General features: G+C 63.5%; 51 protein-coding genes, 1 tRNA gene and 1 pseudogene (2 of these 53 only partly in view). 28 read left to right on the top strand and 25 right to left on the bottom strand.

Annotated elements, in window-relative coordinates; genetic code table 11:
* Both ACIGJE_RS25515 and ACIGJE_RS25510 read left to right on the top strand, forming a co-directional pair.
* Positions 1-192: the 3' portion of an RHS repeat-associated core domain-containing protein gene (locus ACIGJE_RS25515; protein WP_483678980.1), read on the top strand. The gene continues 4,425 nt to the left of window position 1, outside the view; only the last 192 of its 4,617 coding nucleotides appear in the window; its start codon lies off the left edge, out of view; it ends in the stop codon at positions 190-192.
* Positions 189-479 carry a hypothetical protein gene (locus ACIGJE_RS25510; protein WP_483678979.1) on the top strand — a complete coding sequence of 97 codons (291 nt, stop codon included), beginning with the start codon at positions 189-191 and terminating at the stop codon, positions 477-479. Before ACIGJE_RS25515 ends, ACIGJE_RS25510 begins: the two co-directional genes overlap by 4 nt.
* A gap of 233 nt (positions 480-712) precedes the next feature.
* Here the strand turns inward: ACIGJE_RS25510 and ACIGJE_RS25505 are convergent, their stop codons facing one another.
* The 3 genes from ACIGJE_RS25505 to ACIGJE_RS25495 all read right to left on the bottom strand — a co-directional run bounded on the left by ACIGJE_RS25505 (position 713) and on the right by ACIGJE_RS25495 (position 4,474).
* Positions 713-1,873: a YcaO-like family protein gene (locus ACIGJE_RS25505; protein WP_483678978.1), complete on the bottom strand. Its 1,161-nt coding sequence runs from the start codon at positions 1,871-1,873 to the stop codon at positions 713-715.
* A gap of 100 nt (positions 1,874-1,973) precedes the next feature.
* Complete coding sequence (locus ACIGJE_RS25500; protein ID WP_483678977.1) at positions 1,974-2,432, bottom strand: hypothetical protein; 459 nt, start codon at positions 2,430-2,432, stop codon at positions 1,974-1,976.
* Between the two features lie 65 nt (positions 2,433-2,497).
* Positions 2,498-4,474, bottom strand: a complete 1,977-nt coding sequence (locus tag ACIGJE_RS25495) for an AfsR/SARP family transcriptional regulator (RefSeq protein ID WP_483678976.1) — start codon at positions 4,472-4,474, stop codon at positions 2,498-2,500.
* A gap of 616 nt (positions 4,475-5,090) precedes the next feature.
* On the opposite strand from ACIGJE_RS25495, the gene ACIGJE_RS25490 reads away from it, so the two are divergent.
* The 4 genes from ACIGJE_RS25490 (at position 5,091) to ACIGJE_RS25475 (ending at position 8,846) form a co-directional block, all read left to right on the top strand.
* On the top strand, positions 5,091-5,891 hold the full coding sequence (locus ACIGJE_RS25490; protein ID WP_483678975.1) for a methyltransferase: 801 nt from the start codon (positions 5,091-5,093) through the stop codon (positions 5,889-5,891).
* A gap of 282 nt (positions 5,892-6,173) precedes the next feature.
* A complete protein-coding gene (locus ACIGJE_RS25485) occupies positions 6,174-6,641 on the top strand; it encodes a Ros/MucR family transcriptional regulator (RefSeq protein WP_483678974.1) in 468 nt (155 codons plus the stop codon).
* A gap of 210 nt (positions 6,642-6,851) precedes the next feature.
* On the top strand, positions 6,852-7,091 hold the full coding sequence (locus ACIGJE_RS25480) for a hypothetical protein (RefSeq protein ID WP_483678973.1): 240 nt from the start codon (positions 6,852-6,854) through the stop codon (positions 7,089-7,091).
* 33 nt (positions 7,092-7,124) lie between these two features.
* Positions 7,125-8,846, top strand: a complete 1,722-nt coding sequence (locus ACIGJE_RS25475) for a recombinase family protein (protein ID WP_483678972.1) — start codon at positions 7,125-7,127, stop codon at positions 8,844-8,846.
* 23 nt (positions 8,847-8,869) lie between these two features.
* Here the strand turns inward: ACIGJE_RS25475 and ACIGJE_RS25470 are convergent.
* Positions 8,870-9,460: pseudogene (locus ACIGJE_RS25470) on the bottom strand (DDE-type integrase/transposase/recombinase); the annotation flags it as partial.
* A gap of 422 nt (positions 9,461-9,882) precedes the next feature.
* Positions 9,883-9,972, bottom strand: a tRNA-Ser gene (locus ACIGJE_RS25465).
* A 256-nt stretch (positions 9,973-10,228) separates the two neighbouring features.
* Here ACIGJE_RS25465 and ACIGJE_RS25460 point away from each other — a divergent pair.
* The 3 genes from ACIGJE_RS25460 (at position 10,229) to ACIGJE_RS25450 (ending at position 15,384) form a co-directional block, all read left to right on the top strand.
* Positions 10,229-11,494: a sarcosine oxidase subunit beta family protein gene (locus ACIGJE_RS25460; protein ID WP_483678971.1), complete on the top strand. Its 1,266-nt coding sequence runs from the start codon at positions 10,229-10,231 to the stop codon at positions 11,492-11,494.
* A 159-nt stretch (positions 11,495-11,653) separates the two neighbouring features.
* Positions 11,654-11,935, top strand: coding sequence for a sarcosine oxidase subunit delta (locus ACIGJE_RS25455; protein ID WP_415086544.1), 282 nt, complete (start codon positions 11,654-11,656; stop codon positions 11,933-11,935).
* Positions 11,932-15,384 (top strand): 2Fe-2S iron-sulfur cluster-binding protein, encoded by a 3,453-nt coding sequence (locus tag ACIGJE_RS25450; RefSeq protein WP_483678970.1) that lies wholly within the window; start codon positions 11,932-11,934, stop codon positions 15,382-15,384. The genes ACIGJE_RS25455 and ACIGJE_RS25450 overlap by 4 nt, the downstream gene beginning before the upstream one ends.
* Positions 15,385-15,526: 142 nt before the next feature.
* Here ACIGJE_RS25450 and ACIGJE_RS25445 read toward each other — a convergent pair whose 3' ends face one another.
* Both ACIGJE_RS25445 and ACIGJE_RS25440 read right to left on the bottom strand, forming a co-directional pair.
* Entirely contained in the window at positions 15,527-17,203 is a 1,677-nt protein-coding gene (locus ACIGJE_RS25445) for a cation acetate symporter (RefSeq protein WP_394314752.1), read from the bottom strand.
* Positions 17,200-17,502 carry a DUF485 domain-containing protein gene (locus ACIGJE_RS25440; RefSeq protein WP_394314753.1) on the bottom strand — a complete coding sequence of 101 codons (303 nt, stop codon included), beginning with the start codon at positions 17,500-17,502 and terminating at the stop codon, positions 17,200-17,202. Before ACIGJE_RS25440 ends, ACIGJE_RS25445 begins: the two co-directional genes overlap by 4 nt.
* A 326-nt stretch (positions 17,503-17,828) precedes the next feature.
* Here ACIGJE_RS25440 and ACIGJE_RS25435 point away from each other — a divergent pair, with 326 nt between their 5' ends.
* The 3 genes from ACIGJE_RS25435 (at position 17,829) to ACIGJE_RS25425 (ending at position 23,664) form a co-directional block, all read left to right on the top strand.
* On the top strand, positions 17,829-19,451 hold the full coding sequence (locus ACIGJE_RS25435) for a Na+/H+ antiporter (protein ID WP_483678969.1): 1,623 nt from the start codon (positions 17,829-17,831) through the stop codon (positions 19,449-19,451).
* 263 nt (positions 19,452-19,714) lie between these two features.
* The gene (locus tag ACIGJE_RS25430; protein ID WP_483678968.1) at positions 19,715-22,126 is read left to right on the top strand and encodes a GcvT family protein; all 2,412 of its coding nucleotides are present in this window, start codon (positions 19,715-19,717) and stop codon (positions 22,124-22,126) included.
* Positions 22,123-23,664 carry a trimethylamine methyltransferase family protein gene (locus ACIGJE_RS25425; protein WP_483678967.1) on the top strand — a complete coding sequence of 514 codons (1,542 nt, stop codon included), beginning with the start codon at positions 22,123-22,125 and terminating at the stop codon, positions 23,662-23,664. The genes ACIGJE_RS25430 and ACIGJE_RS25425 overlap by 4 nt, the downstream gene beginning before the upstream one ends.
* A gap of 218 nt (positions 23,665-23,882) precedes the next feature.
* Here the strand turns inward: ACIGJE_RS25425 and ACIGJE_RS25420 are convergent, their stop codons facing one another.
* The 5 genes from ACIGJE_RS25420 to ACIGJE_RS25400 all read right to left on the bottom strand — a co-directional run bounded on the left by ACIGJE_RS25420 (position 23,883) and on the right by ACIGJE_RS25400 (position 28,319).
* The gene (locus ACIGJE_RS25420; protein WP_311943922.1) at positions 23,883-25,253 is read right to left on the bottom strand and encodes an IS1182 family transposase; all 1,371 of its coding nucleotides are present in this window, start codon (positions 25,251-25,253) and stop codon (positions 23,883-23,885) included.
* A gap of 91 nt (positions 25,254-25,344) precedes the next feature.
* On the bottom strand, positions 25,345-25,887 hold the full coding sequence (locus ACIGJE_RS25415; protein WP_483678966.1) for a P-loop NTPase family protein: 543 nt from the start codon (positions 25,885-25,887) through the stop codon (positions 25,345-25,347).
* 97 nt (positions 25,888-25,984) lie between these two features.
* Positions 25,985-26,716, bottom strand: coding sequence for an MBL fold metallo-hydrolase (locus ACIGJE_RS25410; RefSeq protein WP_483678965.1), 732 nt, complete (start codon positions 26,714-26,716; stop codon positions 25,985-25,987).
* Between the two features lie 76 nt (positions 26,717-26,792).
* Positions 26,793-27,470: an amino acid ABC transporter permease gene (locus ACIGJE_RS25405; protein WP_311932945.1), complete on the bottom strand. Its 678-nt coding sequence runs from the start codon at positions 27,468-27,470 to the stop codon at positions 26,793-26,795.
* Between the two features lie 9 nt (positions 27,471-27,479).
* Complete coding sequence (locus ACIGJE_RS25400; protein WP_311932946.1) at positions 27,480-28,319, bottom strand: ABC transporter substrate-binding protein; 840 nt, start codon at positions 28,317-28,319, stop codon at positions 27,480-27,482.
* A gap of 133 nt (positions 28,320-28,452) precedes the next feature.
* Here ACIGJE_RS25400 and ACIGJE_RS25395 point away from each other — a divergent pair, with 133 nt between their 5' ends.
* The 6 genes from ACIGJE_RS25395 (at position 28,453) to ACIGJE_RS25370 (ending at position 32,261) form a co-directional block, all read left to right on the top strand.
* Entirely contained in the window at positions 28,453-29,364 is a 912-nt protein-coding gene (locus ACIGJE_RS25395; protein ID WP_483678964.1) for a LysR substrate-binding domain-containing protein, read from the top strand.
* Positions 29,365-29,483: 119 nt separating this feature from the next.
* Positions 29,484-30,089: a YceI family protein gene (locus ACIGJE_RS25390; protein ID WP_311932948.1), complete on the top strand. Its 606-nt coding sequence runs from the start codon at positions 29,484-29,486 to the stop codon at positions 30,087-30,089.
* Between the two features lie 14 nt (positions 30,090-30,103).
* Positions 30,104-30,664, top strand: coding sequence for a cytochrome b (locus ACIGJE_RS25385; RefSeq protein WP_483678963.1), 561 nt, complete (start codon positions 30,104-30,106; stop codon positions 30,662-30,664).
* Between the two features lie 76 nt (positions 30,665-30,740).
* A complete protein-coding gene (gene nthB / locus ACIGJE_RS25380; protein WP_483678962.1) occupies positions 30,741-31,400 on the top strand; it encodes a nitrile hydratase subunit beta in 660 nt (219 codons plus the stop codon).
* Entirely contained in the window at positions 31,387-31,635 is a 249-nt protein-coding gene (locus ACIGJE_RS25375) for a nitrile hydratase accessory protein (RefSeq protein WP_376717605.1), read from the top strand. The genes nthB and ACIGJE_RS25375 overlap by 14 nt, the downstream gene beginning before the upstream one ends.
* A complete protein-coding gene (locus tag ACIGJE_RS25370) occupies positions 31,632-32,261 on the top strand; it encodes a DUF1287 domain-containing protein (protein WP_483678961.1) in 630 nt (209 codons plus the stop codon). The genes ACIGJE_RS25375 and ACIGJE_RS25370 overlap by 4 nt, the downstream gene beginning before the upstream one ends.
* A 66-nt stretch (positions 32,262-32,327) precedes the next feature.
* Here the strand turns inward: ACIGJE_RS25370 and ACIGJE_RS25365 are convergent, their stop codons facing one another.
* The 5 genes from ACIGJE_RS25365 to ACIGJE_RS25345 form a co-directional block, all read right to left on the bottom strand.
* Entirely contained in the window at positions 32,328-32,669 is a 342-nt protein-coding gene (locus tag ACIGJE_RS25365) for an endonuclease domain-containing protein (RefSeq protein WP_367625339.1), read from the bottom strand.
* Positions 32,670-32,775: 106 nt separating this feature from the next.
* Complete coding sequence (locus ACIGJE_RS25360) at positions 32,776-34,212, bottom strand: homospermidine synthase (RefSeq protein WP_367625340.1); 1,437 nt, start codon at positions 34,210-34,212, stop codon at positions 32,776-32,778.
* A gap of 134 nt (positions 34,213-34,346) precedes the next feature.
* Positions 34,347-34,913 carry a GNAT family N-acetyltransferase gene (locus tag ACIGJE_RS25355; protein WP_311932956.1) on the bottom strand — a complete coding sequence of 189 codons (567 nt, stop codon included), beginning with the start codon at positions 34,911-34,913 and terminating at the stop codon, positions 34,347-34,349.
* 168 nt (positions 34,914-35,081) lie between these two features.
* Positions 35,082-36,212: a type III PLP-dependent enzyme gene (locus tag ACIGJE_RS25350; protein ID WP_311932958.1), complete on the bottom strand. Its 1,131-nt coding sequence runs from the start codon at positions 36,210-36,212 to the stop codon at positions 35,082-35,084.
* A gap of 670 nt (positions 36,213-36,882) precedes the next feature.
* Positions 36,883-37,515, bottom strand: coding sequence for a DUF2239 family protein (locus tag ACIGJE_RS25345; RefSeq protein ID WP_367625341.1), 633 nt, complete (start codon positions 37,513-37,515; stop codon positions 36,883-36,885).
* A gap of 188 nt (positions 37,516-37,703) precedes the next feature.
* Here ACIGJE_RS25345 and ACIGJE_RS25340 point away from each other — a divergent pair, with 188 nt between their 5' ends.
* The 5 genes from ACIGJE_RS25340 (at position 37,704) to ACIGJE_RS25320 (ending at position 41,802) form a co-directional block, all read left to right on the top strand.
* Complete coding sequence (locus ACIGJE_RS25340; RefSeq protein ID WP_415086565.1) at positions 37,704-38,192, top strand: DUF305 domain-containing protein; 489 nt, start codon at positions 37,704-37,706, stop codon at positions 38,190-38,192.
* An 11-nt stretch (positions 38,193-38,203) separates the two neighbouring features.
* Positions 38,204-39,658, top strand: coding sequence for a YncE family protein (locus ACIGJE_RS25335; RefSeq protein WP_415086567.1), 1,455 nt, complete (start codon positions 38,204-38,206; stop codon positions 39,656-39,658).
* Between the two features lie 66 nt (positions 39,659-39,724).
* Positions 39,725-40,252 (top strand): RNA polymerase sigma factor, encoded by a 528-nt coding sequence (locus tag ACIGJE_RS25330; RefSeq protein WP_415086569.1) that lies wholly within the window; start codon positions 39,725-39,727, stop codon positions 40,250-40,252.
* Positions 40,249-41,025 carry an anti-sigma factor family protein gene (locus tag ACIGJE_RS25325; protein ID WP_415086571.1) on the top strand — a complete coding sequence of 259 codons (777 nt, stop codon included), beginning with the start codon at positions 40,249-40,251 and terminating at the stop codon, positions 41,023-41,025. The genes ACIGJE_RS25330 and ACIGJE_RS25325 overlap by 4 nt, the downstream gene beginning before the upstream one ends.
* Positions 41,026-41,214: 189 nt before the next feature.
* On the top strand, positions 41,215-41,802 hold the full coding sequence (locus tag ACIGJE_RS25320; protein ID WP_311932968.1) for a GNAT family N-acetyltransferase: 588 nt from the start codon (positions 41,215-41,217) through the stop codon (positions 41,800-41,802).
* Between the two features lie 41 nt (positions 41,803-41,843).
* Here ACIGJE_RS25320 and ACIGJE_RS25315 read toward each other — a convergent pair whose 3' ends face one another.
* The 5 genes from ACIGJE_RS25315 to ACIGJE_RS25295 all read right to left on the bottom strand — a co-directional run bounded on the left by ACIGJE_RS25315 (position 41,844) and on the right by ACIGJE_RS25295 (position 48,751).
* Positions 41,844-42,530, bottom strand: coding sequence for a DUF1523 family protein (locus ACIGJE_RS25315; RefSeq protein ID WP_311932969.1), 687 nt, complete (start codon positions 42,528-42,530; stop codon positions 41,844-41,846).
* A gap of 119 nt (positions 42,531-42,649) precedes the next feature.
* Entirely contained in the window at positions 42,650-43,984 is a 1,335-nt protein-coding gene (locus tag ACIGJE_RS25310) for a DUF6638 family protein (RefSeq protein ID WP_367625345.1), read from the bottom strand.
* A gap of 181 nt (positions 43,985-44,165) precedes the next feature.
* The gene (locus ACIGJE_RS25305; RefSeq protein WP_311932971.1) at positions 44,166-46,115 is read right to left on the bottom strand and encodes an AAA family ATPase; all 1,950 of its coding nucleotides are present in this window, start codon (positions 46,113-46,115) and stop codon (positions 44,166-44,168) included.
* Between the two features lie 216 nt (positions 46,116-46,331).
* On the bottom strand, positions 46,332-47,492 hold the full coding sequence (locus ACIGJE_RS25300; RefSeq protein ID WP_311932972.1) for a hypothetical protein: 1,161 nt from the start codon (positions 47,490-47,492) through the stop codon (positions 46,332-46,334).
* Between the two features lie 179 nt (positions 47,493-47,671).
* The gene (locus tag ACIGJE_RS25295) at positions 47,672-48,751 is read right to left on the bottom strand and encodes a coiled-coil domain-containing protein (RefSeq protein ID WP_367625347.1); all 1,080 of its coding nucleotides are present in this window, start codon (positions 48,749-48,751) and stop codon (positions 47,672-47,674) included.
* A 673-nt stretch (positions 48,752-49,424) separates the two neighbouring features.
* Between ACIGJE_RS25295 and ACIGJE_RS25290 the strand changes: the two genes are divergently transcribed.
* Positions 49,425-50,477 (top strand): catalase family peroxidase, encoded by a 1,053-nt coding sequence (locus ACIGJE_RS25290; RefSeq protein ID WP_483678960.1) that lies wholly within the window; start codon positions 49,425-49,427, stop codon positions 50,475-50,477.
* A complete protein-coding gene (locus ACIGJE_RS25285) occupies positions 50,474-51,013 on the top strand; it encodes a cytochrome b (RefSeq protein ID WP_367625349.1) in 540 nt (179 codons plus the stop codon). The genes ACIGJE_RS25290 and ACIGJE_RS25285 overlap by 4 nt, the downstream gene beginning before the upstream one ends.
* A gap of 51 nt (positions 51,014-51,064) precedes the next feature.
* Here the strand turns inward: ACIGJE_RS25285 and ACIGJE_RS25280 are convergent, their stop codons facing one another.
* From ACIGJE_RS25280 to ACIGJE_RS25270, 3 genes are all read right to left on the bottom strand, one after another.
* Complete coding sequence (locus ACIGJE_RS25280; protein ID WP_311932979.1) at positions 51,065-52,348, bottom strand: HlyC/CorC family transporter; 1,284 nt, start codon at positions 52,346-52,348, stop codon at positions 51,065-51,067.
* A 125-nt stretch (positions 52,349-52,473) separates the two neighbouring features.
* Positions 52,474-53,607: a 3-dehydroquinate synthase gene (aroB, locus tag ACIGJE_RS25275; RefSeq protein ID WP_415086579.1), complete on the bottom strand. Its 1,134-nt coding sequence runs from the start codon at positions 53,605-53,607 to the stop codon at positions 52,474-52,476.
* Entirely contained in the window at positions 53,604-54,221 is a 618-nt protein-coding gene (locus ACIGJE_RS25270) for a shikimate kinase (RefSeq protein ID WP_311932983.1), read from the bottom strand. The genes aroB and ACIGJE_RS25270 overlap by 4 nt, the downstream gene beginning before the upstream one ends.
* A 133-nt stretch (positions 54,222-54,354) precedes the next feature.
* On the opposite strand from ACIGJE_RS25270, the gene ACIGJE_RS25265 reads away from it, so the two are divergent.
* The 3 genes from ACIGJE_RS25265 to ACIGJE_RS25255 form a co-directional block, all read left to right on the top strand.
* Positions 54,355-54,519, top strand: coding sequence for a histidine kinase (locus ACIGJE_RS25265; protein WP_311932986.1), 165 nt, complete (start codon positions 54,355-54,357; stop codon positions 54,517-54,519).
* A 121-nt stretch (positions 54,520-54,640) separates the two neighbouring features.
* Positions 54,641-55,312 (top strand): methyltransferase family protein, encoded by a 672-nt coding sequence (locus ACIGJE_RS25260; RefSeq protein WP_415086581.1) that lies wholly within the window; start codon positions 54,641-54,643, stop codon positions 55,310-55,312.
* A gap of 136 nt (positions 55,313-55,448) precedes the next feature.
* Positions 55,449-56,095 carry the 5' end (the start) of an FUSC family protein gene (locus ACIGJE_RS25255; RefSeq protein WP_415086583.1) on the top strand. 1,411 nt of this gene lie beyond the right edge of the window, so 647 of the gene's 2,058 nt are visible here — the first part of the coding sequence; its start codon is at positions 55,449-55,451; the stop codon falls past the right edge of the window.

Genomic DNA, 56,095 nt, shown 5'->3' with positions numbered 1-56,095 from the left:
AAAATTTCTGCGGGGCAAGCTACATCGAAGCTGTTTATACCCCCCGATAAGTTGAAGGGGTTCGTTGAAATCGACGCCTCAAATCTGGGAGTTTATCAAGCTCTCACTCCATCTGGCGTACCTAGGTCAGGTATATTGGTAATACCAACCGAAACGCCATTGCGAATTGATATAACGAGATCTCATCCATGAAGTATAATCTGGTATACCACAAATGGTTTTATCATTCTGCCGAAGGAGAGGATGGTGAATTTTATGCAGAATCTATCGATTCTCCTGAAGTTGATGGAGATTTGATCCTACGACATGTCGTCCATATAGAAAATAATTTCTATTGGTCAACTAGAGATTCTTGGAAAGATGAAAGATTTATGTATATGGAGCATCCATTTTTAACATGCTGGAAAGGTTCGATAGATTTTCAGGAAATATCCAAGGAAGAATTCGATAGAGTGTGGAATGTCTCCATTAAAATATGAAACAATCCAGGCTGCCTGTCTGAATCCTAACTTAATAATATATCATTCGGAATTACAGTAGTGCGGAGGGGCGTGTCGTCCACGCCGCCAAGCCCACGGTTTTGAATTGCCAGGAGTCGTTTTCGATCTCGATGATCTCGCAATGGTGAGTAGGTTGTCGAGCAAGGTGGTGGTTATCTTGGCTCGTGGGCCTTGGCACGGGCGATATGGCGGCAACGACTCAGATGCAATCGTCAAGATATCGGCCCAATGATGTCTTCCAAGCTGAGGGGAGCCACGCCGCCTTCCACGAATGTCTTAAGTCCGGGTGCCAATGCGCGGACCACATGCACGCCTTCGATCGGACATGGCAGGTCGAAGAAAAAAACGTCACGATATCCGGCTTTTGCCAACTGACAGGCCAGGAAGTTAAGCGCTTCCGAAGGCGAGAGATTTGTAGGAAGCGTATTTCGGGCCGCCAATTGCCCTAGCGTTTCTCCGTGATCGGGCCTGGACGGCAAGGCCAGATCCAAATTCTCGTATTGCGAGATGTCCAGATCATCGCGAGAACCGGAAATGTTCGTCAGGCGCGATTGCACGGCCTCGAGGAGGGCTGCTAGCGTCGCTTCCGCAAAGTCGAGCCGACAGGCATCACCGCCTGAAAACCTAATACCAGCCCCATCCTTGTCCCACACCGGCCGTACGATCATCGCGCTGACGATGGGGACGCCGATTTTGCTGGTCTTGTTGAAAAAATGCGGCTCCAAACCTGCGTTGCGTACCTTTGTGACCGCTTCATCCAAACCCAGATGGACGCCAGGCTGCCATATCAACGGGCGAGAAAGCCCTTTTAAATGACCGAGCCCGTCAGAGAGTGTCGTACCGTCTCGTTCGATCAATTCGAGTAGCGCAGAGAGGGCGGCTGAGGCGTAATCGAACCCTGCGCCCAGACCGTCAGAGCTTACGTGGAAGGCAGCGTAATCCCACGGGAAGTCATCCCGCATATCCAACCCCACGAGTTCGTAAGGTGCGTAAACGGCCCTATTCGTTCCATGCCAAACCCCACGTACCCAGGCGCGGGGGCGACGCGGATCGAATTCAGAGAAATGACATCGCACCAAGGACCGCAGCGGCACGGCAAGAAGCTTCCGCTTCGCCAGTCCAGCCGGCGTTCCGAACTCTGCAATCAGGGGGCGGGTCTGCTCGGCAACCGCCCCTTCGATGGCCTCCATGATAGCCGTTAGCCGGGCCCTCTCGTGGTTGAGCCCTTTGCCCTGGCTGACTGCCAGGCAACGAGAATTCGGCCGCGCGGCGAACCAGACGGGAATGCCAATAATGTCGAGGTCAGTAAGATCCCCGACGCGCGAGATGCCAAAGGGGGCGAGTGGGGGAAAGTCCGGCGAAACAGAATTCATCGCAGTAAGATTGCTTGCAACGGCCGGACTCCCATCAGAACTTACCGGCGCCCCTTCAATAAGACACGATCGCTGTCAAAAGTGATAGCGATCATCGGGCTCAGCATTTGTTATCATCGCTGCCACCATCATTGAGGATGGCATCAAACAAAGTACTTTCCTCGCCTTTAGCGCCATTAATAAGGTGACACAGCGCCGATTTTATTTGCTGATTGTGTCCTTTGTTAGCTTGTAAAGAGTTTGTAGAAATATTCGCTTTGAACACAAATTCTACCTCGCTGATATCCGCACCCGTTTCAATAAGCGACTCGATACCAGCAATTTTATCCCTATCAAGCAGACGCCCTCGCCCTTCGGCGGCATTGTGATCAGCAATGAGGTGCCACAAAAGTGCACCCACTTTGGCGTATCCGTCGCCGCCAGTAGCCTTGCCGTATCTCTGTATCTCCTCATCCGAGATTTGGACCACCCGCAACGGCTTGATTTTTACAATGCAAATGCCGACCCCCCGATCGCCGATCACATATAGTCTTTCTTTGTTCCCAGTGCGCTTAGGCATTTTTGATCCTCAAGGTGACATTTTACTATATAAAAACTTTGGGTTTGCTTACGAGTGATCTCATTCTAATTCAGGCCCGCAATTCGAAGTCCTTCCGCCATTAAATTGCGATCTTCTGCTCTTCTATCCGGTGCAAGATTCACTATGTCCGAGATGGTTATTCCCGGATACATTTCTCGCAATCTCGCGCCATACTGGCGAGCGACGCTTTCATTTCCTAACAATCCATGTGATATCGCTAGTAGTCGCAGCACTGATTCATCAGAACTCATACGGTCACACAACTCTATGGCACCGCGATAATCATGCCGGCGTATCGCTATTGTAGCCCCGCTCCACCAATAATAGTCAGGTGGAAAAGGATTCAGATCCAGCGCCATTTGAAAACGCTTCCAACCCGCTTCGGCGTCGCCGAGGTGCGACAGGGCATCCGCATGCGATAGCAGTAAATCTGCTGAATGCGGATTTAGGACCTCCGCTTCCAAGAACTTGCTGCTGGCAGTGTCGAAATCGCGCTGATTCAATGAAACCACAGCCGCCATTCGATACCCTGCGCCGTCGCCAGGATCGATCGAGATCGCAGCGTCGGCCTCCAGACGCGCTTGATGGAGAAGGAAGGGGTCATTGGCTCCCAGCATTAGCCATTCCAGGTAGAGGGTCTGCGCATGTGCACTTCGCGCGGGTGCAAAATGCCGGTCGACATCCGCCGCCCTTCGAAACTCTCGGCGTGCACGCCGCAATTTCGATAGATCACAATCTTTGAGGAGCAGTTTGCCTTCGAGGTAGTGTCGATAGGCGTGCGGCTGAGGGTCCGCTCGCATACGCTTGAGTTGATCTTGCTCGATCTCGGTCGCCAGCGTCACCGCGATTTGCCGAGAGATCAGTTTGAAAGCTGTCGGCAGATCACTCCCGCCGATCCGAAATTCGGCAGCCCAGAGGATCTCGCGGCCGGGGTACAGTTCCAGGCGCAGAGCAAGGCTCGGGTCGCCGGGAACCATAAAGCTGCTTACCAAATATCTGTTGCGCAGCGCGTCGAGGCGTTCCGGCTCTCGCAGGTCCACGGCGCCAAAACTGCTATGAGGGGCGACCACCGCGAAAGTGCGATAACGCGACAAATCATTGGCGACCTCCTCGACCAGCACCCGAGCCAGCGGATCGCACTCCTCGCCCATTGTCGGATTGGGGGGCAACAGGGCCACGCGCGGCAGTTTCGCCAGACTGCGAACAATGACAGGTTCGCTCTCTTTGGCGGCGTTGAATTCTCCAACTGCATCTGCAGGGCAGTGATTGACCTCTGCGGAAGGCTTGGGATTGTTGGCCAAAATGCGACGCACCAAACCGATAATTTCGGCTTTCGGTTCGGCATTGAATTCGCGTTGCATCATGGCTTTGAGCAACTCGAATGTGCGGCTCACGGCTTCGAGGTTGTTATTGCGTCCGTAGGCCTCGATCAGAACCCGAAACGTCTCTTCGCGTTCGGGTTCCAGCATCAGCATATGTTCGCCGATTTCTTCGATGTCGTTCTTCTGCGCCCGGGCAAAGCGCGTCATTTCCATGAGCACATCGCCCGCCAGGGACAAAACTCGCTGGCGGAAACGCTCGCGCTCGCTACGGAACCATTGCGACAGTTCGTCCCCACCAGTATCGAGTGTGGCGAGAAGGTCTCCCTTTATCAGGCGAATTGCTGCCACACGCTCAGCCAGTACTTGGGACTTGCGCCACCTCATAATTTTGGCGAGGTCACTGCAAATCGCTGCCGGGCCAGCTACCAGGCTGGTGCCCTGCGCTTCGATCACAGCTTCGTCCAAGGGCCAGAAACGATTAATCCTCGCTAGCAACTGGCGGAGATTGGTGAAGGCCTTTTCTTCCGGCGCGTCCTCCCAAAGGAGGGTGGCAATGGCCTGCCGGTTCATTCGTTTTCCGCCGGCCAGTAAGAGCATCGTTAAGAGAATATATCCTTTGGCCGGAAATACGCCTTCCATTGGCTTGGCCATATGTGGCACGCCTGACAAATTCAGAACTATGTCGCTTTCGGCCTTCATCCGATCCTCCTTGCGCTAGGAGGCTGGACTCGCGTCCCATTGACGCCGTTGTTTCTCACCCAAAATGGAGTGCCACCCATAATAAAACTCGCGCGCGTGAATGAGGAGGCTCGCGCCAAATCCAGTATTTGACTTCCACCTCCCTAACTGTTCGCCACGCGCTGCGAAGTCAACAAGTCAAAGCCGATTTCAAAGCGGGTTTCACGCTCGTGTCACGGATGAGTAGTGTCGCCTAGGGTGAAGATTGAACTTCCATGACACAGGCAATCCTCACTAGCCGGTTTCACTGTAGCTCCTGTGGCGTTTGGTTGCTTCGTCCTTCGTGCAGGACAGTGGCAAGAGGGAGAACCGGGATGCGGTTGAGAACACTCTCTTGATCTTTCGGCAGTGCGCGGGGAGGGAGAACGCTGCTCTCCCTCCCCAGCAAGCATGAACTGGGGTCTCCCCGAAATTCTCTTCGCTGCGCTCAGACAATCTCGCCGCCGATAGGGGCGGCGCCCTGCAGGCGGGTGATACCCCTCCCCAGTTCAAGCTTGCCCCCCACCCACACGCTGTTCCGCACGAGCTCGGGAAGCAGGCGGGCACCTGCTTCGCCGATCCAGGGAAGGGCAGCAAGATGGGCAAGTTGAGCAAAGCGGAGATGAAGGTGCACGCGGAGGCGGAAGCCTTGCTGATGCAGGATGTGCTGAGCGAGGACGAGAAGGACTTCGTCCTGGAGAACTGGCATCCGGGTGCGGAGAACAATGTCGCGGCCGCTGGCGCGTTCTTCACGCCGATCGATCTGGCGGCCGATTTTGCCCTTGAGCTAGGGTGTGGCCGGGTCATCGACCTCTGTGCTGGGATCGGTGGTCTCGCCTACTGGGTTCACCAGCGTGCCAAATGGCGGGGCGAGGTGGAACTGACCTGCGTCGAGATCAATCAGCGCTTCGTCGAGATCGGCCGCAAACTATTGCCGGAAGCGCGCTGGATCTGCGCCGATGTGCTCGACTGGCGGCAGTGGTGGAAAGACGAGCTTGAGGGAGCCATGTTCGACTGGGCGATTGCCAATCCGCCCTTTGGCAGGGTCGCGACCTCAAGCGATCGTCCCGGCTCCAAATCCTTCGAGTTCGCGGTGATCGACATTGCCTCTGAGATCGCCGACAATGGCGTATTCATCCTGCCGCAAGGCTCGACGTCGTTTCGCTATTCCGGGCGCCCCTGCTTCGAACGGCTGGCCTCAGGGGCCGGCGTCAACTTCGAGCAGCGAACGGGCCTGTTCATGGACTGCGGCATCGGCATCGACACCAGCGTCTATCGCGATCAATGGCGAGGCGTCGCACCCTTATGCGAGATCGTCACCATGGAATTCGCCGAGTGGCGGGAACGTCGCCAGGCGCGAGTTCTGGCTGACAAGAGCGAGCAGCTCGTTCTGCTTTAGGCAGATGGTTCGATGTTCGGAGACAGGCGAATGTAATTCGAATGTTCCCCGGCTGTCGACAATTGTCCTGATTGAGACAGGACAAACCGATGGTTGAGGAATAATCCACAAATCATCGGAACAGTGCTGCTGAGATTGCGGTCTTTTTTGAAGATGATGTTTACAGGCACCGGAATTTGCCTGAGAATCCGAGTCAGCGTAGCGATCGGGTCCACAAAGCTGCGCATATAAAGAAAAATGTCACTCACTTCGACATCAACGCAAAAAAGAAAGTGACTGAACATGCTCGAAGAAGACACGAGTCTGGTCGACCTGACGGTCGACATCGTCTCGGCCTATGTCGCCAACAACCAGGTCGCCACCGCTTCCCTCGCGGATTTGATCCGTACAGTGCATGGAAGCTTGACCGGTCTGAATAATCCCAAGCCGGTCGAGGCGGATATTCCTCTCAAACCCGCCGTTCCGATCAAAAAATCGATCACGCCCGATTACATCATCTGCCTGGAAGACGGCCTCAAATTCAAATCGCTGACTCGGCATCTGCGAACCGCCTATGGTCTGACGCCGGCGCAGTATCGGGAAAAATGGGGCTTGCCCAGCGATTACCCCATGGTCGCGCCGAACTATTCAGCCACACGCTCACGTCTGGCCAAGGAATTGGGACTAGGTCAGATGAATCGGAAGGCCATCAGCGCTCCGCCACCACCCCCTCCCGCATCCAGCAAGGGCAGAAAGAAAAAGGCAGCGTAGCGGTTTGGGCGTCAGACATGTCTATTTGCGAAGGGCTGGATGATCGAGATCAAGGTTCTCCAGCCTCGTTTCCGGCAGGTCTGGCGTATGAGGCAAAACCGCCGTTTGCAAGTCATTGCACGCCATGGCCCTGCGCCATGAACTTCGTGCTTTCCTTCCTCCTTTGGAGGCATCTGATGGCAGGTCGATCCATCGTCAGGAGCGACCGCCATGGCAGAAGAAACCAAGACAGGGCCGACACCATCGGCCCCGTCCAACGACAACATCAAACGCGCTGGCTCGAGCTATGCCGGCGAGGACAGCGGTCCCGCCAAGCTGGATCGCATCGTGCTCGATATCGCGCGGGTGATCGGCCGGCAGCTGGCCCGGGAAGCGTTCGAGAAACACCGGGCCGCCAATGACAATCGGCAAGGCCGCCGAGAGAAAGAGGGCAGGGGGGAGGAAGGATGATCCCCCATTAGGAAAGAGAGAGGTTGATCCACCATGACCCGTGTCGCGCTCTATGCCCGCTATTCCTCAGACAGCCAGCGGGATGCCTCCATCGAGGATCAGTTCCGTCTATGCCGCGAGCTGGCGACGCGCGAGGGCTGGAACGTGACGGGGACCTATCAGGATGCGGCCATCTCCGGTGCCAGCACCATCTTGCGGCATGGCATCCAGCAATTGGTGCGCGATGCTCAGCGCGGCCAGTTCGAGATCGTGCTGGCCGAGGCGCTCGACCGCATCAGCCGTGACCAGGCCGATGTCGCCACCTTGTTCAAGCATCTCAAATTCGCGGGCGTCACCATCGTCACCCTGGCCGAGGGCGAGATCAGTGAGCTCCATGTCGGCCTCAAGGGCACCATGAATGCCCTGTTCCTGAAAGACCTGGCCCTTAAAACCCATCGTGGTCTGCGGGGCAGGGTGGAGAAGGGCAAGGCCGGGGGAGGGCTGTGCTACGGCTATCGGGTGGTGAAGAAGCTCGATGCCGAGGGTGAACCCATCCGGGGTGACCGCGAGATCGTGCCGGAAGAAGCAAAGATCATCCGCCGCATCTTCCGTGAGTTCGGGACGGGCAAGAGCCCGAAGGCCATTGCCGTCGATCTCAACAAGGACGGCATTCCCGGTCCGCTCGGCCGGCACTGGGGCGATACCAGTGTGCGAGGTCATGTGAGCCGAGGCACCGGCATCATCAACAATGAACTCTATACCGGCGTGCTGGTCTGGAACCGCCTGCGCTTCATCAAGGATCCGACCAGCGGCAAGCGCGTGTCGCGCATCAATCCGCCGGCCAAATGGATCCGCACCGAAGTGCCGCATCTGAGGATCGTCGAGGACAAGCTCTGGCAAGCCGTGAAGGACAGGCAGAAGGTCATCGCCAGCAAGTTCGAGGCGGTGACCATCGGCATCCGCGATGCCAGGGCGAAGAGGCTGCACACCATGAAGCGGCCGGCCTCCCTGCTTTCCGGCCTGCTGACCTGCGGCTGCTGCGGCGGACGCTACGGCCTGTTCACGAAAGAGCGTTTTGGCTGCCTCAACCACCAGCGCCGAGGCACATGCGACAATGGCCGCACAATCACCCGCGAGAAGATCGAGGACCGCGTTCTCTCAGGCTTGAAGGACAGGCTGGTCTCGGCTGATGCCGTGGCCGAAGCGGTCAAAGCCTTTGCCCAGGAGACCAACCGGCTCAACCAGGAGCGCCGTGCTCAGAGCGAACAGGATCGCAAAGCCCTCGACAAGGTCGAGAGGGCCATCGCCGGCATCATGGTGGCGATCGAGGAAGGGCTATACCGGCCGACCATGAAGGCGAGGATTGAAGATCTGGAACGCCAGAAGGCCGAGATTACCGAACGCCTGGCTCAGGCTCCTACCGATGTTCCGGACCTGCATCCCAACATCGCCAATCTCTATCGCAAGCGGGTGGAGCAATTCACGCAGGCGCTCGCCGACGACGAGGGCGGAAGACAGGCCGCTGAAGCTCTACGCTCACTGATCGGACAGATTGTACTCACGCCCGGCGAGAAGCGCGGCGAGATCCATGCCGAGCTACGCGGCGAGCTGTTTGGCATACTGGAATTTGCCAATCCTGAACGAAATCAAAGGGTTGGCGATGTTATGATGAAAGCCGTTGCGGGCCCCCGCAACCAACGTTCTCGAATAAGCCCTGTCGCCAAACGCGCAGGGCTTTTTTGCGTTTGCGGCCCCCAGTGTCATGATGGCCGCTGACCTGCTCCCCTATTTGTCCGCGTCTATAGGTTAGCTCTGTTCATGTTGCGGTCCGTTGCGGACCGGGTTGCAAACTCGTTTGGGGTGAGCCCGCCGAGGCTCGTGTGTGGTCGGCCCAGATTGTCGTCGGTCCTCCCGTCCTCGATGATCTGACGAGCGTGGCGATAGCTGTTGAGGCATTCGTCCCACAGGCGCCTCTTGAAGGACTCCACGAAGCCATTCCGCATCGGCTTGCCCGGCACGATGTACCGCCATTCGACACCATTCTCCTGCTGCCATTCGAGCATGGCGTTCGAAGTGAGTTCGGTTCCGTTGTCGCTGATCACTATCGGCGGATAGCCGCAACGCTCGGCGATCGCATCCAACGCCCGCGCCACGCGCTCGCCGGAGATCGAGTCATCGACCTCGGTCGTCAGACATTCCCGGCTGAAGTCGTCGATGACACACAGTATGCGGAAGCGGCGGCCGTCGACCAATGTGTCAGAGACAAAGTCGAGGCTCCAGCGCTGGTCGACGGCCGCCGCGCTTCCTTACCATCACCCGTTCCTCGCGTGGCGATGGAGCTTCCTCCAGCTAACCTCGACGCCCTCGCGCTTCAGACTAACCTCAAAGCGGTGACTTTCCAGGGGCAGTTAATCTCATCGCCATGGCCTTTGCCCGACTCAAAGCCCGTCCGAGGGCGGCTGCCGCTCGAATTTTCGAACAACTCTGGAATGCAATCGGCGATATCTGCGATCACCGCAGCCCCAAAAGGCTGGAACTATTTCAACGCCGCCGGCTATGCGTCTGACTAAATGTCCGATGCTCTAGAAAGAAGCCCCCAATCGCCCGTTCTCGAGAGGCGGACGTTGCATGCCAAGCGAACCACGACACGTAGCTCGGTAGAAAGTCGCATGAAAGGCAGCTGAGATCGACGGCGCACTGACTTCTCCGGCTTCGCCGCAGCCGGAGGTGCCTTACTGTAACGATTTGATTAAAAACATTTTCGCACGGCCTGGATGACCTGTCGCGCTTGCCAAGTGCCATGAAGAAGGAATGGCGGAGAGGGAGGGATTTGAACCCCCGATGGAGTTGCCCCCATGCCGCATTTCGAGTGCGGTGCATTCAACCACTCTGCCACCTCTCCGCAGCTGGTCGGGGGCTTCATATAGATATGCGCCGCGCGGGGCAAGACCGGAATGGCGGAAAAATTGGGAGAAAGTTACGGCACGGTGCTGCGGGAGACCGGGGCGGGATGGTCGGCCATCTCATCTCGGTTCCGGAGGGGCGGCAACAAAATCGCAGCCCATCTCGGTGTTTCGATTGCCAGCGGCAAGCGAGGTGCTTAAGTCGGGAGGGCGCCTGCGTCGGGCAGGCGCCCTCGCGGCATCACAGCGGAGCCCATGTCCGTCCTCTCTTCCGCCTATTCGGGATTTCGTCTCGCGTTCGAGGCGTTGCGCGGACATCGCGGCTGGGGGCCAGCCTGGCGCAAGGCGGCGCCCAAACCGGCCTATGACGTGGTGATCGTCGGCGGCGGCGGGCATGGCCTGGCCACGGCTTACTATCTCGCCAAGAATCACGGCATCACCAACGTCGCGGTGCTGGAGCGCGGCGGCATCGGGCTCGGCAATGTCGGGCGCAACACCACCATCATCCGCTCCAATTATTTCTCGCCCGAGAACATCCGCTTCTACGATTTCTCACTTCGGTTGTGGGAAGGGCTCGAGGCTGAGCTCAACTACAATGCCATGGTCTCCCAGCGCGGTGCGCTCAATCTCGTGCATGCGGACGGCCAGCGCGATCTGCTGGCCCGGCGCGCCAACCAGATGCTGCTCGAAGGCGTCGATGCCGAGCTGCTCGACAAGGAAGGCGTCAAGCGCTTGGTGCCGCTCATTGACGTCGACAATGGCCGCTTTCCCGTACTCGGCGGTTTCCTGCAGAGGCGGGGCGGCACGGTACGCCATGACGCTGTGGCCTGGGGCTATGCCCGTGCCGCCGACCGGCGCGGCGTCGACATCGTCGAGAATTGCGAGGTCACCGGCCTCACGCGCGAGGGCGATGCTGTGACCGATGTTGAAACCAGCCGCGGCACTATCCGTGCCGGCAAGGTGCTGTTCGCGGTGGCCGGGCATTCCTCGCTGCTGGCCGGCATGGCCGGTTTCCGCCTGCCGCTGGAGACCCATGTGCTGCAGGCCTTCGTCTCCGAGGCAGTCAAGCCGCTGATCGACTGCGTCGTCACCTATGGCGCGGGGCATTTCTATGTCAGCCAGTCGGACAAGGGCGGCCTCGTCTTCGGCGGCGCGCTCGACGGCTATAATTCCTATGCAAGGCGCGGTGCCCTGCCGATGGTGGAGGACGTGCTGGCGGCCGGCCTCACGCTGATGCCGGCCCTCGGGCGCCTGCGCGTGCTGCGCCAATGGGGCGGGGCGATGGACATGACAGCCGACGGCAATCCCATCATCTCGACCACGCCGGTGCGCAATCTCTACCTGAATGGCGGCTGGTGCTATGGCGGCTTCAAGGCGATCCCCGCCGGCGGCTTCACCACGGCCCATCTGGTGGCGACCGGTGCACCGCACCCGCTGATTGCCCATTTCGGCCTGGAGCGCTTCCGGGAGGGACGGGTGATCGACGAACGGGGCATCGGCCCCTATGCCTGGATGCATTGAGATGGGGGAGCTCGTGGCAGCATTTACCGTCATTGCGAGCGCAGCGAAGCAATCCAGCCTTTGCGCCCTTTGGCCCCTGGGTTGCTTCGCTCAAGCCAATCCATATGGATTGGCCAGGCTCGCAATGACGTCGAGCTTTAATGCCAAGGCTTGCCCGTCATGCTGAGAATTGCCTGTCCCCATTGCGGCTTGCGCGACGAAGTCGAATTCCGTTATCGGGGCGATGCCTCGGTGCACCGGCCGGGCGAAGAGGCCGAGGCGCAAGCCTATTACGATTATGTCTATGAGCGCGCCAATCCGGCGGGCTGGCATCTGGAATGGTGGCAGCATGTGCATGGCTGCCGGCAGGTGCTGAAGGTGCTGCGCGATACGGTCAGCCACGAGATCCAGGCCGTGGTCAGCAGACATGACGAGATCCCCTTGCCGGAGCGTTCGGCATGAGCGGTCCCCATCGCCTCGTCGAGGGCGGGCAGGTCGATCGCGGCAAGCCGCTGTCCTTCCGCTTCGACGGCAAGATCCTGCATGGCTATCGCGGTGATACGCTCGCCTCGGCGCTCCTGGCCAATGGCGTGCGCATCGTCGGGCGCTCGTTCAAATATCACCGGCCGCGCGGCATCTTCACGGCCGGGCCCGAGGAGCCCTCGGCCCTGGTGGAACTGCGTCGGGGCGCCTGGCGCGAACCAAACGTCCCCGCCACCACCATCGAGCTCTTCGAGGGGCTGGAGGCGGTGAGCCAGAACCGTTGGCCCTCGCTCGGCTTCGACCTCGGCGCGATCAATGGCTGGCTGTCGCCCTTTCTGCCCGCTGGTTTCTACTACAAGACCTTCATGTGGCCGGCAGCCTGGTGGGAGAAGGTCTATGAACCGCTGATCCGCCGGGCGGCGGGGCTGGGGCGGGCGGCGCGCGAGCCCGATCCCGACAGCTACGACACCATGCATGCCCATTGCGACCTGCTGGTCGTCGGCTCGGGGCCGTCTGGGCTCGACAGCGCCCTGGCGGCGGGGCGGGCCGGCAAACGCGTGATCGTGCTGGAGCAGGATTTCGCCTTTGGCGGCTCGGCACTGCTCGACCCCGCTGCGCGTGAAGGCCTGACCGACAGGCTGGCCGAACTGGCGGCGCTTCCCGAGGTAATGCTGCTCAACCGCACCGGCGCCTACGGCCTCTATGACGGGCTGGTCGTCGGCGCCGTCGAGCGGGTGGCCGATCACCGCATCACGCCCGGGCAGCGCGAGGTGCGCCAGCGCCAATGGATCATCCGTCCGGGCCGGATCGTGCTCGCCACCGGCGCGCAGGAACGCCTGATCGCCTTTCCCGGCAATGATAGGCCGGGCGTGATGCTGGCGTCGGCGGCGGCGGTCTATGTCGCGCGGTTCGGCGTGGCGCCCGGCCGGCGGGCGGCCTTCTTCGTCAACAATGACCGCGGCTACGGTGCGGCCCGGCTGCTTGCCGAGGCCGGCGTCGAGATCGCCGGCATCATCGACACCAGGCCCGATTCCGCCGCCGGCCGCGAGGCGGAACGAGCTGGCATCCCCGTCTGGTTTGGATCGCAGGTCTCCGCCACCGAGGGCGCCCCCCTGCATGTCCTGACCATCACGCCTGTCGCAGCCAGGCTGCGGCCGCAAATGCTGCTGGCCGACCTGCTCTGCGTCTCCGGTGGGCACGATCCCCGCCTGCAACTCGCCGGCCAGGCCCGACTGCCCTTCGAGTGGGACGAAAGGGCCGTATCCTTCTGCGCCAGGGGCAATGAGCGGATCGAGCTCGTGGGCGATGCCGCGGGAACGGCGGGCGAGGGCACGCCGCCCCACCCCTTCTGGGAGGCCAAGGTTTCGCGCGGCTCCGGCAAGGCCTTCGTCGATCTGCAGCATGACGTCACCGCCGACGACCTGCGGCTGGCGGTACGCGAGGGCTATGCCCATGTCGAGCATGCCAAGCGCTACACCACGCTCGGCATGGCGACCGACCAGGGCAAGACCGGAGGCCTCGTCGGCAGCGCCATCCTCGCCGGCGAGAAGGGCGAAAGCCTTGCCGAGACGGGCCTGCCGACCTTCCGCCCCTATGCCTCGCCCGTCTCCTTCGGCGCCCTCGCAGGGGCCGAGACGGGCGAGCATTTCCGCCCCAAGCGCCGGCTGGCCTTGCATGACTGGCACTCGCGGCAGGGCGCCGTGTTCGTCAAGCTCGGCCTGTGGCTGCGGCCCCTGGTCTATTCCCCCAAGCGGGACACCAGCTGGGCGCCGGTGCTGGCCGAGGCCCGGACGGTGCGCGAGGCCGTCGGCGTCACCGACGCCTCCTCGCTCGGCAAGATCGACGTCCAGGGCCGCGATGCCGGCGCCTTTCTCGACCGTATCTATGCCAACACCTTCTCGTCCCTGCCGGTGGGACGGGCCCGTTACGGCCTGATGCTGCGCGAGGACGGCATCGTTCTCGACGACGGCACCACGTCGAGATTGGCCGAGGATCATTATTTCGTCACCACCACCACGGCCAATGCCGGGCCGGTGTTGGAGCATCTCGAATTCCATCACCAGGCCGTATGGCCCGATCTCGACGTCCAGATCACCAATGTCGCCGATCAATGGGCGACTTTCGCGGTAGCCGGCCCTAAGGCCCGGGCGGTGCTCGCCCGCATCACCAGCCAGGACCTCGACGATGCGGCCCTCCCCTTCATGGCCGTTGCCGAGACGATGATTGCCGGGGTTTCCGGCCGGCTCTTCCGCATCTCCTTTTCGGGCGAACTCGCCTATGAGGTTTCGGTGCCCTCAGGCCATGCCGAGCCGGTGTGGGAAGCCATCCTCGCGGCCGGCAAGCCCTTCGGCATCAAGCCCTATGGGCTCGATGCCCTCAATCTGCTCAGGATCGAGAAAGGGCATGTGGCGGGCAGCGAGCTCAACGGCCAGACCACGGCCGATGATCTCGGCCTTGGCCGCATGCTCAAGAAAAAGGGCGATTATGTCGGCCGCGTCCTGGCTGGTCGTCCCGGCCTGACCGAGGCTGGGCGCCTTGTCCTGGTTGGCGTGAAGGTGGACGATCCCGGGCAGAAGCTGCGGGCCGGCGCCCATCTTACCGCCTCCGCCGAAGCCAAGGAGAGTCTGGGCTTCGTTACCGCCGCCTGCCCAACCACGCAGGGGAAGGGCTTCATCGGCCTTGCCCTGCTGCGCGGCGGCAAGGAACGGATCGGCCAGAGGCTGCATGCTGCCGATCCCGTGCGCGGTGAAGCCTGTGAGGTCACCATCGTCTCCCCGCATTTCGTCGATCCGGACAATCTCAGGGTGAAGGATGCCTCGCCGGTCGGGGTCGTCGAGCCGCTGGTCCTGCCGCGCTCCGTACCAGGTCATCACGCCTTGATCCCGGACCGCCCCTCCGATCGCGTTGCCGAGGTGCAGTTGGCCGAGCGCAGCCCCGACATCGCCGAGATCAAGCTGCGGCGGGATGGCGAGGCGGGCTTGCGCCGTGCGCTCAAGGCGGAGTTCGGGTTGGATCTGCCGGAGCCCGGCCGATCGGCGGTCTCGGGGGCGCTGAAGGTGCTTTCGCTCGGCCCTGGCGACTGGCTGGTGCTGGACAAGCAGGGACGGCCGGGCAGCCTTGCCGTGAGCCTCAAACATGCTCTCGGCGAGAACGCCTCGGTGGTGGATCTTTCCTCGGCCTTCGGCGTGCTGCGCCTGTCAGGCCCCAAGGCGCGCGGTGCGCTGATGAAACTATGCCGGATCGACCTGCATCCGCGCGTGTTCGGGCCCGGCCATGTCGCGCGCACCCTGATGGCGCAGATCCCTGTCCTGCTGCACCAGGTCTCCGACGAGCCTGCCTATGACCTCTTCGCTCCCTCGACCCTGGCCCAGGCCTTTGCCGAGACCTTGGTCGAGAGCGCGGCCGAATATGGCTTGAGGCTGGACTGATCCTGGGACCGCCAGCATCCTTGCTGGCTCTTTGACACGCTGCGTGTGCAGAAAGTGAGGGCCAGCAAGGATGCTGGCGGTCCCAGGAAAAGCGCTCCGCCGGAGAAGGCGGAACGCTCATTTGCGAACGATACTGCGAGCCTCAGTGCTTGCTCGCCGCCGTGGCGCCGATGCCGGTCTGCGAGCGCACATATTGGTCGTCGAAGCCGGCCCGGTCCTCGGCGGCGCGCTGGCTGTTGTCGAGCTTGGAGAACAGCCAGATGCCGGCGAAGGCCAGCGCCATCGAGAACAGCGCCGGATTCTCATAGGGGAACGGCGCCGAGCCCTTGGGATGCTGGAGCACGGCTTCCCACACGCCGGGCGAGAAGATGACGCCGAGCAGAGCGGAGATCAGGCCGAGATAGCCGCCCATCACCGCCCCGCGCGTGGTCATGCCGCGCCACATCATCGACATCAGCAGCACCGGGAAGTTGCAGGAAGCCGCGATGGCGAAGGCCAGGCCCACCATGAAGGCGACGTTGACGTTCTCGAAGGTGATGCCGAGCCCCATGGCGATCACGCCGAGCACGATGGTGGTGATCTTGGAGACGCGGATCTCGTCCTGTTCCTTGGCCTTGCCGCCCTTGATCACCGTGGCATAGAGGTCGTGGCTGATGGCCGAGGCGCCGGCGAGCGTCAGGCCGGAGACCACCGCCAGGATGGTGGCGAAGGCGACGGCGGCGATGAAGCCGAGGAAGATGTCGCCGCCGACGGCGTCGGCCAGATGGATGGCGGGCATGTTGATGCCGCCCCGGATCGCCTCCAGCCCCTTGGCCGGATCGGTCAGGAAGGCCGGGTTGGTCGACACCAGAGTGATGGCACCGAAGCCGATGATGAAGGTGAGGATATAGAAATAACCGATGAAGCCGGTGGCGTAGAACACCGACTTGCGGGCTTCCTTGGCGTCGGCGACGGTGAAGAAGCGCATCAGGATATGCGGCAGGCCGGCCGTGCCGAACATCAAGGCAAGACCGAGCGAGATGGCCGAGAGCGGGTTGGCGAGCGTGCCCGGCTGCATGATCGCCGCCCCCTTGGGATGGACCTCCACCGCCTTGGCGAACAGGGCCTCGGGGCTGAAGTTGAAGGTGAGCAGCACCATCAGGGCCATGAAGGTGGCGCCGCCCAGCAGCAGGCAGGCCTTAATCAGCTGCACCCAGGTGGTGGCGACCATGCCGCCGAAGGTGACGTAGAGCATCATCAGGACGCCGACGATGATGACGGCGTAGCTGTATTGCAGGCCGAACAGGAGCTGGATCAGCTTGCCCGCGCCGACCATCTGCGCGATCAGGTAGAAGGCCACCGTCACCAGCGTGCCGAAGGCGGCGAGCACGCGGATCGGCGTCTGCTTGAAGCGGAAGGAGGCGACGTCCGCGAAGGTGAACTTGCCGAGATTGCGCAAGGGCTCGGCGATCAGGAAGGTGACGATCGGCCAGCCGACCAGCCAGCCGATCGAATAGATCAGGCCGTCATAGCCCTTCATGTAGACCAGGCCGGAAATGCCGAGGAAGGAGGCCGCCGACATGAAGTCGCCGGCGATGGCGAGGCCATTCTGGAAGCCGGTGATGCCGCCGCCCGCCGTGTAGAATTGCGAGGCCGATTTGGTGCGGTTGGCAGCCCAGGCCGTGATTCCCAGCGTAAGGAGCACGAACAGGCCGAACATGATGATGGCGTGCCAGTTGGTCGCCTGCTGCTGCACCGGTCCGGAGACGGCGTCGGCGAGGGCCTGGGTGGCCGTGAGGGCCGGCAGGAAGGCCGCGAGGATGAGGGTACTGCGCTTCATCCGCGTGCCTCCTTGACGATTTCCTGGGTCAGCGTGTCGAATTCGGCGTTGGCCTTGCGGACATAGATGCCGGTGAGGATGAAGGCGGCGACGATGACGAGAATGCCGATCGGAATGCCGATGGTGGTAACGCCGGTGCCCAGATGCTGCCCGAGCACGCCGGGCAGATAGGCGACGACCAGGATGAAGCCGAAATAGATGACCATCATGATGGCCGAAAGCGTCAGGCTCAGCGTTCTTCGGCGCCGTACCAGTTCCTGATATTTCGGATTTTGCTCAATGGATTTGTAAGAAGACATGTCGTTTCCCCCGACGCCGCTTTACCGGCAAGGCAGCCCAAATGTTTTGCGGGTCCACCGTCCGGTTCAACCTAGGATTAAGCCAACATGTCGCGCAACGGACAATTGCGGCTATGCCCAATTCATTGAACTCGTATGTTTGTTGTTGTGCGTTATTCCGATGACGAAGTCTTGTCCGAGCCGGAATCCTTAGGAGAGGCGCGACCGGAGAGCCCGAACGCCGGAGCCGGTCCATCCGTTTTCGGGTTGGTGAAAACTCGGACTGGTCAACAATATCTTAACAGGCGCTTCCTAGCTTGACCGCGTCACGAGCGGATAAGGCGGGCATGGAGACGATCTCGGTCATTTTGTTGTTGTTGCTGGCGGTCGTTCTCAGCGGCGCGCTCGCGAGGATGCTGCCGATCGTCCTGCCTTTGCCTCTGGTCCAGATCGGCTTCGGCGCACTGATCGCGTCCTTCGCCAGTTTCAGGGTCGAGCTCGACCCGCAGGTCTTCTTCCTGCTGTTCCTGCCGCCGCTGCTGTTCCTGGATGGCTGGCGCATTCCCAAGGACGGCCTGTTCCGCGACAAGGGCACGATCATCGAGCTCGCCTTCGGCCTGGTGGTGTTCACCGTGATCGGCGTCGGCTTCTTCATTCACTGGATCATCCCGTCGATGCCCCTGGCGGTGGCGTTCGCGCTCGCCGCCGTGCTGTCGCCGACCGATCCGATCGCGGTATCGGCTATCGCGGCCAGAGTGCCCATTCCCAAGCGGCTGATGCATGTGCTGGAAGGCGAGTCGCTGCTGAACGACGCTTCCGGCCTGGTCTGCATGCGTTTTGCCGTTGCCGCGGCCTTGACCGGCACCTTCTCCTTCACCAGCGCCCTCGGCACCTTCCTCTGGGTGGCGAGCGGCGGCATCGCCATCGGCATTGCCGTCACCTGGGGCGCGTCCCTGGCCAATCGCTGGGTGGCCCGCCGCTTCGGCGACGAGGCGGGCTCGCAGGTGCTGGTCAGCCTGCTCATCCCCTTCGCCGCCTATCTCCTCGCCGAAGAACTGCATTGCTCGGGCATCCTGGCGGCGGTCGCCGCCGGCATGACCATGAGCTATGTCGAGCGCCTCGGCCAGTCGCTGGTCGCGGCCCGCATGCGTGGCGGTGCGGTTTGGGACATGGTGCAGTTCGCGGCCAACGGCATCATCTTCGTGCTGCTGGGCGAGCAGATTCCGCAGATCGTCGCCGCCGCTGCCAGGAGCCATGGTGCGATCTGGATGATCGTCTATGTCCTCGCCATCACGCTGGCGCTGGCGATCCTGCGCTTTCTGTGGGTGTGGACCTCGCTGCGCTTCACCCTGTTTCGCGCCGCGCGCAAGGGCAAGGCGATCATGCTGCCAAGCTGGCGGCTGATTGCCGCCGCCTCGCTCGCCGGCGTACGCGGCGCCATCACCCTGGCCGGCGTGCTGACGCTGCCTTTGGCCCTGACCGACGGCACGCCCTTCCCGGCGCGCGACCTCGCCATCTTCCTGGCAGCCGGGGTGATCGTGATGTCCCTGGTGGCGGCGAGTGTCGGCCTTCCCCGCCTGCTCAAGGGGCTGGAGCTGCCGCCCGAGCCTTCGCACCAGGAGGAGGAGGACGAGGCCCGCATCGCCGCGGCGGAGGCGGCGATCAAGGCGATCGAGCGGACCCAGCACGAACTGGGACTGGGGCGCAGCGATGCCGATCTCTATGCCGATGCCAGCGTGCGCATCATGGATCTCTATCGCCAGCGCATCGACGGGCGACTGCAGACCGGCGAGGAAGCCGAACTGACGCGCCGCATCGACGAGATCGAGCGCCAGTTGCGCCTGGCGGGCCTCAGGGCCGAGCGCGACCAGATCTTCCAATATGCCCGCACTCGGCGGCTCTCGGACGAGGTGGCCCGCAGATTGGTGCGGGAACTCGATCTGCTCGAGGCCCGTTTTGCGACGGGTTGAATCCCTGGGATCGCAGGCTTCCAGCCTGCATTTTGGAAACGCTACGCCTGGGGCAGGGGAAGATGCAGGCTGGAAGCCTGCGATCCCAGGATCAATCCGTTTTCTTATCCATCAATTGTTTATTCTTCTAACTTTTGATCCATAAAAACCGATAAGTTCACTCTCGTCATGTTTGTTTTGTCATCGATGCGTTTTCCCTACCATCGTCGCGAAGCGGGCTGATGTCGTGTATCAGGGACTCCTGCTTTGAGAGGGTCCCGGGAATGAAGAGCGAAGTGCGTGCCGTGGTGATCGGCGGTGGCGTGGTGGGATGTTCCATCCTCTATCACCTGGCCAAGATCGGCTGGACGGACGTCGCCCTCATCGAGAAGAACGAGCTGACCTCGGGCTCGACCTGGCACGCTGCCGGCGGCATGCACACCTTCAATGGCGACGCCAACGTCTCCAAGCTGCAGAAATACACCATCGACCTCTATCGCGAGCTGGAGGCGCTGACGGGCCAGTCCTGCGGTATCCATGCCAATGGCGGCCTGATGCTCGCCGCCAATGAGGGCGAGATGGACTATCTGCGCCTGGTGGCCAGCCGGGCCCGCTATCTCGACATGGAAACCGAGATCATCCCGGTGGCCGAGGCCAAGCGCCGCAACGTGCTGATCGAGGAGAAATACTTCACCGGCGCGCTCTGGCGCTCGGATGGCGGCCATGTCGATCCCTGGGGCACCACCCATGCCTATGCCGCCGCGGCCCGCAAGCTTGGCGCCGAGATCCACCGCTTCACCCGCGTCACCGGCCTCAGTCAGCGCCCCGACGGTTCCTGGGACGTTGCCACCGACAAGGGCTCGATCCATGCCGAGCACGTGGTGAATGCCGGCGGCCTGTGGGCCCGCGAGATCGGGCGCATGGTCGGCATCGAGTTGCCGGTGCTGGCGATGGAGCATCACTACATCGTCACCGAGGCCATTCCCGAGCTGGAAGGGTTGGACAAGGAGATCATCAACACCACCGATTTCTCCGGCGAGATCTATGTGCGCCAGGAGGGCAAGGGCGCCCTGCTCGGCACCTATGAGCACAACTGCACCCCCTGGTCGGTCGACAAGACGCCTGACGATTTCGCCACCCAGCTGCTGCCCGACAATTTCGACCGTATCGCTCCCGAGCTCGAAGTCGGCTTCGAGCATTTCCCGGCGGTCGGGCGCGCGGGCATCAAGAAGTCGATCAACGGCCCCTTCACCTTCGCCCCCGACGGCAATCCGCTGGTCGGTCCGGTCAAGGGCCTGCCGAATTTCTGGGTCGCCTGCGCCGTGATGGCGGGCTTCAGCCAGGGCGGCGGCATCGGCCTCACTTTGTCACGCTGGATGGCCGAGGGCGATCCGGGCGCCGATATCATGGCCATGGACGTCGCGCGTTTCGGCGTGTTCGCCACGCCACGCTACACCAAGGCCAAGGTGATCGAGAATTATCGCCGCCGTTTCCGCCTCGCCTTTCCCAATGAGGAATTGCCGGATGCGCGCCCGCTGCGCCGCACCCCGATCTATGGCCGGCTGAAAAAGGCCGGCGCCGTGTTCGGCGCCAATTTCGGCCTGGAACACGCGCTCTGGTTCGCGCCCCCGGGCGTCGAGCCCACCGAGAATCCGACCTATCGCCGCTCCAACGCCTTTCCGCATGTCAGGGCCGAGTGCCTGGCGGTGCGCGAGGCCGTCGGCCTCTACGAGACCTCCAACTACGGCAAATACGAGATCACCGGTGCCGGCGCACGCGCCTGGCTCGACAAGCTGCTCGCCTGCAAACTGCCCCGGCCGGGCCGCATGGCAATCGCGCCGATGCTCAACCCTGAGGGACGCATCGTCGGCGACCTCTCCATCGCCTGCCTCGCGATGGACCGCTATCTGCTGATCGGCTCGGGCTTCGCCGAGGCCTATCATATGCGCTGGTTCTGGCAGCAAAAACCGCCCGAAAACGTGCATGTGCGTTCCGCTGCCTCGACCCTGACCGGTTTTTCCATCGCCGGGCCGAACGCTCGCACGCTGATGCAGCGCCTTGTGCGCGAGGATCTTTCGCCCGACGCCTTCAAGCTCTTTGCGGTCAAGGAGACGGCCGTCGGCATGTCCCCGGTGATCTTCTCGCGCGCCGGCTTCACCGGCGAGCTCGGCTACGAAGTGTGGACCACGCCGGACTTCCAGGCCACGCTCTATGACGAGATCGTCGAAGCGGGCGCCGACCTCGGGCTCAGACTGTTCGGAGGCAGGGCGCTCTCTTCCCTGCGCCTCGAAAAGGGCTATGGCTCTTTCAACAAGGATTTTCGGCCCGACTACACGCCGGCCGAAACCGGGCTCGATCTCTTCATCGACTTCAGGAAGGAAGGCTTCACCGGCCGCGACGCCGCTTTGGCGGAACGCGAGCGCGGCCCCAGGCGCCGCCTTGCCGTCCTGGAGGTCGACACGGATACGGAAGTGATCGGCTATGAGCCGATCCTCAAGGACGGCACGGTCGTCGGCCACGTCACCTCGGGTGGCTATGGCCATTATGTCGGCAAGAGCCTCGCCATCGGCTATGTCAAGAGCGAGTATCACGAGGACGGTGCCGCTTTCGCCATCGACATTTTCGGTGAGGACCGTCCCGCTATCCTGCGGGCGGCGCCCCTGCACGATCCCAATGGCGGGAGGCTGCGCGGATGAGCCGGGAAAACACCGGGTCCGAGCACGGCCGTGCCGGCCGCCGCGAGCGCGGCAGCCGCAACACCGGGGCGGCCACCCCGCCGATGCCGCGGCTGGCCAATCGCTTCGCGCCGGTCGACATCCTCTCGCCCGAGCAGGTCGAGCGCATCCTCGATGCCGCCTATGCCCTGCTCGAAACCGACGGCATGAAGATCCTCAGCCCGCGAGCGCGCCAGGCCTATGCCGCCCATGGTGCCCTGGTGGATGAGGCGACGCAGATGGTGCGCTTGGGGCGCGACATCGTCGAGGCCATGCTGGCCAAGGCGCCCAGCCGCTTCGTGCTGCATGCGCGCAATCCCGAGCGGGACCTGCATGTCGGCGGCAATGTTGTCAATTTCGGCCCGGTCAACGGCGCACCCAATATTCGTGATCTCGAGCGCGGCCGGCGCTATGGCGATCTCGAGGCCTTTCGCGACATCCTCAAGATCACCAACGGCCTTGGCCTCCTGCACTGGCAGGGCGGCGTGGTGGTGGAGCCGGTCGACATCGCCGTCCCCGTGCGGCATCTGGAGATGTACCGCGCCCATATCGAATTGTCGGATCTGGTCTGGGCGGCGCGCGGCGTCGGCGGCGTGCAGGCGCGCGATGCCCTGGCGCTTTCGGCGATCGAGCATGGCTGCAGCATCGAGGCCCTGGCCGAACGTCCGACCCTGATGACGGTGACCAACGTCAATTCGCCCCGCGTGGTCGACGAGGACATCCTCGACAGCATCATGATCATGGCCGAGCACGGCCAATGCGTGGTGATCACCCCCTTTACGCTGATGGGGGCGATGGCGCCGGTGACCCTGGCCGGCGCTTTGGTGCAGCAGACGGCCGAAGCCCTCTCGATCATCGCGCTCTGCCAGATGCTGAGGCCCGGCGCGCCCTGTGTGATGGGCGGCTTCACCTCCAATGTCGACATGAAGACGGGGTCTCCCGCCTTCGGCACGCCCGAATATGTCAACGCGGCCCTGGCGACCGCCCAGCTCGGCCGTCGCCTTGGCGTGCCGGTGCGCACCAGTGCCGTCAATGCCAGTCCGGCGCCGGATGCGCAGGCGACCTGGGAGACCAGCTTCTCGCTGTGGGCAGCGATCATGAGCCACAGCCACCTGATCAACCATGCGGCCGGCTGGCTCGAAGGCGGGCTGTCGGCGAGCCTGGAAAAGATCGTGATCGATGCCGAATTGCTGCGGGGCTGGGCCGAGATCCTCAAGCCCATCGAGTTCGGCGACGACGAGATCGCCCTCGATGCGATCCGGGGCGTGGCGCCGGGCGGGCATTTCTTCGGCTCGCCCCATACGCTTGCCCGCTACGAGAACGCCTTCTATCGCCCGGTGCTCTCCGACTGGTCCAATTTCGAAAACTGGCGCGATGCCGGCGAGCGCACCGCGACCGACCGGGCACTGGATGTCTGGAAGAAGACGCGCGATGCCTATGTCCCTCCGCCCCTCGATCCGGTCGTGCGTGAGGCAGTGGATGCTTATATCGCTGGGCGCAAGGAGGAGATCGGGGGGTGAGTCCAACGGTATCAAGGCCGAACAAGCGATAGGCGCAGCACCGGTTTTCTGGGACCGCCGGCTTCCAGCCGGCTCTTCTTTCTTGACGAGTACAGTGGTTGCAAGAGCCGGCTGGAAGCCGGCGCAGACCGCTGACAAACCCCGCCATTTTTGGCGGGGTTATTTTATGTGCCTGCTGCAAAGGTTTGAGTTATCGACTTTTTTGAGAAAGAGCCCTTTCAGGCTGGTGCTGACCTGTAAGCGGGAGCCAGCAGAGTGGCGATGCGCTTGATGTTCTGGGCGACAGCGGCCAGGAGGCATTGGCAGGCCACGCGTGTGAGACTTCGGAAGCGGGCATAGCGGTGGCCGTGCAACTGTTTGGCATCGGCGAAGGAACGCTCCACCGTCTCCTTTCGTCGTTTGTAGATCAGCTTGCCATAGGGCGTGAGGCGGTTTGCATCGGTGCGCTCGCGCGCTTCGTGCCAGACGTGCCGGGTGATGACGCGTCGGTTGTCGGCGGAGCGGGTGCATGAAGCCAGCAACGGGCAGGTGCGGCAGATGGCCGGATCGGAAGCGTACTGGCGATAGCCGTCGCGGTCTGTGGTGGCATAGGCCAGCAACTGCCCCTGCGGGCAACGATAGCCGTCCCGTTCCTCCTCATAGATGAACTGGCTCTTGCGCATCATGCCAGGCTTGGGCGGGTTGGGGGTACGATAGCCGGTCACACCCAGGATGGCTCGATCCTCCAATCCCTTGGCGATGCCAGCACTGGCATAGCCCGCATCCAGCCCTACCGCCTTCACCGGCAAGGCAAAGCGCTCGCGCTGGCGGTCGAGCCGGCCCAGATAGACGATGCTGTCATGCACATTGCCGGGTGAGGCAAAGGTATCGGTGATGATGCCGACCTTGCCGTCCACCGTGCGGTGATCGAGATAGAAGAAGCCTTTGGGCTTGCCATCGCGCACCATGTAGCCGCTGTCCGGATCCACCCGCGAGACCTTGGTCTGCTTCACCTCGGGCTCACGTTCGCGCACCGGCAGGGGGGCCTGGCCATGCGCCGCCCGCTCCGCCTCGACAGCCGCGTCCAGGGCTTGCCAGTAATCGGCTCGTGACTTGGCAACCTGGGCTAGGTCGAACTTCTTGGCGTTGGCATTCGCCTTCAGATGGGTGGAGTCCGTGTACAGCACCTTGCCATCCACAAGCCCATGTCCGATCGCCTGCTCCACGATGGCATCGAAGATGGCCTGAGCCACATCCGTGTCGTTGTAGCGCCGGCGCCGGTTCTGCGACAACGTCGAGGCGTCGAACACCGGCGCCATCAGCTTGAGCCCCAGAAACCAGCGATAGGCCACGTTCACTTCGATCTCGCGCACCAACTGGCGCTCCGAGCGGATGCCGAACAGGTAGCCGATGAACAACGCCTTGAACATCAAGGTCGGGTCCAGCGGAGGACGGCCATTGTCCGCACAGTAAAGCCCCGACACGCGATCATGGATGAAGGAAAAGTCGATCACCGCGTCGATCTTGCGCAGCAGATGATCCTTGGGAACAAGCGCATCGAGCGTAACCATCTCGATCGCCGTCTGCTCGGGGCCGGGTTTCTTCAACATGACCCACTGAATCAAAAACTGCTGACTAACGCTACTGGTTTGTCAGCAGTCTGAGCCGGCTGGAAGCCGGCGGTCCCAGGAAGGGTGGCCCCTACAGATCCCATGCTCGATAGAGCTCGTTGAGCGCCTTCGCCGTATGGCATTCGACGGCGGGCAGGCCGGATTTGCCGATGATTGCTGCATACTTGCCGCTGCTGTCACGAGTCTTGACCAGGATCCAGTGGATCATCTCCCATTTGAGACTGTCCTGGGCGCCTTCCAGGTGGCCGGCCCGGCTGGAGCGGTTCACCAGCGTGCGCTTGAGATAGCGATAGAAGCGCAGCCAGTGATGGGAGGTGATCAGGATCGCGCCCGTGGCCCGGGCGAAGCGCTGCGGCATCAGGCGCGAATAATTGCCCTCAATCACCCAGCGCTCTCCCATGATGGCAGCATCGTGCAGGGCCTTGAACTCGGCTTCCGGCCGGGGTTGCCAGTCGGTATGGGGCCGATGGTGGAGCTGGTCGAGATGCACGGCGGGAACCGCGAGTTTTCTGGAGAGGGCGACGGCGAGCGTCGACTTGCCGGCATTGGAAGGGCCGAGGACGACGATGCGCTCGCCGAGGCAGGCCAAATCTTTCACGGTCGTGGGCAGCATGGTGGCACCGATCATGAAAATTGGGGGCGAGCCCAATGCGCCAGGCAGGTGGCGTTGTCAATGGCGGATCGATCAATGCCGCTTGCCGCCGACTCAATCACCTCTCTGCATCGCCGTCCCGCAAATAGCCCCGGGCGATCGCCTGCATGGTGGCACGGTCCATGCTGGCGCCGTGACCGCCATGGGCCACGGCGACGTCGAGCCGGGCGAGGCGCTCCATCGTCTGGCGATAGACTGTCCTGTCGGCGCCTGGCACGTCGTCGACGAGGCCGCCGCGATAGATCGCATCGCCACTGAAGAACAGGCCGTCGTGTTCGTCCAGCAGCCCGATCGATCCGGGGGAATGGCCGGGCAGATGCAGCACGTGCAGCCGGGCATTGCCGAGATCGAGGCTGTCGCCTTCTGTCAGGAGCGTCGTCAGGGGAGCGGGAGTGAGGCTGAAATCGGCGGCCCGCCAAGCCGGAGTCGGCAGCTGCGTGACGGCTTCGTCGATGTCCCGGAACAACGCAGCAAGCGTCTCGCCGTCGCGCATCTCGGCGAAGGCAGCCTGTTCGGCGGCGTGACCGAAACGCCGCTCGAATTCATGAAAGGAGCCGACATGATCGACATGGCCGTGGCTCGCCACCGCCAGGACGGGCTTGCCTGGGGTAAGATCGAGGGCGTCTCGCAATGAGGCCAGGCCCATGCCGAAGTCGAGCACCAGGTCGGCGTCGCGGCCCCTGAGATGGAAGATGTTGGCCTGGAAGAAGGAATGGACGAAAGGCTCCCACAGTCGGGTCAGGTCGGGCGCGAGGTGTTCCTTGGCAAACCAGGTGTTGGAAAGGGCCACGGTTATGCCGTTCCTCCAGGATGCGGGCGCGATGTCTTCGCACGGGGCAGTGCGATGGTAGCGGAAGGCAGGGCCATCAGCGCCGGCCTCTTGCGAAGAGTGCCTCGGTCCGCATCTGGATGGCGGTCAGGATCGAGACCATGACGAGATAGTAGACCAGCGCCGCGCCATACCACTCCATGAAGCGGAAGCTGGTGGCGATCGCATATTGGGTGACGGTCATCAGTTCCTTGAGCGAGATCACCGTGGCGAGCGAGGTCGTCTTCAGGAGCGTGATGAACTCGCTCATCAGGGCGGGCAGGGCGATGCGCATGGCCTGGGGCAGCGTGATCAGGACGAAGATCTGGCCGCGATGCAGGCCGAGCGCCGCCCCGGCTTCGCGCTGCCCCGGACCCACCGCCGCGAAGGCGCTGCGCAGGATCTCGGTGAGATAGGCGACCTGGATCAGGGTGAGTGCGATGAAGGCGGCCAGGAAGGGCGAGAACCAGCCCGCCCGAAATAGCGGAGAGAGCTGGGGCAGCCCGTTCCAGATGAACAGCAGCACCAGCAAAGCCGGCGTACCGCGCAGCAGCCAGACATAGCCGACGACGCTCCAGCGCAGCAGGCGTCGCGGCGAGGTGGCCAGGGAGGCCGTGCCCATGCCCGTCACCATCGAAACGGCCATCACGGCAAGCGACAGGGCGACGGTCAAAAGGGCGCCTTCGGCCAGGGGCCAGCCGAAGACGGCGTCGAGGAAAAGCTGGAAGTCGAACATTGCACCGCTTCATCGAGCCGCAGCGCCATCGACCTCGACGGCCTCGGGCGACAGGTTCCACTTCTTCAGCATGTCCTGCATGCGGCCTTCGGCCTTCAAGGCTTCGAGGCCGGCGCGGACGGCCTTGCGGTCGCCGGCATCCTTGCGCAGGTAGATCGCGTAATATTCCTTGTCCGGATAGGTGTAGGGCACTTGCAACCGGCCGGGCGTCTGGGCCATGCGATAGGCTGCCGTGGTGTCCAGCGTGATGGTGCCGGCGGCCCGGCCGACGAGGATCTGCTGGATGACGGCCGAGGCTGAAGGATAGGGCTGCAGCACGGCCTCGGGCCGGCCGGCTTTGGCGAAGGTGGCATTGAGGGCGGCAAGCGTCGGTTCGAAGGTGGTGCCCGCCTCGACGGCGACGGTCTTGCCGCTGAAATCCTCGGGCACCTTGGTCCCGCTGTCGCCGGCGGCCGTCACCATCACGGTGGAGGTCGTGAAATAACCGATGCCGTCATATTTCTGCAGCCGCTCGGGCCTGAGCGTGATGCCGCTCATGACGGCATCGCAACGCTGGGAATCGAGCGAGGGCAGGAGGCCCTTGAAGTCGCCGACGACATAGTCGGTCTTGGCGCCCCATTGCTGGCCCAGCGCCTCAGCGACGTCGATCTCGAAACCGACAAGGGCCTTGTCGCCGGGCTTTTCGTAGAATTCCATCGGCGGGAATTCGCCGGAGGTACAGACCTTGAAGGTGCCGTTCCTAGCGAAGGAGGGCACATCCGCCGCCCAGGCCGCCTCCGTGGAAACGTTGAGGAGGGCAGCAAACCCGCAGAAAGCGGTGCATGCAAAATGGGTCTTCGTCGAGCGCATGGATGCGTTCCCTTCGTGCCGTGGTTTCGGCTGTTCTGCTCTGGATCACCCGACTGTCCGGCACGCGATGCATGGAAACAAGCTAAATGTTCTGCTAGTTTTAGCGTGATTGAAACTAAACAATTAGGGGCGCATGCTTCCGCCACTTCATGCTTTCAAGGTCTTCGAGGTCGTGGCCCGGCTCGGTCATGTCGGGGCCGCTGCCGCCGAGTTGCATGTCACGCCGGGTGCCGTGAGCCAGCAGTTACGCTCACTGCAACTCCATCTCGGCATGGATCTCTTCGCGAAGGTGGGGCGCCGGCTCGTGTTGACGGAGGCCGGCCTGACGCTGCAGCAATCCGTCGGGGTCGCCATGGCCGAGATCGGCGAGGGTGTGCGCAATCTTTCGGCGCAGCGCATCGACAGCCAGGCGGAGGTCGTCGTGAACATCTGCATTCCGCCGGTCCTTGGCACGACATGGCTCGTGCCCCGGTTGTTCGCCTTCATGGCGGATCACCGGCATGTCAGACTGCAGGTCTCCACCGGCGTCGAGTTCCATGCCATCGACTGGCGCAGGAGCGATGTCGCCGTCGTCTACGGCAATCCGCCCTGGCCGGGTTTCTGGTGGCGCATGCTGCATGGCGTCTATCTGATGCCGGTCTGCAGCCCGCAATTGCTGCGTGGGCCGCATGCCATCCGCCACCCCGCCGACGTGCTGCATCATCGGCTGCTGCACGAGGAGGACGGATCGGAATGGCGCCGATGGCTGGCACAGGCCCGGGTTAGATATCCGGGTGCGTCCGACATCTATTTCGGTGATTTCGCCCTCATCCTCCAGGCGGCACGGGACGGTCACGGCGTCGCCTTGGTGGATGACGTGATCTCGGCCCGCGATCTCGACGAAGGCCGGCTCGTACAGCCGCTGGCGCAGCGTGTGCCGGCGGCCAAGAACTATCATTGCATCTGTAGCGAGGAGACCCTCGCCAAGCCCGAGATCGGCGCTTTGGTCGACTGGTTGATCGATCAGGCCTCGCGCACGCCGGTGCCGCGGATCGGCCTGGGCTAGCAGCAAGTACTCGTTCACCCCGTTGTGATCGGCCCATCGTCCAGGATACGAATAAAATCCAGCACGGTGTGTTTTCCAGACGAACCCTTCTTCGCGACGGATCGAGACGGAACTGAGCCATGACCACCGCAAGTATGACCACAGCAAGACTGAAGAGGCTCTCCCTGGGAGCCATACCCCTGATCGCCTGCTTGCTCGGCGCCAGCCAGGCCGATTCCGCCCAGGCGCGCAACTGGCGCATCAATCCGGCCAGGACGTCCGTCGGCTTCGTCGTCGACGGCATCGGCTGGCCGCGTACCAAGGGGCGTTTCCACGATTTCGACGGCAGGATCTCGATCAATTTCGACAATCCGGCCGCCAGCCGCGTCAGCTTCAAGGTTGCGGCAAAATCGGTCGATGTCGGCTCGCCCTCCTTCAACGATTACCTGCGCACCGATGCCTTCTTCAACGTGGCGCAGTATCCGACCATCACCTTCACCTCCACCAGAGTCGAGAAGGTCGATGGCAGCCATGCCCGGGTCACAGGCGACCTCACCATCCGCGGGATCACCCGCCCGCTCACCATCGATGTCGCCCTGGACAAGCCGGCCGACAAGGCAAGCTCGCAGATCGGCTTCCGGGCGACGGGCGTGATCAAGCGGCTCGCCTTCAACATGAGTGCGGGCTTTCCGGCGATCAGCAACGATGTCGACCTGATCGTCACCACCGAGGCGCAGGCTCAGTGACGGGAGGCGTGGTGATGAAGGCGAGGCCTTCCCTCCGCCATCGCTGGAGCGCCACCGGGCAAATCCTGCACTGGTCCTGCGCTGCCCTCATCCTGTTCATGCTGGGGCTCGGCCTTGCCATGGTGGAATGGGTGGAGGACCAGGGCCAGCGCTTCGATCTCTATCAGCTGCATAAGAGCCTTGGCGCCCTCGTCTTCCTGTTGATGGCGCTGCGCGCCGCCTGGCGCCTTCTGGCCCGGGTGCCGGTCTTGCCGGAGAGCATGCCGCGTCATGAGCGCGTGCTGAGCAAGGCGGTGCATGTCGCCCTCTACGGGCTGATCTTCGCCATGCTCGTCACCGGCTATGTGATGATCTCAGCCTCGCCGCTGCCGCTGCCGATCCAGCTGCCGGGGGGAGGGCATGTTCCCAATCTCGTTGCGCCCGATTTCGAGCTTTCCGAGCAGATGAAGGCGCTGCACCATCGCTTCGCTTTCGTGCTGATCGCCCTTGTCCTCCTGCATGTGGCGGCGGCCCTCAAGCACTGGCTGTGGGATCGCGACGGCGTGCTGCAGAGCATGCTGCCGGGGCGGGGCTGAGGCCGCATTACTTTTGCAAAACAGGGCCGACTCCGCGTAAGACAAGCCCCTGTTCTTGCCTTGCCCGGAGTTATCAATGAACGGTGCGCAGGACCTTGGCGGCATGATGGGCTTCGGGCCGATCGCGCCGGAAAAGGACGAGCCTTTCTTCCATGCCGCCTGGGAGAAGCGGGCGATGGCGGTGACGCTGGCGATGGGCGCGACCGGTTCCTGGCCGCTCGATGCCGGGCGCTATGCGCGCGAGAGCCTGCCGCCGGCGGATTATCTGTCCTCCTCCTATTACGAGATCTGGATCAAGGCCCTGATCAAGCTGATGCTGACGCAAGCGCTGGTCAGCGAGGCCGAGCTTGCCGAGGGGCGGGCTATCGAGCCGGGCAAACCCCTGAAGCGCGTGATCAGGGCCGCCGAGGTGCCGGCTGCGCTCGCCGCCGGCACGCGCTGCGACCGACCGGCGAGCCGGCCCGCGCGGTTTGCCGCCGGCGAGGAGGTGCGGGCGCGCAACGAGCACAAGATCACCCATACCAGGCTGCCGCGCTATGCGCGCGGGCATCTCGGCACCGTCGTCGAAGCTCATGGCGCATTCGTGCTGCCCGACAGCAACGCCCATGGCGAAGGCGAGAACCCCGAATGGCTCTACACGGTGCGCTTCGCCGGCACCGAACTCTGGGGCCCGCAGGCCGACCCAACCCTGACAGTGATGCTCGATCTGTGGGAGAGCTACCTTGACCCCGCTTGACGCCATTCCTTCCATTCCGCGCGATCGCGGCGAGCCCGTGTTCCGCGAACCCTGGGAGGCCCGCGCCTTCGCGCTCGCCGTTTCCCTCCATGAAAAAGGCGTGTTCACCTGGCCGGAATGGGCTGAGGCGCTGGGCCGCGAGATTGCCGCTGCGCCCGCCGACGACGGCTCGCATTATTACGAGCACTGGCTGTCGGCGCTGGAAAAACTGGTGGGAAGCAAGGGCCTGACATGAATGGAATAACGCGCCGAGGGATCCTGCAGCTTGGTTTCCTAGCCCTGGCTGCCGGTGCCGGCGGTGCGGCGAAGGCGCAGCCATCCGGTGCTGGGGAAGACTGGCGCAAGGCCCTGGTGGATGCGGCGCGCAGCCAGATCGGCGTCACCACCCTTTATGATCCTGCCTATAGGCGCATCGCCTATCCCGGCGGCGACGTGGCGCCCGAGCGGGGCGTGTGCACCGACGTGGTGGTGCGCGCCTATCGCAAGGCCTTCGTCCTCGATCTCCAGCGCCTCGTGCACGAGGACATGAAGGCCGGTTTCGCCGCCTACCCGAGGAACTGGGGCATGCGGGCGCCCGATCCCAACATCGACCACCGCCGCGTGCCCAACCTGATCGCCTTCTTCAAGCGCAAGGGCACAGTGCTGCCGGTGACCGCCGATCCGGCGGACTATTTGCCGGGCGACCTGGTCACCCAGATGCTGCCGGGCAGTCTGCCGCATATCCTGATCGTCTCTTCGCAGGTCGCGGCGCCGACGCCGGGGCGCCGGCTGGCGATCCACAATATCGGGCAGGGCGCGCGGGAAGAGGACACGCTGTTCGCCTTCCCGCAGACCGGCCATTTTCGCTTCGCGCCGGCGTAAAATGCCTTCTCCCCTTGTGGGAGAAGGTGGCGCGAAGCGCCGGATGAGGGGTGGACGAGGCCCCTCTCACCAAGGCAGCCCGGCCCGAGCCAAAATGGTATCCTGGATCACCGTGGGAGATTGCAGGATGTCGGCATTCCAGAACCGGACGATGGTATAGCCTTGAGCTGCCAGCCAGCTGTCACGCACCTGGTCGTGTGTGCTTTCGGCGTGCTGGGAGCCATCAGCCTCGACAATGAGGCGATACCGAAAGCAGGCGAAGTCGACGACATAGCGGCCGATCGGCACCTGGCGGCGGAACTTCAGATGAGCGAGCCCTCGTCCGCGTAACAGACGCCAAAGGGCAGCTTCGGCGTCTGTCGGATCGCCGCGCATTTTGCGGGCGAAGTCGCGTTGCTCAGGCTTCATGGTTTCGGCATCCAGAGGCCTGAGCAGTTTAGTGCTGGGAGGGGTTTCGTCCACCCCTCATCCGCCCTTCGGGCACCTTCTCCCGCAAGGGGAGAGGGTTTTTCGTTCACCGCACCAGGATGTTGCGGAACTGCCAGGGATCGGAGGTGTCGATGTCCTCCGGGAAGAAGCCCGGGCGGCCGTCGAGCGGGGTCCAGTCGGTATAGTAGCCCTTGACCGGGCCGAGATAGGGCTTCTGCACTTCCAGGCAGCGGCGGAAGTCCATTTCATCGGCTTCGACGATGCCGGCTTCCGGATTCTCCAGCGCCCAGACCATGCCGGCCAGCACGGCCGAGGTGACCTGCATGCCGGTGGCGTTCTGGTAGGGCGCGAGCTTGCGGGTCTCCTCGACCGTGAGCTGGGAGCCGTACCAGTAGGCATTCTTGCCGTGGCCGTAGAGCAGCACGCCGAGTTCGTCGGCACCGTCCTCGATTTCCTTTTCGTCGAGGATGACGAACTTGTCCTGCGCCTTGCCGGCGGCGCCGAACATCTCGTGCAGCGAGAGTACGGCATCGTTGGCCGGGTGATAGGCGTAGTGGCAGGTCGGGCGGTAGACCGCCTCGCCGTTCTCGCGCACCGTCAGATAGTCGGCGATCGAGATCGCCTCGTTATGGGTGACGAGGAAGCCATATTGCGGGCCCGGCGTCGGGCACCAGCTCATCACGCGGGTGTTGGCGCCGGGCTGCAGCAGGTAGATCGCCGCGCCACAGCCTTCCTTGTGGGTGCGGCCGGTCTCGGGCATCCAGGTCTCGTGCGTGCCCCAGCCCAGCTCGGCCGGCTGCAGGCCTTCGGAGATGAAGCCTTCCACCGACCAGGTGTTGACGAACACGCCGCGGGGCTTGGGATGCTTGGCGCGCTGGGTGTCGCGCTCGGCGATGTGGATGCCCTTGACACCGACCTTGCGGGCGAGCGCCGCCCATTCCTCGCGGGTCTTGGGATCGGCCGAACCATGGCCGGTCGCCTCGGCGACGTCGAGCAGGGCCTGCTTGACGAACCAGGAGACCATGCCGGGGTTGGCGCCGCAGCAGGAAACCGCCGTCGGGCCGCCGGGCGTGCGGCGCTTGGCAGCCAGCATGCTCTCGCGCAGGGCGTAGTTGGTGCGCGCTTCCGGGCCGGCATTCTTGTCGAAATAGAAGCCGAGCCAGGGCTCGACCACCGTATCGATATAGAGCGCGCCGAGGCTGCGGGCGAATTCCATCAGGTCGACCGAACCGGTGTCGACCGAGAGATTGACGCAGAAGCCCTGGCCGCCGCCGGCGGTGAGCAAAGGCTGCAGCAGGCTCTTGTAGTTGTCCTTGGTAACGGCCTCCTGCACGAAACGAATGCCGTGCTCCTCGATGATCTTGCGGTCGGCATCGAGCGGATGCGGGTCGATGATGACCATGCGCTCCTTGTCATATTCGAAATGACGCTCGATCAGCGGCAGCACGCCGCGACCGATCGAACCGAAACCAATGATCACGACGGGGCCGGAAATCTTACCGTAGACAGGCCATTGAGCCATTCAATCCTCCAAAATGTGCAAGCCCCAGCGTTTAGGCGCTGGGACCCGCGGGTGCAAGTTTTGTCGCGTGAATGTGAAGCAGGGATGACACGATCCCTGGGGCCGCCGGCTTCCAGCCGGCTCTTTTCATCGGCTTAGGCCGCGAAACGCAGGCCGGTGTCGTTGGCTGCCTGGGCGACGAGCGCCGCGAAGTCGGGCGCGGTTTCGAGGTCGCCGGTGGCGTTCACAAGGCCGGCCGCCCCCACCAGCCCGTCGGGCACCAGCTCCAGGCCGAGGAAGCGGTTGCGCTCCACCGGGCCGGGCAGCCAGAGGCGCTCGGTGAGGTCGGTCGAAAAGCCGAAGCGGCTGTAATAGGGCGCGTCGCCCACCAAGAGGATGGCCTTGTGGCCATAGTCCTGGGCATAGCCGATGCCGTGCCACATCAGGCGCGCGCCGAGACCTTCGCTGCGATAGCGGGCATCGACGGCGAGCGGGCCCAGCAGCAGGGCCGCCCGGCCGGGGCCGGCGGAGACGTTCCACAGGCGCAGCGTGCCGATCAGGCTGCCATCATCGACGGCGGAGAAGGCCAGGCCCTTGGCCGGCAGGCGGCCTTCGCGCAGGCGCTCGCTGGTCTTGGCGAAACGGGACGGACCGAAGCAGGCGTCGAGCAGGGTCTCGCGCGCTTCGAGATGGGACGAGGATTCTTGGACAATACGGATCATGGCCGTGGCTCCTGGCAAAAGGAGAGCGACAGCCCTCGCACCGATGAAACGGCCGTACGGGACGATGAATGGAGCGCGGACATCACAGCGACATGCCTGCATGTCGCGATGTCCGCTCTTGGAAACGGGAGGCTTGAGAGAAGAGCGGACAGGATGTCCGCGCTCCGATCAAATCACCACGGAGGCCAGCGGCGGGAAGCCGTTGAAGCCGATGGTGGAATAGGTGGTGGTGTAGGCACCGCAGGCCTCGATCAGCACCTTGTCGCCGATCGACAGGCTCACGGGAAGATCATAGGGGGTCTTCTCGTAGAGCACGTCGACGCTGTCGCAGGTCGGTCCGGCCAGGACGCAGGGCGCCTTGGCATCGCCGTCCCGCTCGGTGCGGATCGGGTAGCGGATGGCCTCGTCCATGGTCTCGGCGAGGCCATGGAACTTGCCGATGTCGAGATAGACCCAGCGGATCTCGTCCGTTTCGGCCTTCTTGGACACCAGCACCACCTCGGCCTCGATCATGCCGGCATCGCCGACCATGCCGCGGCCCGGCTCGATGATGGTCTCGGGCAACTGGTTGCCGAAATGGGTGCGCAGCGCGTTGAAGATCGCCTCGCCATAGGCCGGCACGCCGGGCATGGCGCGCAGATACTTGGCCGGGAAGCCGCCACCCATGTTCACCATCGACAGCGTGATGCCACGCTCGGCCATCTCGCGGAAGATGCCGGCAGCCGTGGCCAGGGCGCTGTCCCAGGCCTGCACATTGCCCTGCTGCGAGCCGACATGGAACGACACGCCATAGGCGGTGAGGCCGAGGGCCTGCGCCTGCTCGAGCACGTCGGGCGCCATGGAAGGCGCGCAGCCGAACTTCTTCGACAGCGGCCATTCGGCGCCGGCGCCGTCGCACAGGATGCGGCAGAACACGCGCGAACCGGGAGCGACGCGGGCGATCTTCTCGACCTCGGCCACGCAGTCGACGGCGAACAGGCGCACGCCGAGCTCGAAGGCGCGGGCGATGTCACGCTCCTTCTTGATGGTGTTGCCGAAGGAGACGCGATCGGCACCGGCGCCGGTGGCGAGCACCTGCTCGATCTCGACCACGGAAGCGCAGTCGAAGCTGGAGCCGAGGCCGGCCAGCAGGTTGAGGATCTCGGGGGCCGGGTTGGCCTTGACGGCGTAGAAGACGCGGGTATCGGGGAGCGCATGCGCGAATGCCGAATAATTCCGCTCCACCACGTCGAGATCGACGACGAGCCGGGGGCCGTCGGCGGGGGTACGTCGGAGGTAGTCGAGGATGCGGTCGGTCATGGCGGGTCTCCCCAAAATCCAAAGGGTGTCACGGATCGGTGCGACGTCACCGCCGCCGCGGGGTGGAGCCGCGGACGTTCGATGCTGACGCGCCGCCCACCGCCGGAAAGGCCGGATGCCTCGCCGCGACGGGATGCAAATCGCCACGCAACGGATCAAGCCGCTGCATGGTTCGAAACTGCCTTGGATTGGATCGGGATACCCGGTCCGCACGCCTGGCAAAGAGAAACAAGCCTCTTCAGTCGCTGGATATGGAAACCAGCCGAGACCAAAAAAGCCCGCTTCGTCGTTGCTTCAAGCTGCGTCCCCCGCGGAGTACGGGGTTCACCGGTCGCCTCCGGCTGCCGATCGTTGTTCGGGATTCGATGATTTCGGCACGTCATGCCTGATCACCTCAAGGGACCACTGCCGCGATCCCTAGTCCATCCCTGGCGACCGTCCAGCCTCTTGTCTGGATGTCCACCGACCGACACGCGGCCACAGGCACGTGCGAAATTGGGCAAGCCGGGAAATAGGAAGAATGGACGTCATATGCAAGAAAAATTTTCGCCCGGGCCGAAATTTTTCTGCGCTGCAAAAACTGAAAATTCACGTGGCCGGCAAAGGAGTTATGCCGGGGCACCCGCTCACGCGCCAGCCAGGGGCGCTGAAGCGGGGCCATGGGCCGGTTTCAGGCGCGAAGACCGCCATTTGCGGACGGGTAACGGACATGCCCGTTGCCGCTGCCCTGCGCTGTGGCGGTGTTGGTCGTGAAGGCGGCTTCGGCCAGCTTGTGTGCATGCCTGCTGACGTCGTCAGGCCAGTCGGCGATCATGGCAGCGAATTTTTCGTCATCGCCGGCGAACAGGGCGCGAATCGCTTCCTCGTAATGCGGCTCGTTGCCGGCCATGGCGCTCATGAAGCGATAGGCGGCCTCGCGCGCCTCGCGCAGCCGGTCTGTCGCCTCGGAGGCATGGCGCGCTTCGTCCACCAGGCGGCGCAGGGCCACGGAGGCCCCACCCGGCTGCGAGGCCAGCCAATCCCAATGACGCGGCAGCAGGGTGATCTCACGGGCGACGACGCCGAGCTTCGGACGCCCCGGCCCGCGCGGCGGCGGCTCGATCAGGGCATAGCGATTGCGGATGTCCTCCGCGCTGCCGCGCAGGTCGAGATCGACAGGCCGGCCGGTGGTATCCTCGAACACCTGCACGGGCGAAGCCTCGCCCGCATCCTGGGCCTGGCGGATGGCCAGCGCAACGGTAATGGCATCGCCCTCGGCCAGACATCTGCGCCCGGCAAAGGCGATGAGGGCAAGATGGGTCATGATCCCTGATCCTGTTGGACGCGCAAAATAGGCCCGGGTGGAATTCATGTCAATATTATCCGGGTGAATATGGATCTCAGCCACTGGAAACGAGACTGCAGAGAAAAATGTCTGCAAGCGGTGGAATAAACGCCGCCTCCGGTTGTCCACCCATCCGAAGGGGTTCGAAACATCACGGGACAGCAAACATGATCGTTCAGCGCAGGGCCGCCCTCGTCGGGCTGGCCTGGATCCTGGCAGCCGGCTCCGTGCCGGCTGTCGCCGACGACACGGCGCATCACGGACACGAGGCCATGCCGGCCTCCGCCGAAACGCCGTTCCTCCAGGAAAACGATGCGGCCATGTCGAAGATGATGAGCGCGATGGCGGTCAAGCCGACCGGCAATGTCGATCGCGACTTCACCGAGATGATGATCCCCCATCACCAGGGGGCGATCGACATGGCGCAGACCTATCTGCGTTATGGCCGCAACGAGCAGCTCAGGCGCATCGCCCAGGAAATCATCGTCGAGCAGCAGCAGGAAATCGCCGCCATGCGGCTGGCGCTCGGGGACCCGCCGCCGGCTCCGGCTGCGGCACCCACGCAGGCCAGCCCCGCCGTTGACCTCTCCCTCAATCCACCCGCCGACGCCAGTTCCCCGCCTCCCCCCATGTCGATGACGGGAACGGACAAATGAAGGACTCATGCATGCATCGCATTCTCTTCGCTCTCGGCCTTCTTGCAGGCACCATGCTGGCACCGGCCGCCGCTTCCGCGGGACAGATACCCGGCCCTGCATCGGCGGCGGATATCCCTATCAGCCACAAGGATCGCCTTTATGCGGCCGAGCAGTTCTCGAACACCGTCTCGGTGAGCGATCCCGTCGACAACAGGCTGCTGGGCGTCATCCGGCTCGGTGAGCCCCAGCCGGGCAATCTCAGCCCGCTCTACAAGGGCCAGGTGCTGGTCCATGGCATGGGGTTCTCGCCCGACCACAAGACACTGGCCGTGGTTTCGATCGGCTCCAATTCCGTGACCTTCATCGACACGGCGACCAATGCGGTCAAGCACACCACCTATGTCGGGCGTTCCCCGCATGAAGCCTTCTTCACGCCTGATGGGCGCGAAGTCTGGGTGACGGTGCGGGGCGAGGACTATGTCTCCGTCATCGATACCGGCAGCTTCGAGGAAAAGCTCCGGATCAAGGTTCCGGGTGGCCCTGGCATGCAGATCTTCTCGCCGGACGGCAAATACGGCTATGTCTGCTCCTCGTTCAATCCGCAGACCGTGGTCATTTCCCTCGCCGACCACAAGATCGTCGGAAGCGTCAAGCAGGCGAGCCCCTTCTGCCCGAACATCGCCGCTTCGGCCGATGGCAAGCAGGTGTGGTTCACCCTCAAGGACATCGGCAAGACGCAGGTCTTCAAGGCCGAACCTCCCTTCGATCTCGTCAAGACGCTGGATACCGGCCCGATCACCAATCACGTCAACCTCGTGGTCAACAAGAAAGGCAGCTTCGCCTATGTCACCGTCGGCGGGTCGAACGAGGTGAAGGTGTTCCGCACCGATGATTTCAAGGAGGTCGCGACCATTCCGGTCGGCAATCTGCCGCACGGCATCTGGCCCTCGGGCGATGGCAGCCGGGTCTATGTCGGGCTCGAGAATGCCGACCAGTTTGCCGTCATCGACACCTTGACCAATCAGGTGATCGCCACCATTCCGATCGGGCAGGCGCCCCAGGCCGTCGCCTATGTCCCCAATGCCGTGCCCGAGGGCGATGGCCTGCAGAACCTGATGCCGCTCGGCGCCGCCGGCGAGGCCGCCCATCTCAAGCTCGCGCCCAGAGGTGCCGGTAGCAAGACCGCTGCGACCAGCGTATCCTTGTTCGATCAGGGCCTGACCCAGATTCTCCAGGCGGCGGTCAGTGGCCTCGAACCGAAGAAGCCCTATGTCCTTGCGCTGTCGAGCCGGGCGGATGGGGGTGGGGCGCTGCAGCCGCTCTCGACCTTCACCACGAACCCGGCTGGTTCCGCCATCGTCAACGCCGTCGGACCGATACGCCAGATCGTCGAAGCCAGGCATGAGGATGAAAGGCGTTTTCTCGTGGTTGCAACCTCCACCGAAGGAAAAGCCGGTGACGTGGTCCAGGTGCAGGTTCAATGAGTAGCGGGCGCGCTCGCCTCGGCCATGCCGGTGGGCGCGCCGTCGACCGGAAGCAGTGTCAAGGCCATGAGTGATCTGCAACGGCTCGTCGAGCCGATGATCCCCGCTCTGCGACGGTATGCCCGCGCCTTGCTGCGGGACACCGTCGCTGCCGATGACCTGGTCCAGGATTGCCTGGAACGGGTGGTCGCCCATTGGCAGCAGCGGCGCGGCAAGGATCCGCGCACCTGGGCTTTTGCCATCCTGCACAATCTCGCCGTCAACCGTATGCGGCAGAAGGCGCGGCGCGGCGACCATCTGCCGTTCGAGGCTGTCGAGGAGAGCGTCCTTGCCCGCCGGCCGGCCCAGGAAGACGCCTTGGTCCAGGCCGAACTCGTCTCGGCGCTGGCGCAGCTTCCGGATGACCAGCGCAGCCTGCTCCTCCTGGTCGGTGTCGAGGATCTTTCCTATGCCCAGGTTTCCGAGATATTGGCGATCCCGATCGGAACCGTGATGTCGAGGCTGTCGCGTGCCCGCGAGCGCCTGCGGCAGCTTCTTGAAAACTCTGATCGATCTGCCACCAGGCGCGGCGGCCATCTGCGGAGCGTGAAATGATCGACAAGCCGATTTCCGAGGATGATCTCCACGCCTATATCGATGGCGCTCTGGACGAGGCCCGCCGCGCGGAGATCGCCTCCTATCTCGAGGCACATCCCGAGATTGCGGCCCGCTTCGGATCCTATGCCGATGATCGCTCCGGCTTGCGATCCGCCTTCGCCGCGATCGCGGAAGAACCCATTCCGACCAGGCTCAACCTGGCCCATATGATCGATCGGCAGCGGCGGCCACGCATTTCCGGATTGTGGGCTGCGGCGGCGGCCGTTCTGCTTCTTGCCGTCGGCGGATCCGGGGGATGGCTGTTGCGCGAGATGACGTCCATACCCCAGGAGGGCGTGGGCGCCCTGGCCCGCGAGGCGTCGGCGAATTTCAGCGCCTATGCTTCCGACAACGTCAGGCCGGTGGAAATCCGCGCCGACAAGGCCACGGAACTGGCCGATTGGGCGGCCGAACGGATGGGGCGCAAGCCTGCCTTGCCCGACCTGTCGAAGGCAGGTTACCGGCTGATGGGCGGGCGGGTGGTGTCCACGCCCCACGGCCCGGCGCTCATGCTGATGTATGACGACGACCGTGGCGGCCGCCTCGTGATGCTGACCAGGCCGATGGCCGTGGACCAGGACAAGGCGATGGCCGCCCATACCGAAGGCAAGGTCGACGGCTGGAGCTGGGCAAGCCGCGGCATGGGCTACAGCCTCGTCGGAACGATGCCGGCCGAGGCGCTGCATCCCCTGGCCGACGATATCCGCAAGCAGGTTTCGGGAGACATATAGGCGTTGCGCCCAACCCCGCCCGGGCGCGCGGCAGGTCAGCATGGCCGAAAGGCCAAGCAGCAGGCATCACTTCCCGCATGGCAGCCTTGTGTGCAGTGCGACGGAGATCGCTTGCAATTTATGCTGCGGTGCACAATATTTCGGACATAGGGAGGTGACGACTCGGGGGTAAGCCACGAGGACTGCGAGATGAACCAGATCACCACCATGGCCCCCAGGGGCATTATCCGGCAGTTGAGACCGTCCGATCTGCCGAAGTTTCGCGATCACCTGCTGCGGCTGGACCGGGAAAGCCGGCATGATCGTTTCAACGGCGGCATCAGCGCCAGTTTCGTCGCCGACTATGCCGAGCGCAGCTTTCGCGGTGGTGCAACCGTCATCGGCTATGTCGAGGACGGCCAGGTTCTCGGCGCGGCTGAATTGCACGAACTGCCCGAATTGGCGGAGCCGACGGCCCAGATCGCCTTCAGTGTCGAACGTCACCGCCAGCATCAGGGCATTGGTGGGCGGCTGTTCGCGCGCCTGCTGCTGCACGCGCTCGGCCTCGGCTATACCCGCCTCGAGGTCTCCACCCATGCCGACAATGCCAGCATGAAGGCGCTGGCCCGCCGCTTCAACGCCAAGCTCAGCTTCGCCCAGGGCGAGACCATGGGCGTGATCGAGCTCGATCCGGCGGTGACGCTGGAACATCCCGCCTTCGAGGCGATCGGCGAGATGCTGCCGGGGCCGCTGACCCTGACGATCGTGGGCGAGGGCATCGCCAGAGCGGCGGCCTGAGCCCTTCAAGTCTCCAGGTCAGATATCTTCCCGGCTTGATCCTATTTGTAGCGCCGTTGGTTCTTCGGCTTCCAGCTGTCGAGCCAGCGCCGGATACGGGCCATGAAGCCGGTGGCCCTGCTCGAAACCGCGACGGCATGATCATCGACGGCATCGGCCGCCGCGCTGACATGGTTCTCGATGCGGGTCAGCATCGGATCGATCCGCTCGCGCTTGAAACGTCGCAGCCGGAAATAGAGCCAGATCAGTCCGATCGCCAGGCCGCCGAACACGAAGATCCGCATCCAGGGGATGACATATTCATCCGGCCCCGTCGCGGCCCGGATCGAGAGCGCGTTGGGGAACATGGTCAGATAGGTGACGCGCCAGCCATAGCTCTTGATCACCACCCATTTCGGAGTTTCCGAGCTGGACTGGAAGGACTGGGCGGCCGCCATCAGGTTGCCGGAGTCGAACTTGTAGTACCAGGGAAAGCCCCAGTCGGTATCCTCGTTGCGATACACGCGCAGTGCGCCGCCGGGATAGACGGTGTTGATGAAGCGCACGTCGCGCGTGTTGGTCGCCTGCACATTGGGCGCCTCGCTGTCGAAGAAGCCGGAACTGTCGAGGCGCTTGGTGTCGGTGCCGACGATGCGCACCACGTCATAGCGCGGCAGCACCTGGTCGAGCCAGCAATAGCCGACCACCAGCGCCAGGACGATCAGGAACCATTTGAACAGGCGCAGCATGAACTCTCCGGGGTGCGCGGGCGTCCCAACGACATGCCAGCATGTCGTGATGCCCGCTTCTTCCTATCCGACAGGTGGGGTGTTTCCAAGAGGCGGGCAAGATGCCCGCGCACCCGGAATCACCCTTTCGGGATTGCTCCCCAGGGTCCGGCCTGTGGTGCCGGCTCTTCCTCCGGCGTGCCGTCGCCGAACAGATCCTCCCAGGCATCGTCGTTCCTGAGTGCTTCGTCCCGGGACAGGAATTCAACCACATAGTCCTGCTTGCGCGCGGTCCAGCCCTGATAGGCTTTGTAGAAGGCCGGCTTGTTGCACAGGAAGAGCTGGCGGATGTCGAGGGGCGTGAACTCGCTCAGGAGCTGGTTGACGAGGTCGCGATCCGGCAATTGGGCGGCCCGGTAGAGATAGAAGCAGCCCGGTTCCGTCGGTCCGGGCAGGCGGGGCTCGAGACCCTGCTCGGCGGCGCGCAGGGCCGCCTCGACCACCTCGAATTCCGGCGGAAGGTCATCGGCGTGGCGCATGGCGAAGCGGCGCAGATCCTGCCGGTTGAGGCGGGCCAGTTCCGCTGGCGCGTCGGCCTTGCCGGCAAGGACATTGGCCAGCATGAAGTCGAGCCGCTGGCGCAGCAGCGCCTTGGCATTCAGGTCGGCCGCCTCGAAGACTGAGGTGATCAGGCCGTTGAGCTGCAGGAAGTGCCAGACATCCACGGCGCTTTCGAGATTCTTGGTCTCCACGGCCCCGATCTTGGGAAAGCCGGGCGCCACGCCGCGATAGAGCATGGCGGGGTATGACAAGTCCCGGAATAGATAGAGCCCGTCGAAATAATTGGTGTAGAAATTGCCCTGGCTGTAGTCGGTCTTGCGAAAACGCACCGGATTGCGGGTGATGTCGCCAACCCGGCCGGCAAGCTTGATCATGGTGTCGATATAGGCGTCGTCCTGCCACAGATCGTCCTTGGCGCGGAAATCCTCGACCAGGCGCGACAGCTGCTCGGCCTCGCCCAGCCGGTCGGTCGGCGTATTGGCCTCGACGGTGACGGAGCGCAGCTCCAAGAGGTCCGCCGGGCTCTTGATGCGCCACATCGAATGCACGAGCTCGCCCATCACGGCCTCGCGCACGCTGAGGGCCATCAACTCCCTGGCATTGTCCTGGATGAAGTTGCGCAGCACCGAGCGCATGGTCGAGAACTGCGCGTTCAGGAGCGGCGCCTTGAGCTGGTCGAGGCTGAGCAGGATGAACATCCGGTTGCAGCCCTCGGGATTGAGGTAGCGGATGTCGTCGAGTTCGTCGCCTACCTCCGGCGAGAAGCCGGAGAGGTCGATGTGGAACTCGGTGAGGGTGGTGCGCTTGCCGATCAGCTTTTCCAGCGCCGCATTGTAGCGTGCCACCATGGTGGGGGAGGAGACCTCGATGAGGTTCCCGAACATCAGCCCCGCTTCGATCAGACGCTCTAGCATGATGGCGCTTCCCGGAAGTTATCTGTCATTCCCGGCGCCGCCACAGGCGGCGGGAAGGGGATCCAGGGGCTATGTGCACTATTCTCTGGCCCCTGGATCCCACTCACAAGCAAGCTTGTGAGGATACCAAGGCCTTCGGCCTTGCCGGGGATGACAGAACGTCCAACGCCGACGATCACTATCATGTGCGCTGCTCCAGATAGCGTTTCTTGGCTTCCTCCATGCGGCCCATGTCACGCACCGCATTGTCGATGGCGGCCTCGTCCGACTTGTCGGCATAGCGGAATTCACTGTCGGCGTAGCGGTTGATCTCCTGGATCACCATCTCGACCGTGATGGGCCTGGCTAGCTCGGAGATCATCGCAAGCTTGGTGGCATAGTCCTTGGTCAGGAACAGCTCGGGCTTTTCCATCCATTCGTCCGGCAGCTCGAAATCCATTGCCCTGACCTTGATGGCATCGGTGATGTTCTTGATGGCACGGCCGGTGAAACGCTCATCGGCCTCCTGGATCGCCTTGAGATAGGCGCCGAGCCTGGCGACGGTGTCGAGCGCCCCGATCTTGCCCTGCACGCTGTCGAACACCTTTTTCAGGGCTTCCTCCTGCGGGCGCGAATGCGCGTCATAGGAAGCGGCGACCGCCTTCTTGATCTCCTGGGCGGCGAAGAGATCGTGCTCTCCGAGCGGAATCTGGTGGCGCTTGCCGAGCAGCAGGGAGAGGAGGTCGATATAGTCCTCCTTGCTCTGCGGGCCGTCGACCAGGAAGCGGGCGCCGGCGCGTTGACGCAGGGCGTCGTCGACATTCTCCGGGAAGTTGGAGAACATGCCGAAGGTGCAGTTGCCGCGCACCACGGTGTTGGCGCCGGCGAAGCTTTCCATCAGCACGGCGGTGATCTCGAGCTGGCCCGAGGAGGATTGCCGGTCGCCGCGCTTGCCGGCGAGCTGGTCGATGTCGTCGATGGTGCCGAAGCCGATCACGGCCGGGTCGATGATCTCGCGGATGAAGGCCTTGGCGTTCTGGGCCGACTTGCCCTGGTAGGAATCGATGCTCTCGGTGGAGAGGTTGGCATAGCGGAAGGGATAGCCGGCAGTGGCGCAATAATCGTTGAGCAGGCCCGCCATCATCTGGATCAGCGTGGTCTTGCCGGTGCCGGGCTTGCCGTCGCCCATGAAGGTGAAGATGAAGCCGCCGAGTTCGGCGAAGGGGTTGAGCCGCTTGTCGAAATCATAGGCCATCAGCATCTTGGCCAGCTTCATCGACTGGTATTTGGCGATGTGGTTGCCCACCACCTCCGTCGGCTTCTTGAAGGCCATGGTCAGCGTGGTGGAGCGCTTGTGGGTGGCGGGCGTGAAACCGTTGACCTGGAAGTCGTCGGCCTCGACACGGTAGGCGGCGCTGGTGAAGGCCTCCAGGCGCGGTGCGGTGCCGGCGCGCATGGCGACCGCCTCCATCAGCCGCTCGCACCAGGCCGTCAGCGTCGGCACCAGCTTGAGGCTGCCATCCATGCGGCTCAGTATGCCGTCGAGCTCCCACAAGGCGCCCTGCAGGGCGAGGGCGGGATTGTCGGTGAGAATCTCTTCCAGCTCGCCGACTTCCGCCTGGCCCTCGCTCGCCTGGGCGGCGAGCAGGAAGGAAAGCATGTTGGCGGTGACGTGCAGGCCGATCAACGAGGCCGCCGCGAGCAGTTCGGCGAATTCGGTACGCCGGGCAGGGTCGAGGCGGCCCTCGCGATTGTCGCGCTTGAGCTGGCCGAGGGCGGTGCGCTCCTCATAGAGCTCACCGACGGCCATGGCGGTGGCCAGCGCCCGACGCAAAGCCTGCAGCACACTGGCCTGGGCCGGGCTCATCAAGGCTTCGCCGGGGTCGGCCTGGCTGATGCGTGCGATCAGGTGGACGCCGTCCTGCGCCGCGCTGGAACGCGCGGTCAGGCCCGGCGTGGTGGCGCGGAACAGCCGGCCGGTCGCGGTCGGGATGCCGGGGGAGCGTTCGGCCGGCGCGGTGCCCGTCGATGCGGGCCGTGCCTTGGCGATGCGCGGGGCATGGTCGAAGCCCTCCATCAGGGCCAGGGCCTGGGGATACTGCGCGCGGATCGCCGCCTCGCGGATTTCCATCAGGTTGAGGGAAGCGGTCATGGGGTCCTCGTGGTCAGGATGGGGCGCGGAATGCCTTCTCCACGTAGTGGGGAAGGTGGCGTTGCGAAGCAACGACGGATGGGGTGCGGCCCGCTAACGGTACTCGATCCGGACAGGGCGCAGCTAGCGGCCCACACCCCATCCGACCCGACTTCGTCGGGCCACCTTCCCCGCTTCGCGGAGAAGGCCGGTCGCGCTTTATTCTGCGCACTCCCATCACAGCCCCGTCAGCAGCGACCCGTCCTCGCCCACCACATATTTGCGCACGTCCCGGAAGCCGGGGGGATCGCGGTCGACGAGAACCTGATAGGGCAGCACCGGCAGGACGAGAGAGCGCTCGAGCCGGGTGACGCCGGCCTCGGCAGCAGCGGGCTGGTACTGGTCGAGGTCGAAGATCTCGCGCTCCACCGTGGACAGCAGGCCCGCGGGCACCCTTTCGCTGCGGGCCGAGACCAGCGTCTCGATCGTCCAGGCCAGGGCCCAGTCGCTCTCCTCGGTGCGCGAGACCTCGGCGAGGATTTCCCGCAAGGGGCCGGTCTGCTCGGTGAAGGCATGCGAATACATCGGCCCGACATGGATGCGCCTCAGGAGCTTGGGGTGCAGATTGTCGAAATCGACGTCGAAGCCGCGGGCGATGGTGAGGAGCTTGAGGCTGGAGAGCGACTGCGCCATCAGGTGGGACTGCACCTGCGGCCAGCGCATCTGGTCCTCGTTGAGGATGACATGGCCGGTATCCTCGACCACCAGGAGATAGATCACCGGCAGGCTGAGGGCACTGTCATAGACGGCCCAATGCAGCAGGTAGCGCCGGCGCTGCGCCTTGGGGTCGGACAGCAGCACGAATTGCGGGTGGTTCTGGGCGAAGAACAGGCCGCGCGATTTCAGCGTCTCGTAATAGATACGCTGGCTCATCGCATATTGCAGGTTGGTCGGCCTTGCGCGTTCGGAGAGGATGGCCGCGATCATCTCCTCCTTCAGCCGGGCCTGGTCGGGCTGGTTGGCGAGGTGGCGGTCGACCTGTGCCAGGTCGTTCGCCATCGTCATGATCTCCTGGAACACCGGAAAGCCGCTTTCCGAGCGGTCGATCGCTAAAGTGAGCGGCAGCGAGGAGACCCGGCCCGACATCAGGTGCTTGAGGCTGAGGGCGGTGAAGGTCTTGGCGAGGCGCTGGAGATAATTCTCGATCAGGTCGAGCTGGATGTTGGCGAACTCGCCGCCGCCATATTTGGCGTCATCGGCCAGACTCGCCTGGTTTCCCTGGCCGGTCTGGCCGGCGATCTCGCGCAGATGGCGGATGATGCGTGAGAATTTGCCGAAATAGCGCCGCATCGCCTGGGGGTCCGGCAGGGTGACGTGATCGTTACCGGGAGGGGTCAAGGGCGGCCTCGGACTCTCTACCCTCCCCTGGAGGGGGAGGGTCGGCCCGCAGGGCCGGGGTGGGGTGATTTTGCCGGAAGGGCTGACACGTTACGGCGCATCCCGAGGTCGGGCGGTGTTGCCACCCCACCCCGATGCTTTGCATCGACCCTCCCCCTCCAGGGGAGGGTAGGCGCGCCTCATGCCCCGCCATAGAGGTTCTTGTCGTGCTTCTCGACGATCTTGGCGAAGCGGCGGGCGAAGCGCTCGTCGGATTTGGCCTTTTCTTCCAGGATCTTGCGGGCGAAGACCATGTGGTCCTCGTGCTTTTCCATCATCTCGGCCATGCGCTGGTTGGTGGCCGAGCCGATGGCGGCCATGGCGGCCTGGGCTTCCTGGTCGGTCTTGACGCCGATCTCGTTGATGCGGTGGGCGACGTCCTGCTGCTGGGCCGTCTTGAGCGACTTGGTGAGCGCATCATAGAGCACCACGCGCTGCTTGGTGTCGGTCTGCAGCTTGTTGATCAGCACCATCTGGGTGGCGGCCTGGTTCTGCAGGCTGTCGACCCAGCTCTTGCCCTGCTCGATATAGCGCTCCAGCGTCTGCGACTGCGCGAGCTTGACCTGCTCTTCCTGCACGAGATTGTTGTAGGCCGCATTGGTCTGGGCAAGCTCGGTCTCCAGCCGCGTGCGGGCGGCGGCATCCTGCTCCATCGAGATCTTGTTTTCGAGATCGATGATCTTCGGATCCATGGCCAGGACCTGGGCGCGGATCTTCTCCAGGTCCGCCACGGTGCTCTCGCGATCGGACAGGGTGCCGGACAGATTCTTCTCGACCCGGGTCTTGTGGTCGTTGAGCACGCCGAGCTGGCTCTGCAGCAGATTGACGATGATGTCGGACTTGGAGATCAGGTCCTGCAGCTTGTCGTCGATGGAGGCGGCGCGCAGGCGCTCCTCGCGCATGGAGTCCGACTTGGCGGAGGAGAAGATGCCCACGAAGCTCTCCCAGCCGGACTTCTCGCGCATGGCGTCGAATTCCTTGGAGAAGCCGGCGGTGACATCGTCCAGGCCCATGATCAGCTCGGCGATGTTGGCGTTCATCGCGTTGGAATGGGCGTGAACGTCGTCGAGCGTCGCGTTCTGGATATCGATGGAGATGTCCTCGCCCTTCTCCATCTTGGAATGGGCGAGCTCGATCTTCGAGCTGACCTCGGAAATCTTGGCCTGGGCCGCCTTGATTTCAGCTTCGGCGGACTTGATCGCGGCGTCGAACTCGGCCATGCGGCTCTCCCCTGGGTTGGCCACCCCGGAGCGTGCGGCGTTCATGCCGAACGCTTGTCTGCTCCGGGTTCGTTGTTGCCAAGCCAATCCAACGGATTGGCTTGGAGCGTCTTTGCAATTCTTGGCGATTGCGCCAATTCGGAAGACGCTTTGACTGTTGAGCAACCAAATAGGGGAAATCGAGCCAAGTTTAAAGGGCGCACTCCGGTGTCGGCAACTGGCGTGTGACGTAGGGCACAAAGGGGAGGGGAAGAGGGAGGCGGACCCGCTTGATGTGGCCATGCGAGGCCGGGAAAGGAGAAATGTGCGGCCTCGGCATATCGGATCTCGGAAACAGATCGATAGCCTTCGGGATCCCCGCCGCACATATCCGCAAGCTTGATCGTTCACGCGAATTTCAGACGCACGGATGACCTCACTGCGTGTTTCCGGCGTGGAGGAATGCTATCAAGTCAACTCGATGTCGAAAGAAGGGCGCCAAGCGTGCGTCATCACTGACGTGCGTCACATGAATTTGCCGCCGTCGCCTGTGGCGCGGGATGCGACGAGTATTGGTCGCCATGTCTGCTTGACTTGCCTCCATCCTCGGATGAAGAATAAGAAATTCTTCGGCAATTGAGGAAGAAATTATCTTTTCTTTTTATCGTGTCGGAATTCGGCTTAAGGAGTTGTGATGTCATCAAGTCCGGCGTCCTCCTATTCTACCTGGTTATCTTTTGCGATTATTGGGGTGGTCGTCGCAGGTGGAGGCGCTGCTTTTGCCTACACTGCCGGGTGGCTTTCACCCCAGGCCCTCACCTCGCAGAAACTCGTCGATGCCCTGGCGCCCGCCACCGGGCCGGCGCTCGGCCACCGGCGCAATCATGCCAAGGGCATCTGTTTCACGGGGCAGTTCGAGGCGAATGGGTCAGGTGCCAGCCTGTCGAAGGCCAGCATGCTGGCGGCCGGCAGCTATGCGGTCGTCGGGCGCCTCAATCTCGGCACGCCGGACCCGAAGGCCAACGATGCCACGGTCCGGGTGAGGGGACTTGGCATCCAGATCACCGGAGCCGACGGCCAGCAATGGCGCAGCGCCATGATAGACCCGCCCTTCTTCCCGGTTTCCACGCCACAGGCGTTCTACGAGCTCCTCATCGCCTCGGCGAGCAAGGATCCGGAGGCGATGAAGCGTTTTGCCGGTGCCCATCCCGAAATCGCGGCGTTCGGCGGCTGGGCCAAGGCTACGCCATGGACGGCAAGCTATGCCGAGGACCGTTTCAACAGCCTGAACAGCTTCATCTTCACGAATGCAGCGGGCGCGGAGCAGGCGGTGCGCTGGTCATTGGTTCCCACGGTCGCCGCCAGTGCCCTTGCGCCGGACGATCTGGCCAAGCGCAACGCCGATTTCCTCGAGCAGGAAATCGCGGAACGGGTGAAGGCGGGACCCGTGCAATGGAAGATGGTCGTCACCCTGGCCAATCCGGGCGATCCCACCGCGGATCCGAGCAAGGCCTGGCCTGATGATCGAAAGACGGTGGAGGTGGGAACGCTATCCGCCACGCAGACCCTCGCCGAGGATCATGGGCCGTGCCGGGACATCAACTTCGATCCGACCGTGCTTCCCGACGGCATCCGCACCTCGGACGATCCATTCCCGGCCGCCCGTTCGGCGGCCTACGCCGTCTCGTTCGACCGGCGAACGGCCGAAGCCGGCAGCTATCCCACCCAGCAGGGAGCACAGCAATGACAGCGGCCAGCGGCTCCTTCTCGCTCCTGCAGCGACTGCTGCACTGGGTGATGGCGATCTGCATTCTCGCCATGCTGTTCATCGGCGTGGCGATGGTGCGGACGATCGGGCCGGACTATCTCTCCCTGATTTCAATTCACAAGAGCCTCGGCGTCGCCATTCTGGTGCTGGCGCTCCTCAGGCTGGCGGTCCGGCTGAGAAAAGGCGCGCCTGCCTTGCCCTATGATCTGCCGGCGCCCGTGAAGCTGGCGGCCTATCTGTCGCATCTGGCCTTCTATCTGCTGATGATCGGGATGCCGCTGATCGGATGGGCGATGATGTCCGCGGCGGGTTACCCGATCGTCCTGGCGGGCGGCCTGCGCCTGCCTGCGATCCTGCCGGCCAGCCGCGAAATGCATGCCCTGCTCTGGGATGCTCATTTCTATCTGGCAATGGCCTTCTTTGCGCTGGTCCTGGTTCACATCGCGGCAGCTCTCTTCCACCTGCTGGTAAGGCGGGATGAGGTCTTCAAGCAAATGACGGTTGGGACCGAGTAAGGCGTATGGATCAGGCTCAGTGACGAGGCGGATGCCTCTCGGGGGCCACTCTCACGCGTCCGGCGCCTCCGGCACGATCGGCGTGATCCTGAGCGAGGCGATGCGGTTCTTCTGCTTCCTCAGCACCTGGAAGCGGTAGCCGTGGAAGGTGAAGGTCTGGCCGGCCTCGGGGATGGTGCGGGCCTCGTGGATGACGAGGCCGGCAATGGTGGTGGCCTCTTCGTCCGGCAGGGTCCAGTCCATGGCGCGGTTGAGGTCGCGGATCGGCACCGAGCCGTCGACATTGACGGCGCCGTCCGCCTGTGGGCGCACGCCCGTCACCACCAGATCATGCTCGTCGGAGATGTCGCCGACGATTTCCTCGATGATGTCCTCCAGCGTGACGATGCCGAGCACCGAGCCATATTCGTCGACCACGAAGGCAAAATGCTGCTTGCGGCGGCGGAAGGAGCGCAGCTGGTCGACCAGCGAGGTGGTGTCGGGCACAAACCAGGCCGGCAGGGCAATCTCCTCGATGTCGAGCTTGAGGGGATCGTTGCCGGCGGCGTCGAGGGCACGCAGGAGGTCCTTGGCATGCAGCACGCCGATGATGTTCTCGGGGCTCTCCTTCCATACCGGGATGCGGGTATAGGGTGCGGCGAGCACGCTCTGCACGATCTGGGCCGGCCCCTCTTCGAGGTCGACGGAGAACATCTTGGTGCGGTGGACCATGACGTCGTCGACGGTGAGCTCCTGCAAATCGAGCAGGCCGCCGAACATGTCGCGGTCGGTCTTCTCCACCGAGCCTTCCTTGTGCAGGAGGTCGACGGTGCCGCGCAATTCGTCGGTGGCCGAGAGCAAGGAGGGGTGCTTGCCGACTTCCAGGCCGACGAGGCGTAGGATGGCGCGCACCAGCCAGCCGAGCAGGCCCGTCACCGGCGAGAAGATCAGCACCACCAGCCGGACCGGCCAACCGACCGCCAGGGAGAAGCTCTCGGGATAGTTGATGGCGATGGTCTTGGGCAGGATCTCGACGAAGATGATGGTCAGGACCGAGATGACGATGGTGGCGTAGAAGATGCCGACATCGCCGAAAATGTCGAGCAGGATGCCAGTCGTCAAAGCCGCCGCGGCGGTGTTGACGATGCTGGTGCCGACCAGGAGCGAGCCGATCATCGCCTCGCGGATGTCGAGCAGCTTGTTGACGATCTTGGCGCGCTGGCTGCCATTCTTCTCCAGCGACAGCAGCCTGGCCCGCGAGGCGGCGGTGAGCGCGGTTTCCGAGCCCGCGAAGAAAAAGCCCGCCAGCAGGAGCAGGAAGACGATGAAGAGCGAGTACCAGGCCTCGGGATGCATGGGTTACTTCCGGCTCGGCCCAAGGAAAGAGATCGTCATGGCGGGCGCAGCGAAGCAATCCGGATCTTCATGGCGGGCCAAATCCGGATTGCTTCGCTGCGCTCGCAATGACGGTTCAGACATCATCACGCTCCCAGCTTGCCGGCGTCGGCGAGCTTCTCTTCCAGGAAGCCCGTCACGGCACTGGGGTCGACGTCGTTGGCGATGAAGCTTTCGCCGATGCCGCGGGTGAGAATGAAGGTGAGCTTGCCTCGCTTGACCTTCTTGTCCTGCAGGATCGCGTTCATCAACTCGCCCGCCGTGCCGGCGCCGCCCGGCACTTGGTCGATGCGGGTGGGCAGGCCGGCTGTGGCAAGATGGGCGGCGACGCGCGAGGGCGTTTCCTGCGAGCACAGGCCGAGCCGGGCCGAGAATTCATGGGCCAGAACCATGCCGATCGAAACGCCTTCGCCATGCACCAGGCGGGCGGAATTGTAGCCGGTGACCGCTTCCAGCGCATGGCCGAAGGTGTGGCCGAGATTGAGCAGGGCCCGCTCGCCGGTCTCCGTCTCGTCGCGGGCGACGATGCCGGCCTTGGAGCGGCAGGAGGTGGCGATGGCCTCGACGCGCGCCGGCCCGCCGGCCATCACGTCCTGCCAGTTGTTTTCCAGCCAGTGGAAGAAGGGGGCGTCGTTGATCAGGCCATATTTGGCGACCTCGGCATAGCCGGCGCGGAATTCGCGTCTGGAGAGGGTGTCGAGCACCTGCGTATCGGCCAGCACCAGGCTGGGTTGATGGAAGGCGCCGACCAGGTTCTTGCCGTGGCGGGAATTGATGCCGGTCTTGCCGCCGACCGAAGAATCGACCTGCGCCAGCAGGCTGGTGGGGATCTGCACGAAGCGCATGCCGCGCCGGACGGCGGCGGCCGCAAAGCCGGCCAGGTCCCCGATCACGCCGCCGCCAAAGGCGACGACGAGATCGCCACGCTCGACGCGGGTGGCGATCAGGCCTTCGCAGACCTCGGCGAAGGTGGCGAAGCTCTTGGACGCCTCGCCGGGCGCGACCGTGATGGTCTGGTGCTCGAGCCCGGCCGCATCCAGGCTCGCCGTCAATGTCGCCAGGTGCAGGGCCGCGACATTGGCGTCGGTGACGATGGCGAGGCGCGCTTTGGGCACGAGGGCGGAAATGCGTTGGCCAGCCTCGGCGAGGAGGCCCGGGCCGATGGCGATCTCGTAGGAGCGCGCGCCCAGCGCGACGGGAACGACGATGGGCTGGCTCATGCCGGTTTGTCCGATCTTTCTGTCGATAGATGATGTTCGAGGGCGGTGACGACGTCCTCGAGCACTGTCTCCTGGGCGACGTCGCGCGACAGCACGGTGACATCGGCGCCGGCATAGATGGGATAGCGGACTTCGATCAGCTTGCGCAGCGTGCCTTCCGGATCGGGTGTCTGCAGGAGCGGGCGGGTCGGCTTGCGGCGAACGCGGCGCATCAGCACGTCGAGTTCCGCCTTCAGCCAGATCGAGATACCGCAGCGGGCGATGAGGGTGCGGGTCTCCTCGTTCATATAGGCGCCGCCCCCGGTCGCCAGCACGATCGGCTTGTCGCAGGCAAGCAGCCTTGCGATGACGCGGCGTTCCTTGTCGCGGAAGAAGGCTTCCCCATCCGAGGCGAAGATTTCCGAAATGGTCTTCTGGGCGGCTTCCTCGATCTCGGTATCGGCGTCGCGGAATTCGAGGCCGAGCCGGCCCGCCAGGCGCCGGCCGACGGCGCTCTTGCCCGCACCCATCATGCCCACCAGCACGACCGACCGCCCCGCGAGGGCTTCCGCCATTTTCTTCTCGCGCTCGGCCGGGACAGGGGGTGTCGCAAAGCCGCTCATATCGTCCTGCATCAACAAGTCCATCGTTCTAATGAACCGGAGAGGGGCCTCGATGCAAGAGCCTCACGGGTAAGCGGAGGGCACAACGCCATGGTGCTGCCCTCAATCGCGCACTATCCTGGCACCGTTGCGTTTCAGGATCCTCATGCCCAGCCTCTTCCGTTTCCTTGTCATTCTCCTGCTGCTGGGCCTGGCCGGGTTCGGCCTCGTCTATGCCCTGGGCACATTCGTGAAGCCGGCGACGCGGCCGATGAGCCAGGATATTCCGCTCAGGAACCTGGAGCCGCCGAAGGAGCCGGCCAAGCCCTAGCCTGCTCGCATGCTGGCGGTTTCGGGGCGGGAGCGGCCCTGTTTCCCGTTGGGTGTTCCGAGAACTGCATTTTCGCCCAATACCTGCGGGATGATGCCGTTGCCGCATGGGGACAATGGCCATGATCGTCAAACTGGTCCTGCAAAACCTGGTGTTCGTCGGCATCATGGGCCTGGTGCTGTTCCTCTCCGCGGGCACTCTGGCTTGGACCGCGGCCTGGTTTTACCTGGTTGTTTCCCTGATTGTCGGCCTTGCCGCCGGCTTGTGGCTTGCCTGGACCGATCCGGGCCTGCTGGCCGAACGCATGAGGCTGAAAGCTCCCGAGCAACCCAGCGCGGACAAATGGTTCATGCTGGTCTTCCTCGTGGTCGCCGTGGTCTGGTTCGTGGTGATCGGGCTCGAACGGCGCCTACGGGCCCCCACCATGCCCCTCCCGCTCGAGGCCGTCGGGCTCGTGCTCTATCTGGCTTCCACGCTCTTCGTCATGTGGGTGTTTCGCGAAAACTCCTTCGCCGCGCCAGTGGTCAAGGTGCAGGCCGAGCGTCACCATCATGTGGTCTCGACGGGCCCCTATGCCTTTGTCCGCCATCCCATGTATGCCGGCGTCATGCTCTATTTCATCGGCACGCCGCTGTTGATCGGCTCCTGGTGGGGGCTTGCGATGATGCCGGTGTTCTTCCTGGCGTTCGCGCTCCGCTCGCGCATCGAGGAACGCACCCTGATGACAGGCCTGCCAGGCTATGCCGATTACGCCCGGAGCGTGCGCTATCGCATGCTGCCCGGGATCTGGTGAGGCCGGAACAGGTTCGGAAACGATCGTTTCCTATTCTCATGACAGCAGCTTGCGCCTCGCAGCGGCAGCATGCTCTTCATCATCGCGCGCCATGATCGGGTACCAAATCAGCGACAAACCCTGTATGGCCGGTGTGATGCCTCGCTCGAATTTCCTGCCTGCCCGTCCATCGCTCAGCCTGCCGCATCTGGCCATGCCGCCGCGGGCCGACTGGATCTTCGCATTCCGCACCACCGCAGTCGGGCTCGTTGCCCTGGCGATCGCCTATGCGCTCGGGCTTGAACAGCCCCAATGGGCGATGATGACCGTCTATATCGTCAGCCAGCCCGTCGCCGGCATGGTGCTCGCCAAGGGGCTGTTCCGGCTGGCCGGCACGCTGATCGGCGCCCTTGCCTCGGTGGCGATGGTCAAGCTCACGGGCAGCGAGCACCTGTTCTTCCTGGGGCTGCTGGCCGCCTGGATCGGCCTGTGCACCTTCGTGGCCTCGACCCTGCGCAACCCCGAAGCCTATGGGGCGGTACTGGCCGGCTATACGGCCGCCATCATCGGCCTGCCGGCTTTCGACAATCCTCATCTCGTCAACGAACTGGCGGTGGCGCGCTGCATCGAAATCATGCTCGGCATCGTCTGCGCCGGCCTGGCCAGCCGCTTCCTGCTGCCGCAACTCGCGCGCGACGTACTGGTGGAACGGGCCGGCGCCAGCCTCAGGGACATTGCCCGCTATGGGGCCGGTGCGATCGGCGGCACGGCGAAGGCCGAGCTCGACACGCGCTACCAGCGCCT

The organism is Labrys sp. E2SS-1L (assembly GCF_057073705.1).
The sequence above is the reverse complement of the archived record's forward strand: the minus strand, read 5'-3'. Positions and strand labels throughout refer to the sequence as shown.

Excerpts from the sequence above, each read along its gene's own strand:
- ACIGJE_RS25335 (WP_415086567.1), top strand. The coding sequence starts at position 38,204 with ATGCATCGCATTCTCTTCGCTCTCGGCCTTCTTGCAGGCACCATGCTG.
- ACIGJE_RS25270 (WP_311932983.1), bottom strand. The coding sequence starts at position 54,221 with ATGCAGGACGATATGAGCGGCTTTGCGACACCCCCTGTCCCGGCCGAG.
- nthB (WP_483678962.1), top strand. The coding sequence starts at position 30,741 with ATGAACGGTGCGCAGGACCTTGGCGGCATGATGGGCTTCGGGCCGATC.
- ACIGJE_RS25500 (WP_483678977.1), bottom strand. The coding sequence starts at position 2,432 with ATGCCTAAGCGCACTGGGAACAAAGAAAGACTATATGTGATCGGCGAT.
- ACIGJE_RS25315 (WP_311932969.1), bottom strand. The coding sequence starts at position 42,530 with ATGCTGCGCCTGTTCAAATGGTTCCTGATCGTCCTGGCGCTGGTGGTC.
- ACIGJE_RS25365 (WP_367625339.1), bottom strand. The coding sequence starts at position 32,669 with ATGAAGCCTGAGCAACGCGACTTCGCCCGCAAAATGCGCGGCGATCCG.
- ACIGJE_RS25425 (WP_483678967.1), top strand. The coding sequence starts at position 22,123 with ATGAGCCGGGAAAACACCGGGTCCGAGCACGGCCGTGCCGGCCGCCGC.
- ACIGJE_RS25310 (WP_367625345.1), bottom strand. The coding sequence starts at position 43,984 with ATGCTAGAGCGTCTGATCGAAGCGGGGCTGATGTTCGGGAACCTCATC.
- ACIGJE_RS25480 (WP_483678973.1), top strand. The coding sequence starts at position 6,852 with ATGGCAGAAGAAACCAAGACAGGGCCGACACCATCGGCCCCGTCCAAC.
- ACIGJE_RS25505 (WP_483678978.1), bottom strand. The coding sequence starts at position 1,873 with ATGAATTCTGTTTCGCCGGACTTTCCCCCACTCGCCCCCTTTGGCATC.
- ACIGJE_RS25430 (WP_483678968.1), top strand. The coding sequence starts at position 19,715 with ATGAAGAGCGAAGTGCGTGCCGTGGTGATCGGCGGTGGCGTGGTGGGA.
- ACIGJE_RS25450 (WP_483678970.1), top strand. The coding sequence starts at position 11,932 with ATGAGCGGTCCCCATCGCCTCGTCGAGGGCGGGCAGGTCGATCGCGGC.
- ACIGJE_RS25460 (WP_483678971.1), top strand. The coding sequence starts at position 10,229 with ATGTCCGTCCTCTCTTCCGCCTATTCGGGATTTCGTCTCGCGTTCGAG.
- ACIGJE_RS25435 (WP_483678969.1), top strand. The coding sequence starts at position 17,829 with ATGGAGACGATCTCGGTCATTTTGTTGTTGTTGCTGGCGGTCGTTCTC.
- ACIGJE_RS25485 (WP_483678974.1), top strand. The coding sequence starts at position 6,174 with ATGCTCGAAGAAGACACGAGTCTGGTCGACCTGACGGTCGACATCGTC.
- ACIGJE_RS25260 (WP_415086581.1), top strand. The coding sequence starts at position 54,641 with ATGATCGTCAAACTGGTCCTGCAAAACCTGGTGTTCGTCGGCATCATG.
- ACIGJE_RS25405 (WP_311932945.1), bottom strand. The coding sequence starts at position 27,470 with ATGTTCGACTTCCAGCTTTTCCTCGACGCCGTCTTCGGCTGGCCCCTG.
- ACIGJE_RS25340 (WP_415086565.1), top strand. The coding sequence starts at position 37,704 with ATGATCGTTCAGCGCAGGGCCGCCCTCGTCGGGCTGGCCTGGATCCTG.
- ACIGJE_RS25355 (WP_311932956.1), bottom strand. The coding sequence starts at position 34,913 with ATGATCCGTATTGTCCAAGAATCCTCGTCCCATCTCGAAGCGCGCGAG.
- ACIGJE_RS25400 (WP_311932946.1), bottom strand. The coding sequence starts at position 28,319 with ATGCGCTCGACGAAGACCCATTTTGCATGCACCGCTTTCTGCGGGTTT.
- aroB (WP_415086579.1), bottom strand. The coding sequence starts at position 53,607 with ATGAGCCAGCCCATCGTCGTTCCCGTCGCGCTGGGCGCGCGCTCCTAC.
- ACIGJE_RS25490 (WP_483678975.1), top strand. The coding sequence starts at position 5,091 with ATGGGCAAGTTGAGCAAAGCGGAGATGAAGGTGCACGCGGAGGCGGAA.
- ACIGJE_RS25330 (WP_415086569.1), top strand. The coding sequence starts at position 39,725 with ATGAGTGATCTGCAACGGCTCGTCGAGCCGATGATCCCCGCTCTGCGA.
- ACIGJE_RS25455 (WP_415086544.1), top strand. The coding sequence starts at position 11,654 with ATGCTGAGAATTGCCTGTCCCCATTGCGGCTTGCGCGACGAAGTCGAA.
- ACIGJE_RS25475 (WP_483678972.1), top strand. The coding sequence starts at position 7,125 with ATGACCCGTGTCGCGCTCTATGCCCGCTATTCCTCAGACAGCCAGCGG.
- ACIGJE_RS25510 (WP_483678979.1), top strand. The coding sequence starts at position 189 with ATGAAGTATAATCTGGTATACCACAAATGGTTTTATCATTCTGCCGAA.
- ACIGJE_RS25370 (WP_483678961.1), top strand. The coding sequence starts at position 31,632 with ATGAATGGAATAACGCGCCGAGGGATCCTGCAGCTTGGTTTCCTAGCC.
- ACIGJE_RS25390 (WP_311932948.1), top strand. The coding sequence starts at position 29,484 with ATGACCACCGCAAGTATGACCACAGCAAGACTGAAGAGGCTCTCCCTG.
- ACIGJE_RS25320 (WP_311932968.1), top strand. The coding sequence starts at position 41,215 with ATGAACCAGATCACCACCATGGCCCCCAGGGGCATTATCCGGCAGTTG.
- ACIGJE_RS25420 (WP_311943922.1), bottom strand. The coding sequence starts at position 25,253 with ATGTTGAAGAAACCCGGCCCCGAGCAGACGGCGATCGAGATGGTTACG.
- ACIGJE_RS25280 (WP_311932979.1), bottom strand. The coding sequence starts at position 52,348 with ATGCATCCCGAGGCCTGGTACTCGCTCTTCATCGTCTTCCTGCTCCTG.
- ACIGJE_RS25325 (WP_415086571.1), top strand. The coding sequence starts at position 40,249 with ATGATCGACAAGCCGATTTCCGAGGATGATCTCCACGCCTATATCGAT.
- ACIGJE_RS25360 (WP_367625340.1), bottom strand. The coding sequence starts at position 34,212 with ATGGCTCAATGGCCTGTCTACGGTAAGATTTCCGGCCCCGTCGTGATC.
- ACIGJE_RS25445 (WP_394314752.1), bottom strand. The coding sequence starts at position 17,203 with ATGAAGCGCAGTACCCTCATCCTCGCGGCCTTCCTGCCGGCCCTCACG.
- ACIGJE_RS25265 (WP_311932986.1), top strand. The coding sequence starts at position 54,355 with ATGCCCAGCCTCTTCCGTTTCCTTGTCATTCTCCTGCTGCTGGGCCTG.
- ACIGJE_RS25345 (WP_367625341.1), bottom strand. The coding sequence starts at position 37,515 with ATGACCCATCTTGCCCTCATCGCCTTTGCCGGGCGCAGATGTCTGGCC.
- ACIGJE_RS25440 (WP_394314753.1), bottom strand. The coding sequence starts at position 17,502 with ATGTCTTCTTACAAATCCATTGAGCAAAATCCGAAATATCAGGAACTG.
- ACIGJE_RS25385 (WP_483678963.1), top strand. The coding sequence starts at position 30,104 with ATGAAGGCGAGGCCTTCCCTCCGCCATCGCTGGAGCGCCACCGGGCAA.
- ACIGJE_RS25290 (WP_483678960.1), top strand. The coding sequence starts at position 49,425 with ATGTCATCAAGTCCGGCGTCCTCCTATTCTACCTGGTTATCTTTTGCG.
- ACIGJE_RS25305 (WP_311932971.1), bottom strand. The coding sequence starts at position 46,115 with ATGACCGCTTCCCTCAACCTGATGGAAATCCGCGAGGCGGCGATCCGC.
- ACIGJE_RS25295 (WP_367625347.1), bottom strand. The coding sequence starts at position 48,751 with ATGGCCGAGTTCGACGCCGCGATCAAGTCCGCCGAAGCTGAAATCAAG.
- ACIGJE_RS25350 (WP_311932958.1), bottom strand. The coding sequence starts at position 36,212 with ATGACCGACCGCATCCTCGACTACCTCCGACGTACCCCCGCCGACGGC.
- ACIGJE_RS25285 (WP_367625349.1), top strand. The coding sequence starts at position 50,474 with ATGACAGCGGCCAGCGGCTCCTTCTCGCTCCTGCAGCGACTGCTGCAC.
- ACIGJE_RS25495 (WP_483678976.1), bottom strand. The coding sequence starts at position 4,474 with ATGAAGGCCGAAAGCGACATAGTTCTGAATTTGTCAGGCGTGCCACAT.
- ACIGJE_RS25415 (WP_483678966.1), bottom strand. The coding sequence starts at position 25,887 with ATGCTGCCCACGACCGTGAAAGATTTGGCCTGCCTCGGCGAGCGCATC.
- ACIGJE_RS25395 (WP_483678964.1), top strand. The coding sequence starts at position 28,453 with ATGCTTCCGCCACTTCATGCTTTCAAGGTCTTCGAGGTCGTGGCCCGG.